Origin of the sequence: Kitasatospora sp. NPDC058444, from assembly GCF_042721415.1 — a bacterium.
GTDB lineage: Bacteria > Actinomycetota > Actinomycetes > Streptomycetales > Streptomycetaceae > Kitasatospora.
The window spans coordinates 57,672-115,342 of sequence record NZ_JBHXLL010000026.1 but is presented as its reverse complement, the minus strand read 5'-3'; the positions used below and the strand labels follow the sequence as shown (position 1 = coordinate 115,342).

The window sequence follows — 57,671 nt, the reverse complement described above, 5'->3', positions numbered from 1 at the left end:
AGGTCGCGCAGCGCCTCGACCCGGCCCTGGGCGCGGCGCAGCCCGGCCAGCCGGTCGACCCACTCGGCGGCGTCGGCGAGGGTCTCGCCGCGGGCGGTGCGCAGCAGGCCCTCGACGTGCTCGGCGGCCTCCTCGGTCTGCCGGGCGGCGTGCGCGGTGAGCTGGGCGACGGCCTCGTACTCGGCGACGACCTGCCGGGCGGTGTCGCGGATCTCGGCGAGCGGCGCGGCGAGGTCGCCCAGGCCGCTCTGGCCGAGCCAGTGGTGCCGGTCGGCGGTGCGGGTGCAGGCGGCGAGGACGGCCTGGTGGCCGGCCGGGGTGTCGGCGCCGGCCGCGGCCAGCCGGGCCAGAGCCAGGCAGTCGGCCAGGCCGCGGACCAGGTCGGCGTTGCCGATCCGGGCCAACGGGCCGCTGCCGGGCGGCTGTTGCGCGGCGAACCGCTCGCTGGTGAACGGGGTCTGCCAGAGCTGGACGGGGTGCAGCCGGGCCGGCCCGTCCTCGGCCGGGCGCAGAGCGATCAGGGTGCCGTCGGCGAGCAGCGCGTAGCCCTGGCAGGGGAGCGGGGCGGCGGCCTCCTGGCGGACGCTGTTGTACGGCTGGAGCAGGGCGCGGCCGTCGGCGGGGGAGCGGAACTCGTACAGCACGTCCTCGCCGTTGGGCGACAGGACGGTGCGCTCGTACACCAGGCCGTCGACCGGCTGGTCGAAGACGCGCACGGTGCCGTCCACCAGGTGGCAGCCGCCCGGGAAGGCCACGCCCTGGTCGGCGGGCAGCCGCAGGCAGGCCTGGCCGAGCGCGTCGATGCGGGTGACGGTGCCGGTGGGCAGGTGGACCACCAGGTGCCGCTCGGTCTCCTCCTGGTACGGGCGCACCCGCACCAGCAGCAGGGTGCCGAGCCGGGCGTGGGCGATCCGGGCGTCGGCGAGGGTCTGGAGGGCCTCGGCCAGCGGTTCGCGGTGCAGCTCCCGGCCGTCCGGGGCGGCGATGGTCAGCCGGCCGCCGTCGACGCCGACCAGCAGCTCTCCGGCGAGGTCGGCGCGGGGCGGGCGGCCGGGGCCGGCGGGCAGCTGGTCGTCCCGGGTGAGGGCGGTCCAGGGCAGCTGCTGCCCGTCGGCGGGGGTGTGGTCGCGTTCGCCGCGCCCGTCCAGGTAGGACGGCTGCGCGTCGTCGGCGAGGCCGCCGTCCAGGCGCCAGCGCAGCACCCGGACGTCGGCGGCGGCCGGGCCGGTGCGGAAGACGGCGAGCAGCCGGCCGTCCGCCGGACGCAGCCGCTCCAGGCGGGCGTCGCGGAAGTAGCGCCGCAGATCGGCGAGGTCCTGGCGCAGCCGGGGGTCGTCCAGCAGGGTGCCCTCGGCGGGCGCGGGGGAGAGGTCGGGGTGGTGCAGGCCGAAGACGTCGTCGAAGTCCCCGGCGCCGTCGGCGGGTTCGACCGGCCGGGTGCCGAGCAGCAGCAGTCCGCCGACGGCGGTGAGGTCCTGCGGCAGGCAGGACCGGGCGGTGGTGAGCCGCCCGGTGCCGGCCAGCCGCAGCTCCCCGCCGCCGAACTCGGCGACCCGGCGGGCGTTCAACGCCTGGGCCCGGTCGGCGAGTTCGGCGGCGGCTCGGGCGAGCCGGTCGCGCAGGACCTCGTAGGTTCCGGCGTCGAGCCGGGCGTCGAGGGCGTCCACGGTCACGGTCACGTTCCTCAGTCGGATCGGTGGATCGGTTGAGCAGTCGGAGCAGTCGGGGCAGTCGAAGCAGTCGAAGCAGTCGAGGCAGTCGGGGCAGTCGATCGGCGGATCGCCCGGTCGTACCGCTCGCTCCGGCGTCGGCGGGCCGCCCGGTCGCTCAGCCGGTCACTTGGAGCCGTTGGCCGAGGCGAGCGGGCCGGCCAGCGCCCCGAGCGGGGTCTCCGCGACGCCCAGCTGCCGCGCCGACTCCAGCAGTTGGCGCAGCTGCCCGGCCTGGTCGCCGGCGCCCGAGCCGATCAGCTTCATCAGCAGGGCGGACACCGTCAGGTTCTGCACGTCCGCCGTGGAGACCGAGGAGAGCACCCGGGTGAGGTCCTCGGTGAAGCTGGCCCGCCCGTCCAGCCAGGGCCCGGCCAGGGTCTGCGCGGTCTGCGAGTGGCCGACGAAGGCGTCCACGCTCTTGCCCGCCGACACCGACTGCACCAGCCGGTCGAAGAAGATCGAGTCCCCGCCGACGATGTCGATCTTCGCCTTCTCCAGCCCGGCCGCGACCAGCGCCGCCTGGGCCTCGGCGATCTGCCGCTGGGTGTCCAGCCCGGCCAGTCGGACGTCCTTCTCGGCGGCCAGCCGCAGGCGGTACTCCTCGTGCCCGCGCGAGGCCTCGTCCAGCTTGGCCATCGCCGCGGCCTTCTCGGTCAGGCCCTCGGCCTCGGCCTTCAGCCGGCCGCCGATCTCCAGCGCGGCGGCCTTGGCCTTCTCGGTCTGGACGACGGCCTCGGCGCGGCCCACCTTCTCCACCGCCGCGGCCTCCTGCTCGCGGACCTGGACCCGGGCCAGGCCCTCGGCGGCGGCCTCCGCCCGGACGCCCTCGGCCATCCGGATCTTGGCGGCCGCGTCCAGCTCGGCGGCCTGCTGCCGGGCCTCGGCCAGCACCAGCGCCTCGCGGGCCTTGTGCGCGGCGGCCTGTTCGGCGGCCTCGGCGGCCTTGATGTCCTTGACGAGCTTCTCCTGCGCCTCGGCCTCGGCCTGGATCACGACGGCCTTGCGGACCCGCTCGGCCTCCTCGGTGGCGCGCAGCGTCTTGACGGCCTCCTCCTGCTCGGCGACGGTGCGGTCCACCGCGACCCGCTCGCGGACCACGTCGGCGACCTCGCGCTTGGCGGACTCGACCTCCTTCTCCTTGGCGATCGTGGCGAGCTGGGTCTCCCGCTCGCGGCCGACGACCTCCAGCAGGCGGTCCTTCTCGATCCGCTCGTTCTCCACCGCGATCACCCGCTCGCGGTTCTTCTGCGCCACCGCGACCTCGCGGGCCTGGTTCTCCCGCTGCACCCCGAGCAGCTCCTCGGTGCGCAGGAAGGCGGTCTGGGCGTTGAGCCGCTCCTCCTCCTGCACCCGGGCGATCACCGCGTCCTCCTTGGCCCGCAGGGTCTCGATCTCGCGGCGCTGGCGGATCTCCGCGTCGGCCTGCCGGCGCTCCAGCTCCAGGACGGCCTCCCGGGCGTCCACGTTCTGCCGGGTGATCTCCTTCTGCTCGTGGCGCTGGTACTCGTTGGTGCGCACGTGCTCGATCGCCGTCAGCTCGGTGATCTTGCGGATGCCCTGGGCGTCCAGGATGTTGTCCGCGTCCAGCTGGTTCATCGGGGTCTGTTCCAGGTGGTCGATGGCCGCGTCCTCAAGGGTGTAGCCGTTGAGGTCGGTGCCGATGACCGCGATGATCTGGTCCCGGAACTCGTGCCGGTGGGTGTACAGGTCGGTGAAGTCCAGCTGCTTGCCGACGGTCTTGAGCGCCTCGGCGAACTTGACGGCGAAGAACTCCTGGATCGCCTGCGGGTCGCTGGCCCGGACGGTACCGATCGACTGGGCGACCTTGACCACGTCCTCGACGGTCTTGTTGACCCGGACGAAGAACGAGATCCGGATGTCCGCGCGGATGTTGTCCCGGCAGATCAGGCCGTCCCGGCCGGCCCGGTGGATCTCCACCGTCTTCGCGGTGATGTCCATCAACTCGGCCTTGTGGAGCACCGGGAGGACGATCGCGCCGGTGAAGGTCACGTCCACCTTCTTCGTCCGGGAGACGATCAGCGCCTTGCCCTGCTCGACCTTCTGGAACAGGCGGCCCACGAACAGCAGCATGGCGAGCAGGATGAGCAGCACGACGGCGACGAGCACGCCGAAACCCACGGCGATGGTGTCCATCACGGAGTCCTTTGACGAGATGGCGAGTTGGTGCGAGGAGAAGTGGGAGGAGAGGAAGCGAAAGTGAATTGACCGTGCGTCAGGAAACGGGCGGCGGGTCGAAGGGTGCCACCAGGAAGTGCTCGCCCTCGGCGTCGTAGTCGAAGATCAGGGCGGTCCGCCCGGCCGTCAGGGCCGGTTCGGGTGTCGCCGTACGGACCTGGACGGTCGCGGTGGAGCCGTCCTCCGCGGTGACCTCGGCCTGCCCGAAGTCGGCCGTCACCCGGCCGGTCCGGATCACGCAGACCCGGCCGACGAAGTCCGCCCGGGTGGCCGGCCGGTCCTGCGGGAACAGCCGCGACAGCGGCCGGACGAGTGCCCGGGTGCCCGCCCAGGAGGCGACCAGCGCGACGACGAACACGCCGCCGCGCGCCGGTGCCCCCGAGGTGAGGACGGTGCCGGAGAGGCTGACGAACCAGGCGAGCGCGACCAGCAGCGACACCGCCACCGTCACGGGCACCCCGCCCAGCCCCAGCGCGTCCAGCACGCCCGCGTGGTGGCCGGCCCCCTGTCGGTCGGACCCGTCGCCGGCACCGTGCCCCCCGTGCGCACCGTGCCCCCCGTGCGCACCGTGCCCCCCGGCACCGTGCCCCCCGTGTCCGAGGTGCCCGGTGTGCCCCGCGTGCCCGACGTCCCCATGGTGCCCGCCGCCGTGCCCCCCGTGCACGGCGCCGGGAACCAGGCCGCCCAGCAGCATCAGCAACCAGTACCCGACCACCACCACCAGCGCGAAGCTGAACAGCGCCGTCGGAAAGGCCAGCGCGGCCGCGAAGAATCCCCCCACCCCGGCCACGCTCCCCCGTCTTCCCGTCGGCGCCGCGCTTCGGCGCCGGGGAGATCATGGCAGTGCCGCCGCCCGCCGCACATTGCCAGGATCCGGCAATCTTTACGCCCCCTTGACACCCTGGTACGCACGGCCCGCGTGACACTGCAACAGCTGGGCAACAGAACGGCCGCCGGACGGCACCGACGCCGCCCCGCGGGTTTGCGGCGACAGGTCCTCAACGGCGGACCACAGTCACGGCGGCCGACCACAGCAACGGCGGGCCGCAGCCATGACGGCCGACCGCAGCCGCCGAGCCGGGACTACAGCGGTTGTTCCGGCCAGTTCAGCAGCCGCGCCCCCATGGCCGCCGTCTCCAGGGTGAAGCGCTGGAGCGCGTCCGCCGGGTCGTACCCGGTGAGCGCCTTGATCCGCTCCAGCCGGTAGCCCAGCGTGCGCACGCTCAGGCCCAGTCGGCGCGCCGCCTCCGCGTTCACGTACGCGGCCTCCGCCTGCACCGCGATGGTGTCCAGCAGCGGACGGGCGCCGCCGCGCGCCTCGGTCAGCGGGCCGAGCACGCTGCGCACCAGGTCGGCCATGGCCGCCCGGTCGCGCATCAGCACCGGGAAGACCAGCAGCTCCTCGGCCCGCAGCTGCCGGGCCGGCAGGTCCAGCCGGTACGCGTAGTCCAGCGCGTCCAGCGCCTCCTCGTAACTGCGCAGCACCCCGCTGGGGCCCGAGTGCCGGCGGCCGGTGGCCACCCGCCGCACCGGGCGGTAACCGGGCCCCGGGCGCAGCGTCAGCTCGGCGAAGGCCTCCAGCACGGCCCGCTCGGAGTCCGGGGCGATGCAGACCAGCCGGCCGTCCTTGCCGGCCAGCAGCACGTCCCGCTCGCCGAACCGCCCGGCCAGCTCCCGCTCCACCCGGTGCACCAGCGGATGCACGTCCGCGAACGGCTCCTCGCCCACCGCGACCGCCACCGTGTACGAGCCCGCCAGCCGAAGCCCGAACCGCTCCGCGCGCTCGGCGAGCAGCCCGAGGTCGCTGCGGCCGAACAGCAGGTCGTCGATGAACTCCCGCCGGGCCGCCTCCTCCTGGCGGACGGCCAGGCGCTGCGCCCGCTCGTGGCCCTCGCCGAGCGCGGCCAGTGCGGCGTCGGTGGCGGAGAGCACCGCGTCGCCCATCCGGCGCAGCTCGCCGACGCTGCTCGCGGCGGACGTCCCGGGCAGGGTCTGCCAGGCGCGCCGGGCCGCGGCCAGACAGTGCGACACCACCTCGCGCAGCCCGTACCCGGCCTCCGCGCAGTGCTCACCGAGCTTGCGCAGGCGCTCCAGCTCCTCGCGGCGCGGAAGCCGCCCGGTGCGGGAGACGTCGGCGAGCAGGACGAGGTAGACCTCGGCCAGCTCGGCGGGTATGTCGTAGTCGATCTCCTCGGTCACCGTGTTCTGCCAACCCCCGTACGACCTGGTCATTCGGCGCTGAATTTATCAGGGGGGCCGGGGCACCGACCGGCCGCGTCACCGGCTGTGCCACCGGTCCGCGTCACCGGTCGCGGAAGTGCAGGACGAAGCGCGCGCTGCTGCCGTCGATCCGGCGCCGCACGTACAGGACCGGAGTGCCGTCCGGGGTGCAGCTGACGCCCTCGCGCACCAGCAGCGCGGTGCCCGGCGGGACGCCCAGCAGGTCGGCGTCCGCGAGGTCCGCGCCGACGGCGCCGAAGGCCCGCCAGTCGTACTCCAGCTCCACCCCGGCGGCCCGCGCCAGGTCCGGCACCAGGTTCCCGGGGCGGCCCGGGCGGACCAGCTCGGCGGGCAGCGGGCCGAACGCCACCCAGTAGCTGCACGCCGCCCGGGCCCGCCCGCCCAGCCGGATCACCGACTCCACCCGGGACAGCTCCGCCGGGGTGCGGCCCAGCTGGCGGGCCGCCTCCGCGTCCTGCGGCGAGCCGGTGACGGGCGGAGCGGCCACCACGAACTCTCCGTCCGTGCCCTCCTCGTTCGGCAGCGCGGTGGGCACGCTGCCGAGGTCGAAGCGCTGGCTGCGCGGGTCCACGGCGATCGAGACCCGGACGGCGGGCGGGCGGACGAAGGTGCCCACGCCCCGGCGGATCTCCACCACGGCGGCCCGCTCCAGCTCCGCCACCGCCTGCCGTACGGTCAGCCGGTTCACGCCGAACTCGGCGCTCAGCTCGGACTCGCTGGGCAGCCGGGTGCCGGCCGGGTAGGTGCCGGCGTCGACGCGCTCCTGGAGCCGGCGGGCCAGGCGGCGGTACACCGGGGTGTTCGGGGAGCTCGGGGGGTTCGTCGCCACGGGCCCGATCCTACGGAGCCCGCCCGTGCCGCCCGGGCCTTCCGTGCCACCGACGGCTGTGTGGCCGCCCGTGCCGCCCGTGACCGCCCCGGGTCGCCGTGGCCCGCCGACGGGGGTGGGATGGAGGGATGCACCGATCGAGGCTTGCCCGGCGACCCCGGAACGGGTTACACATCTAGACGTCTAGATGTCTCCGCTCCGCATGTTCGCCTCCCCGGGTGCGGCTCCACCGAAAGGCCTCCCGCATGTCCCTGGTCAACTTCCGCGACGCCGCCGCCCTCGGCGACCCCGAGGGCCGGCGGGTCCGTCCCGGTGTGCTGTACCGCTCCGCCCAGCCGTTCCCGGCCGCCGACGAGGCCACCGTCGCCCAGCTGCGCGGCTGCGACATCCGCACCATCGTGGACCTGCGGGACCCGCGCGAGACCGACCCCGCCGACTGGGCCGCCGCCGCGGCCGCCGGGATATCCGTCGTCGCCGCCCCGGTGAACCCCGCCACCGACGCCCTCACCGCGCGGATGAGCACCATGGCCACGGCCGCCGACCTGGGCGACTTCTACGTCCTGCTGGCCGAGTCCGCGCCCGAGGCGGTGGCCGCCGCCGTCGACGCCACCGTCCGCCCCGGCGCCGTCCTGCTGCACTGCGCCGCCGGCAAGGACCGCACCGGCCTGCTGACCGCCCTCCTGCTGGACCTCCTCGGCGTGCCCGCCGAGCGCATCGTCGCCGACTACACCCGCACCGCCGACGCCCTCCCGCAGATCTTCGCCGGCCTCGCCGAACGCCACCGCACCGCCCTCAACGACCGCACCACCTCCCGGGTCACCGACTCCCGGGGCCGGAACCTCACCATCCCCGCGCCCCTCCTGGAGGCCCCGGCCGAGGCCATGTCCGTCTTCCTCGACCGCGTCCGCACCCACCACGGCGGCGCGGCCTCCTTCCTGCCCGGCTGCGGCGTCCCGGCCGCCACCCTCGGCGCCTTCCACGCCAAGGCCGCCGCGGCCTGAGCCGGAAATCCCGTTGCGCCGCACCGACCGCGCCGGCAGCGTGACCGGACGGACGTGACCGGACGGGAAGGGGCGCCGCGAGATGACCGCACTGCGCGAGATCCGCGCCGACCACGACGACCGGACGATCGTGCTCTACCAGGCGTACCCGCCGGCCGTCGCCGACGCGGCGCTGGCGGCGGGCCGGTTCACGGCGCCCTTCGACTTCCACCGGATGACGTGGATCAAGCCCTCGTTCCGCTGGCTGATGCACCGCAGCAACTGGGCGCAGAAGCCGGGACAGACCAGGGTGCTGGCGGTACGGATCACCCGCGAGGGCTGGGAGGAGGCGCTCGCCCGCGCCGTCCTGACCACCGCGCACCCGGACGAGGTGGCCCGCGCCGAGGTCCACGTGCAGTGGGACCCGGAACGGTCGCTGCGCGGGGCCGCGCTGAACCACTACAGCATCCAGGTGGGCATCGGCCGCTCGCTGATCCGCGGCTACGCCGAGGAGTGGGTGGTCGGACTCACCGACCTCACCCCGCGGGTGCGGCGGATCGCCGCGCTGGTCCGCGGCGGGCAGGCGGCGAAGGCCCAGCGGCTGCTGCCGCCCGAGCGCCCGTACCGGCTGCCCGCCGCGACGGCGCGGCGCCTCGGCCTGGGATAGCGCGGCGCCTCACACGCCCCGGCGTCTCACGCGCCCCGGGTCCTCGCACGCCCCGGCGCCTCGGCCCGGGACAGCGCGGGACCTCACACGTCCCGGCGCCGCACCACGACCACCGTCACCACCACCGCGGCCACGCCCCACACCCCCATGGTGATCCACGAGTCCGGCACGCTCGGCGCGTACTTCCCCATCGTGGTCGTGGAGCCAGGCCTGATGGTGAGCCGCTGCACGGTGGCCAGCGGCAGGTGGGTGCCGATCTCCTTCAGCCACCGGTAGCGGTCCCCGCCGAACATCATCGGCAGGATGAACATCAGCATCACCAGCGAGACGATCGAGGCGGTGGCGTGCCGCAGCAGCGCGCCCAGCGCCATCCCGATCAGCGCGCAGACCGGCACGATCGCCGCGTAGCCGAGCACGGCCCGCAGGCAGCCCTCGTCGGCGAGGGAGAGCCCGACGTGCCGGGAGGCCAGCATCGCGTTGACGGCGAGGAAGGAGACCGCCGACACCACGACCCCGGCGAGCGCGGTGATCCCGCCGACCAGCACCACCTTGGCCGCGATCACACCGCGCCGGTCCGGCACGGCGGCGAAGGTGGTGCGGATCAGCCCGGTGGTGTACTCGCCGAACACGGTGATCGCCCCGAGGCTGCCGGCCGCGACCGCCATCAGGTCGCCGGCGATGCTGCCCAGGCCGTGGAACAGCGGGTCGTAGGTGTACGGCGGCCGGCCGGGCATCCGCGGCGGCGGGTGGTCGATGTACGTCAGGTCGGTGTGGACGGCGTTCACGTTGACCACGATCGCCACCAGCGAGGCCAGCGCCAGCACCCAGTAGGTGGAGCGCAGCGAGCGCAGTTTGATCCACTCGGCGGCGATCAGGTCGAGGAACCGCGGCGCCGGTTCGGCGGCGGGATCGAGGGTCGCGGTGCTCATCGGGCGTCTCCAGCCGGGTACTCGACACTGTCGGCGGTCAGGGTCATGAACGCCGACTCCAACGACGAAGTCCGGGCGGCCAGTTCGTGCAGCACCACGCCGTGCAGCAGTGCGAGTTCGCCGATCCGCGCGGCCGGCATCCCGGTGACGGTCCCGGACGGCACGACCCCGAACCGCTCCTCCGCCAGGGCGACTTCGGCCCCTTCGGCGCGCAACACCTCGGCCAGTGCGGGGAGTTCGGGCGCCCGTACGGCCACCGAGGAGGCCGCGTCGCGGGCCGAGAACTCGGCGAGGCCCTCGTCCGCGATCAGCCGGCCGCGCCCGATCACCACCAGCCGGTCCGCGGTGTGCTCCATCTCCGCCATCATGTGGCTGGAGACGAACACCGTCCGCCCCTCGTCCGCGAGCCGCCGGAACAGCCCGCGCACCCAGAGCACGCCCTCCGGGTCCAGCCCGTTCAGCGGCTCGTCGAACAGCAGCACCGGCGGGTCGCCGAGCAGCGCGCCGGCGATGCCCAGACGCTGCTTCATGCCCAGCGAGTAGCCGCCGATCCGCCGCCCGGCCGCCTTGCCGAGGCCGACCTCCGCCAGCACCTCGTCCACCCGGCCCAGCGGGATGCGGTTGCTGCGGGCCAGCGCCGAGAGGTGGGCCCGGGCGCTGCGCCCGCCGTGCACGTCGCCCGCGTCCAGCAGGGCGCCGACGTGCCGCAGGCCGCGCGGCCGGTGCGCGAAGGGCACGCCGGCCACGGTGACGCCGCCCTCGGTGGGGGTGTCGAGGCCCAGGATCATCCGCAGCGTGGTGGACTTGCCGGCGCCGTTGGGCCCGAGGAAGCCGGTCACGGCGCCCGGCCGGACGGTGAAGGTCAACTGGTCGACGGCCGTGGTGGCGCCGTATCGCTTGGTCAGTCGTTCGATCTCGATCACGGGGGCAACGCTGCCGGTCGGCGCCCGGCCCGGGCATCGGGCCGCGGGCCACAACCGCGGGCCGCCGCAGTGGCCCCGGGGATTACGCCCCCGGGCCGATGCGCCCCCGCGCGGGCCGCGGCTACCATCGCCGTCATGATCACCGAACCCCGTCCGCCGCTGCTCAGGCGCCTGCCCGCGGGCGTGTGGGTGGGGGCGCTGTGGACGGCCCTGGTGGGGTTCCGCTGCTTCACCCGCGAGAACGAGCTGCACCACCTGTTCAGGTACCACGGCAACCCCGAGGACATGCCGCTGGTGGTCACCGCGGTGGTCACCACCCTGGTCGCGTCGCTGCTGGTGCGGCTGCCGCTGGCGGCCATCGTGGTGGCGCTCGCGGGCGGGATGTTCGCGCTCGGGATGTGGCAGGTCCCCGAGGCGGCGCCGCTCCAGTTCCTGATCGCCGACGCGGTGGTCGGCTACTGCGCGGCCACCCGCTCCCGCCGCGTCTCGCTCACCGCCCTGGCACTGCCGCTCGCCACCCTCGCCGGGCTGCTGGCCTGGGGCGCCGTCAACGACTACCCCGTCAACCCGCTCGCCTACGCGGGCTTCGCCGCCACCGTGCTGATCGCCTGGCTGGTCGGCAACACCGTGCACCAGGGCCGCGTCCACGCCGAGGCGCTGCGCGGCAAGGCCTCCGAGCAGGCCGTCACCGCCGAACGGCTGCGGATCGCCCGTGAGCTGCACGACATGGTGGCCCACAACATCGGCATCATCGCGATCCAGGCCGGCATGGGCAGCCGGGTGATGGACACCCAGCCCGCCGAGACCCGCAACGCCCTGGAGGCGATCGAGGCCACCAGCCGGGAGACCTTGGCCGGTCTGCGCCGGATGCTCGGCGCGCTGCGGCAGGGCGAGGGGGAGCCGGCGCCGCTCGAAGTGGCGCCCGGGCTGGCCGAGTTGGACCGGCTGGTGGCGCGGGCGGCGGGCGCCGGGGTCCGGGTGGAGCTCACCCGGCGCGGCACGGCCCGTCCGCTGCCGCCCGAGGTGGACCTCGCCGCCTACCGGATCGTCCAGGAGGCCGTCACCAACGTGGTCAAGCACTCCGGCACCCGGGACTGCCAGGTCACGATCGCGTACGGCCCCCGGGAGCTCGCCGTCACCGTGGCCGACCCGGGCGCCGGGCCGGCGGGCGGCACCACGGGCACCCCCGGCACCCCGGGTACCGGCTACGGCCTGGCCGGCATGCGCGAGCGGGTCGCCCTGCTGCACGGCGAGTTCGGCGCCGGCCCGCGCCCCGGCGGCGGCTTCCTGGTCGCCGCCCGGCTGCCGCTCCCCGACGCGGCGGTGGGCGACACCGGCGCCGGCACCGCCGCCGAGACCCCCCTGGAGGTGGGACCGTGATCCGCGTCGTCCTGGTCGACGACCAGCCGCTCATCCGCACCGGCCTGCGGGTGCTGATCGCCGACGCCCCCGACCTGGAGGTGGTCGGCGAGGCCGGCGACGGCGCCGAGGCCGTCGAGCTGGTCGCCCGGCTGCGCCCCGACGTCGCCGTGATGGACATCCGGATGCCGGGCACGGACGGCATCGAGGCCACCCGCCGGATCACCGCCGACCCGGACCTGCCCACCCACGTCCTCGTCCTCACCACCTTCGACGACGACGACTACGTCTACGGCGCGCTGCGGGCCGGGGCGAGCGGCTTCCTGGTCAAGGACCTCGCCCTGGAGACCATCCTGGACGGCATCCGGGTCGTCGCCGCCGGGGACGCCCTGCTCGCCCCCGGCATCACCCGCCGGCTGATCGGCGAGTTCGCCGCCCGCCCGGAGGCCGCCCCCGCGGCCCGGCCCCGCAGACCCGTCGCCGAGGCCGTCACCGAGCGCGAGCGCGAGGTGCTCACCCTGGTCGGCCGGGGCCTGTCCAACGCCGAGATCGCCGCCGAGCTCACCATCAGCGTGGGCACCGCCAAGGCCCACGTCGCCCGGCTGTTCACCAAGCTCGACGCCCGCGACCGGGTCCATCTGGTCATCCAGGCCTACGAGTTCGGTCTGGTCGCCCCGTAGACCCGGCACGTGGAAGGGCGCCGGAGCGGGCCCGCACGGCCCACTCCGGCGCCCCCGCCGCACCCGGTCGTCAGTGGACGATCGCGTGCGAGACCTGGCAGCCGCTGACGCCGTTCGACCAGGTGCCCTGCATGGCGAACGACCCCGTCGCGAACGCCACGTTCTGGGCGCCGCCCGTCCCGCCGACGCCGTTCCAGGAGCACTTGTCGGCGTTCTCGTACCCGGTCGCGTCCGTCCAGCCGCCCGCCGGGTTCTGGTCGGTGATGGTCTCCGAGTACTCGTGGCCGTACACGATGGTCACGCCGTCCAGGGTGCCCGCGCTGCCGCTGTTGACGTAGTTCTGGCCGCAGGAGGTGCCCATGTCGGTCACGTACGGGTCGTTGGTGAACGCCACGTCACCGTACGGGGAGGGGGCGGCGCCGCCGGTCAGGGTGGTGTCGCCGTTCCAGTCGTGCCAGGCGCAGAAGCCGCCGCTCGGGGTGTTGAAGCCGTCCGGGTGGGTGCCGGTCGGCGACAGCACCACGTACTGCACGTTGCGGTTGGAGGCGGCGGTGGTGTTGCCGAAGTGCCCGGCGGCCTTGACGGCCTCGGCGGCCAGCTGGTTGCCGGTGGCCTGGCCGGGGGCGGCGGCCGAGGAGTCCACCCAGACGCCGGCCAGCGCGCCGCCGGTCGGGTAGCCGACGTGCGCGGAGCCGGTCGGGCAGCTGGTCGCGCCCTTGGCGACGCCCTCGCAGTACTGGGTCATGACGCCGGACCAGGTCTCGCCGTTGGTGCCGAGGCCCTTGAACAGCTGCTGCGCCCGGACGGCCTCGCCCTTCGGGTCGCCGGACAGGGTGGTGTAGCCGTTCGCGTCGGTGCCCTGGGTGCCCCACTGGGTGCCCCAGAAGACCAGGTAGACCTTCGGTGCGCCGGTGGTGACGCCGATGCCGTCGACGCCGCCGCCGTACTTCAGGTTGTTGCTCGCCGGCTTCGCCGAGGTGCCGGCCTCCTTGACCGGGTGCGCGCCGTGCCGGTAGGGGTGCGGCTGTCCGGCGAACTCGCCGGCCGGCCGGTCGTCCTGGACGGCCTGGGCGGCCGGAGCGGCCGCGAAGCCGGCGGCGGCCAGCGCGAGGGCGCCGAGCCCGGTCAGGGCCCGCAGCCGCATCCGGCGGGAGGTGGGGGAGATGCCCATCGTGAGGGTTCCTCTCTGGCGCCGGGCGCACCGGGGTACGGCGCGGCGGCACTGTGGGGGACAAATGGGCCGACGGCAGCGCGCGGGCGCCGACGGTCCGCCAGGAACCGCCGGTGGTGTGGGGATCGCGAGCCGGTTACCGCCGACGGCCGGAAGCAAAGCACCGCCGCCGGAACAGGGTCAACGACGGAGGAGGTAAGACCCGCCCCAAGGAAGTCCCGCGCGAACGTATCGAACGTCAAAAGCCCCCAGCGGGCGGCCGGTCGATGCGCGTAGCTCAGCCGAATGCCAACAGTTGAGAGGCGTCCTTACACCGTATGCGCCGCCGGACCGCCGTCAGGGGCCCTCGACCTCGCCGATCCGCATGATCCGGCCGTGGGAGTCCAGCACCACGTCGTAGGCGTTGCCGTGGCAGCCGTACGGGTCGGCCGGCTCGCGCTCGGCCAGGCAGTCGTCGATGTGGGCGAGCAGTGCGTCGAGGGGGACGGTCCCGGCCGGGTCGCCGTGCGGGCCGCCGACCAGGGTCGCGGCCACGCCGGCCCTCGCGAAGCCGTAGCGGACGGGGCCGCCGGCGGGCTCGTAGCGGGCGGAGCCGCAGCTGAAGCGGGCGGTCCGGGCGGTGAGTTCGGCCGGGCCGGCGGCGACGACGAGGAGGACCTCGTGCCCGGGGTGCGGGGTGGGGGAGGCGCACTCGGCGCCGGCGGAAGGCTCGGCGGAAGGCCCGGCGGAAGGCCTGGCGAAGGACTCCACGGAGGGCTCCTCGGACGGCTCCCCGGCAGGATCGGCGGAGCCGGCGGGCACGGAGGGTTCGGCCTCCGAGGAGTACGACTCCTCGTCCTCCTCGTCCTCGTAGAAGAGGTCGTCCTCGTCCAGCAGGTCGTCCGCGCCCTCGTCGGCCTGGGCGGCGGCGGAGGCGGCGGCCACCGTGGAGCCGGAGTCGGCGGGCGTGCAACCGGTGAGGACGGCGGCGGTGCCGCAGACCAGCAGGGCGGCGGCGAGGAGGGTACGGGGCGTGGCCATGGCACAAGTCTCCCCGGGCGGTGGTGGTTGTCGGTACCCGACTGACACGACCGGGGCCCGGCCCGCGGTTCCCGCCGGCGCCTTCCGCGGATTCCTCCCCCGCCGTCCGCGGGTCCCTCCCCGCCGTCCGCAGCTTCCTCCCCCGCCGGATGTGCGGATCCGGCGGGGGAGGGCGGTCGGTGAGCGGGTGTCAGGCCGCCACCGGACGCCCGGCCTCGTACGCCTCGCGCACCCGGGCCTGCGCCCGCGCGCCCGCCGCCAGGTGGTCGAGGCCGAGCAGCGCCGCGCCGAGCACCGGCGGGGCGACGACGACGCGCGGCTCGGCCAGCGGCGCGGCCGCGGCGAGCCGGGCGGTCAGGTTGTCCAGCAGCAGCGGCTGACGGGAGGCCAGCACGCCGCCGCCCAGGACCACCGGGGTCGGGGATTTCAGCAGGTCCAGGCGCCGGAGGGCCACCACCGCGAGCCGGACGATCTCGTCGGCCTGGCGGTCGATCAGCTCCAGCGCCACCTCGTCGCCCTCGGCCGCGACGGCGAACAGCACCCGGGCTATCTCGTGCAGCCGGTCGTTCGGGAGGTGCCCGAGGTGGACGGCCTCGGCGACGGCGCCGGCGCTGGGCAGGCCGAAGTGCTCCGCGATGGCCCGGGCGAGCCCGGTCGGCCCGCCGCGCCCGTCCTCCGCGCGGACCGCGTGCCACATGCTGGCGACGGCGAGCCCGGAGCCGCCGCCCCAGTCGCCGGTGAGCTCGCCGAGGGCGGGGAAGCGGGCGGTGCGGCCGTCCGGCAGCAGGCCGACACAGTTGATCCCGGCGCCGCAGACCACCGCGACCCCGCGCGGGCCGTCGGTGCCGGCCCGCAGCAGGCCGAAGGTGTCGTTGACGACGGTGTTGCTGACCCCCCAGGGGTGGGACTCCAGCGCCACCCGCAGGGCCTCCTCCTCGACCGGCAGGTCGGCGTTGGCGAGGCAGGCGCTGACGTGGCTGGTCAGCACGCCGTTCCAGGACGGGTGCCCGGCCGCGGCGGCGGCCTGCTCGACCAGCGGGGCGAGGCCGGCGACCGCCGCCGCGCCGCCGATCCTCTGCGGCGCGAAGCCGCCGCCGCGGGCGGTGCCGAGGATGCTGCCGTCGGCGCCGATCAGGGCGACGTCGGTCTTGGAGTTTCCCGCGTCGATGGCGAGGACGCCGGGCAGGAGTGGTTCGGGCTGGTGGGTCATCAGGTTCCCGCGGCTCGTACGTGGCCCGGGCCGTGGTCGTCGGCCGGGTGCCCGGCCGTGGTCCCGGCCGGGGAGCCCGGCCGAAGGGTCCCCGGCCGGGGGTGGACGGTCTCCTCGCGGAGCCCGCCCGGCGACCCCCTCCGGTCGCCGGGCGGGCGCGTGGCGGGCCGGATCAGGCCCAGGCGAGGTGCTCGCGGTTGTGGGCGAGCAGGCGGTCCGTGAGCTGGTCGGCGAGTTCGATCTGGCCGACCAGCGGGTGCGCGAGCAGGGCGTCGAAGACCCGGTCGCGGCCGCCGCGCAGGGCGGCGTCGAGGGCGAGGTGCTCGTACGAGGTGACGGCGGCGATCAGGCCGGCGTACAGCGGCTCGACGGGCCGCTGCGGCAGCGGGCGCACGCCCCGCGCGTCCACCTCGGCCGGGACCTCGATGACGGCGTCGTCCGGCAGGAAGGGCAGCACGCCGTCGTTGCGGGTGTTCACCACCTGCACGGACGTCCCGCCGCCGGTGCCGAGCAGGGCGGAGATCAGCTGGACGGCCGCCTCCGAGTAGAACGCGCCGCCGCGCTTGCCGAGCAGCTCGGGCTTGGTGTCCAGGGCCGGGTCGGCGTACAGCTCCAGCAGCTGACGCTCGATCTCGGCCACCTGGGCGGCCCGCGAGCCCTGCTCCCTCAGCTCCGCCACCACCGCGTCGTGCTGGTAGAAGTACCGCAGGTAGTAGGACGGCACCACGCCGAGCCGCTCGATGACGGCCTGCGGCAGGTGCAGGTCCTCGGCGATCTCCTTGCCGTGCGAGGACAGCAGCTCCGGGAGCACCTCGCGCCCGCCGGCGGCGCCGGGGGCGTCCAGCAGGGTCACCCCGCGCTCCCAGGTCAGGTGGTTAAGCCCGACGTGGTCGAGCCGGACCAGCTCCGGGTCCACACCCAGGTGCCCGGCGAACTTGCGCTGGAAGCCGATCGCGACGTTGCACAGCCCGACGGCCTTGTGGCCGGCGTCCTGCAGGGCCCGGGTGACGATGCCGACCGGGTTGGTGAAGTCCACGATCCAGGCGTCGGGGTTGGTCCGGCGCACCTGCTCGGCGATGTCCAGCACCACCGGGACGGTGCGCAGCGCCTTGGCGAGGCCGCCGGCGCCGGTGGTCTCCTGCCCGACACAGCCGCACTCCAGCGGCCAGGTCTCGTCCTGGTTGCGCGCCGCCTGCCCGCCGACCCGCAGCTGGAGCAGCACGGCGTCGGCGTCCGCGACGCCCGCCACCAGGTCCGTGGTCACCGTGACGGTGGCGGAGTGGCCCTGCCGGGCGAAGATCCGCCGGGCGAGGCCGCCGATCAGCTCCAGGCGCTCGGCGGCCGGGTCGATCAGCACCAGCTCGCCGATCGGCAGGGTGTCGCGCAGCCGGGCGAAGCCGTCGATCAGCTCCGGGGTGTACGTGGAACCCCCGCCGACGATTGCCAACTTCAGTGCGGACATCAGCCCTTGACCCCTGTCAGTGTCACGCCTTCGATGAAGGCCTTCTGAGCGAAGAAGAAGAGGACGATCACCGGGGCCATCACCAGCAGGGTGGCGGCCATGGTGAGGTTCCAGTTGGTGTGGTGGGCGGCCTTGAAGGACTCCAGGCCGTAACTGAGCGTCCAGGCCCCGTGGTTGTTGCTGGCGTAGATCTGCGGGCCGAAGTAGTCGTTCCAGCAGTAGAAGAACTGGAACAGCGCGACCGCCGCGATGGCCGGCTTGGCCATCGGCAGGACCACCCGCAGCAGGGTGCGCAGGTCGCCGCAGCCGTCCATCCGGGCGGCCTCGATGTACTCCCTGGGGATGGTCATCAGGAACTGGCGCAGCAGGAAGATGGAGAAGGCGTCGCCGAAGGCCATCGGGATGATCAGCGGCCAGAGCGAGCCGCTCATGCCCATCTGCTTGGCCCAGAACAGGTACATCGGGATGACGGTGACCTGCGGCGGCAGCATCATCATCGCGATCACCGCCATCAGCGCCAGGTTGCGGCCCCGGAAGCGGAACTTGGCGAGCGCGTACGCCACCGGGAGGCTGGAGACGACGGTCAGCAGGGTGCCGAGCGCTGCGTACAGCAGGGTGTTGCGCCACCAGGTGAGGAAGCCGGGGGTGTCCCAGACCTTGCCGTAGTTGCCCCAGTTCCAGCTGGTCGGCCAGTAGTCGGTGGTGAGCGCCTGCTGGTCCGACATCACCGAGGTGAGGAAGACGAAGACGAAGGGCAGCAGGAAGAACAACGCGGCGGCGATGGCCAGCGCGTGCACGGCCACCCAGTTGAGCGCCGCGCGGCGCCGGGCGGCCCGGGCGGCGGGGCCGCCGGGGCGGGCGGGACGGGAGGAGCGGGAGGAGCGGGAGGTGCCGGCCGTGGCCGGGGCCTCGGTGAGCGTGTTGCCAAGAGTCATGATCAGGTCCTCACAGGCCGCTAGTCGTCGCTCGCCATGAAGCCGGACCGGCGGCGGAGCAGGATCGAGGTGACGGCCATCGAGATGGCGAACAGCACCAGGGCGACGACGCAGGCCGCGCCGTAGTTGAAGCGCTGGAAGCCGAGGTTGTAGACCATCTGCGGCAGGGTCCAGGTGGAGCCGCCCGGGTAACCGGGCTCGAACGGCTGGCCGGAGCCGCCCGCGATGCCGCTGGCGACCTTCCCGGCGACGATCGCCTGGGTGTAGTACTGCATGGTCTGGATCACCCCGGTCACCACCGCGAACATGATGATCGGCGAGATGTTGGGCAGGGTGACGTACCGGAACCGCTGGAACGGGCCGGCGCCGTCCAGTTCGGCCGCCTCGTACTGCTCCCTCGGGACGTCCAGCAGCGAGGCCATGAAGATGACCATCAGGTCGCCGATGCCCCACATCGCGAGCAGGCTGAGCGCGGGCTTGGACCAGTCCTCGGAGGCGAACCAGCCGGGCTGCGGCAGGCCGAGCTCCCCGAGCAGGTGGTTGACCGGGCCGGTGCCGGGGTTGAACAGGAAGGCGAAGGCGACGGTGGCGGCCACCGGCGGGGCCAGGTACGGCAGGTAGAAGGCGGTGCGGAAGAAGCCCGCGCCGGTCTTGACCTTGGTGATGAGCATCCCGATGCCCAGGCCGAACGCGACCCGCAGGCTCACCATCACGACGACCAGCCACAGGGTGTTGCGCAGGCCCTGCCAGAAGGCCGGCAGCTGGTTGAAGACGTAGTCCCAGTTCTTCAGGCCGCTGAACGTGGGGGCGCCGAAGCCGTTGTAGGAGGTGAAGGAGAAGTAGACGGTGGAGATCAGCGGGTAGGCGAAGAAGAGGCCGAACCCGATCAGCCAGGGGGAGAGGAAGGCGAGGGTGCGGGCCGCCTCCCGGCGGCGCTTGCGACGCAGCAGGTGCTGCGTGGCGGGCGCCGCCGGGCCGGTCGGTCCCGCGTCGGCCTTGTCGCTGTTCCCCTTGCGGGTGCCGAACGCGAGTGACATGGGAGCTCCGTGGACCGTTCCCGGGCTACTTGGCCTGGGCGATGTCGGTGTCGATCTGCTTGGCCGTGGCGGCCAGGCCCGCCTGGAGGTCGGCCTGCTTGCCGGACTCGTAGTCGTAGCCGAGGTTCTGCAGGGTGGTGATGTAGGCGCTGCCGTTGACGGCCGACGGGGTGGTGCCCGAGTGGGCGTTCTTGGCGACGTCCAGGAAGGTCTTGAAGTTCCGGTCGCTCACCAGCTTCGGCGAGTCGAGCGCGGCGAAGGTGCTCGGCACGTTGTGGATCCCGTTCGCGAAGTTGACCACCGCGTCGGTGTCCGTGGTCAGGTACTTGACGAACTCCCAGGCGGCGGCCTGCTTCTTGCTGGTGCTGGCGATGCCGACGATGGTGCCGGTCTGGTAGCCGCGGCCGTAGGTGTCGGCCTGGTCGTCCGGGACGGGGAAGGCGGCCGTCGCCCACTCGAAGTCGGGCTTGTCCTTGGCGAGCGAGGCGGTGCGCCACTCGCCGTCGAGGATCATCGCGACCTGGCCGGTGTGGAACGGGTTCTTGGCGCTGAACTCCTCGCCGAAGGTCGCGCGGTACTTCTCCAGCTTCGCGTAGCCGCCGAGCTGGTCGACCAGGCCCTTCTGCCACTTCAACATCGCGGAGACCTTCGGGTCGGTGGCGACGTTCGACTTGCCGTCGGAGCCGAAGTAGCTCGGGCCGTACTGGCCGAGGAAGTGCTCGGTGGTGGACTCGTAGCCGTGGTACAGCGGCATGAAGCCGAGCTGCTTGTACGAGTCACCGTCCGCGAGGGTCAGCCTGGCGGCGTCCTCGGCGAACTCGCTGAAGGTCTTCGGCGGGTTGGCGATGCCGGCGTCGGCGAAGGCCTTCTTGTTGTAGTACAGGCCGTACGCGTCGCCGAGCAGCGGCAGCGAGCACTGGTTGCCCTGGAACTGGGTGTAGTCGAGCATCGTCGCCGGGAAGGTCTTGGCCGGGTCGATGCCGCTCTTCTGGAGCATCGGCTTGAGGTCGACGAAGGCCTTGGTCGAGCAGAACATGCCGACGTTGTTGGTGGTGAAGGAGGAGACCACGTCCGGCGCGTCGGGCCCGCCGGCCCGCAGGGCCTGGTTCACCTTGTCGTCCGCGAGGCTGTCCACGGCCTTGACGTGGATGTTGGGGTGGGTCTTCTCGAAGGCGGCGATGTTGTCGTTGATCGCCTTGATCTCGTTCTCCTGGCTCCAGCCGTGCCAGAAGGTGATGGTGACGTCCTTGCCACTGGCCGAATCGTCGGTGCCGCCCGAGTCGCTGGAGCCGGTGCAGGCGGAGGCGAGCAGGGCCAGGACGGCGCTGCCGGCGACGGCGGCCACGGTGCGGCGGCCTCTGCGGGAGGTGGTGGCGTGCACTTCGGGATCCTCCTGGGGGTGCGCGGGCAGGCCTCGTTGCCTCGGGTCCCGCGTTCGGGGGTTGGGGAGAGGTGGGTGCAGGTGGCGAGGTGACAGGGGGAGCGTCAGTGGGTGGTGGCGTCAGTGGTTGGTGCCAGTGGTTGGTTCCAGTGGGTGGCGTCAGTGGGCGGCGTCAGTGAGTGGAGAAGACCGCCTCGCGGGCGTCGGACAGGGCGCGTTGCAGGGCGCCGAGCAGCACCGGTGAGCCGGACAGGGCCGTGCTGCGGACCTCCGGGCGGGCGATGGAGACCCGCGCCAACTCGTCCTCGACCAGGGCGCGCAGCCGCTCGCCGCCCGCGCTCGGCACCACGCCGGAGAGGACCACCAGCTGGGGGTCGACGACGGCGACGATCACCGCCAGCCCGACGGCCAGCCGCCCGGCGAGCTCGGCGAGGAAGGCGTCGCCGGCACCGGCGGTGGCCAGCGCCTTGGCGATGGACTCCTGCGCGGTGGCCGCGCCGAGCCCGTGCTCACGGGCCAGGGCCCGGACGGCGGGTGCGCCGACCAGGGCCTGGAACCCGCCGAACTTGCGGCGGCGGGCGTCCCACTCGACCGGCGAGTCGGGCAGCGGCATGTAGCCGACCTCACCGGCGCCACCCGTGAAGCCGCGGTGCAGCCGCCCGCCGATCACGATCGCCGCGCCGACCCCCGCCCCGGCCCAGAGCAGGACGAAGTCCTCGAAGCCGGCCGCGGCGCCCGAGGAGCGCTCGGCGACGGCGGCCAGGTTCACGTCGTTCTCGATCGACACCGGCGCGCCGATCGCCTCGGTCAGCTCCTCGACCAGCCGCGGCGAGTGCCAGCCCGGCAGGTGGGAGGCGTAGCGCAGCTTGCCGGTGACCGGGTCGGGGGCACCGCCGACCCCGATCGCGACGGTGCGCAGGACGCCCTCGGGCAGGCCGGCGGCCCGGACGGCCGCGGCCACCGCGGCGGCGACGGCCGGCACCGTCCCGGCGGCCGGGACGCCCTTGGTCGGCACGGTGTGCTCGGCCAGCGTGGTGCCGGTGATGTCGGCGACGGCGACCCGGATCTCGCTGTTGGTGACGTCCAGTCCGGCGACGTACCCGGCGGCCGGATTCACCTGGTACAGCCGGGCGTTGGGGCCTGGTCCGCCCGCCGTGGTGCCGACCGGAAGCACCAGCCCGGCCGCCTCCAGCCGGGCCAGCAGCTGGGAGGCGGTCGGCTTGGACAGCCCGGTGAGGGTGCCGATCTGGGTGCGTGACAACGGCCCGTTCTCCAGCAGGAGTTCGAGGGCCGCGCGGTCGTTGATGGCGCGCAGCAGGCTGGGAGTGCCGGCGAGGGGGGCCTTGGCGGTGCTCTTGGTCATGCCCGGAATCCTCCTCTCTCGGCTGGTCGCACGGTCCGCGGGTGACGCCGACGCGGGAAGCGGGCGGGCTTCGGACGAACTGTTAGGAAACTTTCCAGTCGCTTGGGAAGGACCGTAAGGGCCGTGTCGGCGGGGTGTCAATGGTGGGCGTCGCGGAGGATGCCGAAGCGTTACCGGACACCACGAAGCCCCGCCCCCGGCACACCGGGAGCGGGGCCGGCACCCACCCGGCTGCCAAGAATGGAAACTCACTCCTGCTTGCCCCAGGAGGGGTGGTAGATCAATGAAATGAAGAATGAAAGAAGGCGGGAACTGTGGTGATGCTTCTCGGCTCACCGAGGAGCATCACCGGTGAAACGCCCAACGAGGAGGGCAGTACAAAAGGGCAAGTCGGCTTCTGGAAAAAGTGCGGCGGCCTCCTCTGGCAAGGAGGCCGCCGCCAATGGAAAGGCTGCTGGCTACCGAGGCCGTCCAGCACGTCCCGCCGCTCCCTTGAAGCAAAAAAAGAGAAGAGTCCGGATGTCACCCCTCGGTGCACCGAGGGGCGACACCGGAAAATGGCAAAATTTGGATGCCCTGGCATGTCAAGGGGAATCGCCACTGATCATCTGAGAGAACACGGTGACCGGTCCATGTCGCCAACACCAGCCCACCCCCAGTAAGGGCCGAAAGAAATAGTGGCCGTGGCGCCCCTCCTCAGGCGAGGAGGGGCGCCACGGCCACCATGGACAAAGAAGCAGGGTGTGGGAATTTTGGTGCCCGCTTCTCGGAATCGCCGAGAAGCGGGCACCAAAGAAGGCATCGGATAAGGTCGAAGCGTCGCCGGTCACCGCTTCGGCACAGCCGAAGCGGTGACGGAATTATCTGGCGTTCTGCGCAGGAAGTCGGGCGGGCCGACTTCCTGCGCAGAGGGCGAAAAGGCTGTGGGTCAATCGCAACACGTGGCCGAGTAGCGGGCTATCGGACCATGTAACGGTACGCCGGGGCCCCTTCCTCGGCCGGGGGCTTGTCGCCCAGGCCCCGATAGCCGAGGGCTTCGTACATCTTCATCGCAGCCTGCGCTTCGGGCCGGACCGCAAGCGTCACACGCTCCACGTCGGCCCCTGCGAGTACAGCCGCGTGCAGCTTCCGGCCCAACCCCCGCCGACGCCGCTCCGGAACCACGGCAATTTCCCGGATCACGAATGTCCGGTGCCCGTCCTCGTGGGTGAAATCCTTGGTCAGGCCGAGGCCATGCCACCAACGGCTGTCCGACTGGAGCAGGACACCAAAAGCGAACCCGACCAGAGCAGCACCTGAGCGAGCCAGCACCAGTCGAAAACCGGGCATCGTCCGGAACGACTCATAGCCCTCCAGGAACCCGGCCAGGTCGTCGGGCCCCTCGAGGTACGGCGGCTCCGCGAACACCTGCCTGTACAACGGTGCCATCTCGTCCAGCGCCCGGGCGGCGGCATCCGGATCGGTGAGGGTCTCGAAGACGGGCGTCTGCACAATTCTCCTTCTAGGCGATCAGGTGGGCGGTGCTGGCAGCGGCCAGAGAGGGATTCAAGCGCTTCAGGTGGGCGTGTGCCTCCTCCATCGATGTGCGCGCCCGGCCCGACGACACCTCGGTCAACAGGACGGCTCCCGAGGTGAGTTCGTGGGCCGACTCCTCGGCCTCGCCTGCTTGCGCGAGGGCTCCGGCGAGACTGAACCGCAGTAGTGCCTCGTTCCGCGCGTAGTTCGTCTCCTGGTGTTGGAGCGAGCGCCGCAGCCAGTCCACGGCCGCCTTGTGGTGCCCCGACTCCGTGAAGAGGGATGCCTGCGCCAGCGCCAACTCCGCCGGCCCGTGGAACACTGCCCAGTCGGGCACCGGCCGCTCGTTGCGTTCTTGCTCGAAGGCGCGAGTCGCCTGCGCCAAGGTCGATCGGGCACTGACAGGGTTGCCCATCATCGCGTAAGCGCGGGCCTCCCGAGTCATCAGGATGGACATCAGCGAGGGGGGCGCCCATGGCGCTGCCTTGGAGTGTGCGGCGCGGGTGAGATCGAGCGCGATACCAGGCTCGCGTTCTCGAAGGCTCATCAGTGCCATGGACGCCATCACCACTACGGCGAGCGAGTTGTCCTGTAACTCCTCGGCTCGGGTAAGCGCGTGCTTCCAATGCTTCTTGGCCTGGACGTTGTCGCCGGCGTCGAAGGCCAGCCACGCCACGTGTTCCGCGGTCTCCCCCGCGACCAGTCGGAGCTGGCGGCCGATCGTTCCCGGGTAGCTCTTGGTGGCGATAAGCCGTTCGACCCGAGCGAGGTGAGCCTGAGCGAGGGGGCCGACTGTCGCACCGCCGAACCGGTCGTCCAGCCCGTACAAGGCAGTGAGTCCGGCCCGCAGGTCCATGACGGTCTCGGCACTGATTCGCGGCGGCGCTAGCTTGGCGGACACGGCGGCACCGCCGGCCAGGGCGATGAAGGATCGGCGGTTCACGTCTTCTGGCTCTTCTCGGGGCGTGGGTGGTGGTCCTGATCGACGGTGTAGTGGAACGGTGAAACCCGTCTGCTCCAGCGGGATACCCAACATCGCTTCGAGAACCCGTTGGCGTGCCGGGTGAGGGCATGGTGGTAGCGGCTGACGCCAACGGTGGTACTGGCGGCTGCTGACCTCTTCGTCCTCTCCGAGCTTGCGGGCCGTCGCGGCGTACACCTGTTTGAATCGGGTCGGGCTACTCCAGCCGAACTCGGCACACAGGCGCGTGAATTGGGTCTCCACCTCACAGACGGTAACTCGCCGACTGCTGGCCGCGCATGGGCTTGCGCATGGAAAAGTCCGCCGAAAAGTCCGCCGGTCATCAGCCGTTGATCTCGCCCTGGCGGTCAACTGGTCCCTGCTCGTCGGAGTGACGATGCGACTACTCACTGTCGCTCGGGGATGGCTGTCTCTTTGGGGGTTTCCTGGCTGTGCAGGCTGGCCTTCGGCAGCCCACCACCCCGGGCTTCTCAGCGGTGATTCGGAAGGAGTGCAACGGCATGGACGACAAGAACGGCACCAGCAACGGGTCGGGCGACCACAACGGCGACAAGCCGAAGAGCGAGTAGCGGCAGCGGCGCTCATCGCCTCCGGCTGCTTCCGGCCGGCACTCGCGCCTGGGCGCCCCAAAGCCCCGGCTCGTCGAAAAGGGTCTGACGGGCCGGGCCGCACCACCCCACAAGATGCGCACCCGTAACCGGGGGAGCAGAGCAAGTCGATTGGAGAGGCACGTGAGCACCGCCATCATCCAGCCCAGTGACCCGGAGGTCACCAACCTGACCCGCCGCCTGGACCACTCGGTCCCGGACGACGACTTCACCCCGGAGACGGGCGTCGAGTCCCTGACCCGCCGCCTGGACCACTCGATCCCGGACGGCGACTTCGCCCCGGTGGGTGTCGAAGTCTGACCGCAGTTCCGAACGGATGCCGGTTAACGGCACGAGGCGGGTCGGCGTGGCTGATCATTCGAGCCGACCCGCTGCTCGGCGTCTCACCCACCCCAACCAAGGAGAGTCCGCATTGAAGACCGCCATCGCCGCCCGCGTCCCGGCCGGCTCCTTCTTCGACCTCGATCGGAAGGACCCGGTGCTGACCCGGCTCCGCGAGGAGGGTGCCGAGTCGGCTTTGCCGTTCGCCCTGATGGAGCGCCTGGTGAAGTCGGGCACCCCGTATGCGGAGCACGCCCGTTCTCTTCGCGGTGAACCCGTGACCGTGGCCGGAGCCACCTTCGACTGGTTCGACGCCGAGCTTTCCGGTGAGATCGCCAGCGAGATCAACCTGACGGGCTACGAGGTCGTCCAGCACACGGACGAGCGTCGCGCGGTGCTGACGCAGGCCCTGGATCGCCTGTCGCTGGTTCACCCCGAGGGGTTCGCCCGCGTGCGCGAATTCGTCCGGGGGCTGCTGTGGGTGGGCCTCAGGCCCGGCATCCGCATCTCGTCGCTGACTAGCTCCAGCGACCCGGCGCTCCCGTACGTCATCACGTTCTCCGACAAGGCTTCCCGCCACATCCCCCCGAACACCGTCAGCGAACGCCCCTCCTGCCTCTACCTGGCAGAGAACATCCTGCATGAGGGCACCCACCAGTCGATCAGTTTCCACGTCCTCCAGCACCAGGTCTTCGCTGACGGGTACTCCTCCAAGACCTCTCCCAAGATCGAGATCAGGTGGCGGGCCGGTCAGGGAGAGGACCGCAACCAGTACTGGGAGATCGACCGGGCCTTCCACGCGACCTGCGTCTACAACCAGCTGCTGCGCTTCCGCCAGACCGAACTGCGCCGCGACGACCTCACCCCCGACGAGCGCGCGAGCTTCCAGAGCGCCTACGACGAGGGCTTGCCGGCCGTCCGCTACCTCATGCGCGAACTCGAACTCCTGCGTGAGCACTTCACCCGCCACGGGGTGGAGCTGCTGGCCGGTCTGCGCCACCAGACCGACCGGTTGCAGGCACGCTGAGCGCAACCGAACGACGGAGGGTCACGTGCTGGATCACCTCATCACCCACGACGACAACCTGCGGATGGTCCCCACCGACCGCAACGAGCTGGCCTCCGCGGTCGGCAGGCTCCGCGAGGAACTGCGGGGCCTGCCCGAAGGGAGCGATCCCGCTCGTACTCGGGTCCTGACCAGGTGGATCGGCATCGGCCAGATGTGCCTGGGCCGCCACGAGGACGCCCATATGTTCCTTCGGCGGTCGCTGGACCTCGCCGCGGAGACGGGCAACACCCGGGCCGTCGTCGCCACCGGGCTCAACCTCGCCGACGCGTACCGCTACGCCGGCGACGTACAGACCGCGGACGCGCTCTACCGCAGCGCCCTGTCCGACGCACGAGGCCGGCACCCGGAGCTCCTGGACTTCGCACTCCAGCACACCGGCAAGCACCTGATGGAGCGCGGCGACCTCGCGGATGCCCAGGTCCATCTCCAAGAAGCCATGCGGCTGCGGATCGCCAAGGGGGACGCCGGGCTGGTCGAGTCCACGCAGGCCGCACTCGCCCGGGTGGAGATGCTGATCGGCCAGGCCGACGCATCGTCGGCAGGCAGCGGGGCACCTAGTCAGTGGAGCGGTCAGTGGACCTCATGGCTCCAGTCCCACACCACAGCCAAGACGCCGGCCCGGTGGGAAGAGGACTTCCTCACCCTCCGGGACCCTGTGCGCGGGCTCGCCGCACACCAGCACGTGCACCCGCGCCACCTGCGTGATCAGTCGTTTCCCGTTGAGCTGATCGCCGCCATGGCAGAGGAGGCCGAGAAAGCCGTCACCGCTGACGGATACCTTCACAACGGCAAGTGGAACGCGCCCGTCGGCGACGCCGCGAACCGGTTCGCCGCGCAGATCGATCTCGCCGCAGTCGTAGAGCGGTCCACCGGCCTGGAAGTCGAGCAGCCGCACACCGGCGTTTACATCGGCTACGAGGAAGGGCAGTTCCTCGACTTCCACGTGGACGAGTTCGGTTTCGGTGAGGCCAATCTGATCCTGTGCCTCAAGCACGAGCGCCCTGGCGACCTGTTCAGGGCCAGCACCACCGTCTTCATCACCCCCGACGGCTATCACGAATGCGAACTTGCCGCAGGTGACTGCGTCGTCTTCGACGGCGGGCTCACACCGCACGGTCGGACGCCGCTCAGTGCGGGAGAGGGCGTCACCCTCATCAGCTTCGGCTTCCGCGCCCGTGATCGGGCTCTTCGCGCGTTCACCAACCTCCCGCCGGTCCCTCGGCGGGGAAGGCGTGTTCAGCCGACCTGACACCCCTGTGCCCCGCCGCCGTCGATCGCCGGCTGCGCCCCGCCCCTGTTCCGTGGTTGCCGCTGGGAACCACCGGGGCGGGAGCGGGGCTTTCGTCGGCTTGGCGGGAGGGTGTCCTACGGCTCCGGCTTCGCGGCCGGGATCGGCTCCGTCGCCTTGAAGCGCGCCGAGTTCGGGTCGGCGAGTGCGGAGGGTGCGCCCTGCTCGGCGGCCGGCACCGGTGAGGGCGCGATCACCACGCCGGTCGCCGCTGACGCCGCCGCCGCGGCGGCGGCCGCCGCCGGGGTCTCCTCCTTGACCTTGATCCCGGCCTCGTCGAAGGCCGCCTTCAGCCGCTGGCGCAGCGCCCGGGAGACGGAGAAGGCCTTGCCGGGGGCGGTCCGGGCCTCGATCCGCACCACCACCGAGTCCGAGGCGACGGACTCCACGCCCAGGATCGACACCGGGGCCCAGATCAGCTCGTCGTACGGCGCCTCCTTGGCCATCGCCTCGGCCGTCGCCAGGATCAGGTCCTCGACCCGGACCAGGTCCTCCTTGTACCCGACCTGCACGTCCACCGAGGCGGTCGCCCAGCCCTGGCTCATGTTGGCGATCCGCTTCACCTCGCCGTTGCGGATGTACCAGATCTCGCCGTTCGCCCCGCGCAGCTTGGTCACCCGCAGGCCGACCTCCAGCACGGTGCCGGTGGCCACCCCGGTGTCGATCTCGTCGCCGACGCCGTACTGGTCCTCCATGATCATGAAGACCCCGGAGAGGAAGTCCGTGACCAGGTTGCGGGCGCCGAAACCGATCGCCACACCGGCCACACCGGCGCTCGCCAGCAGCGGCGCCAGGTTGACCCCCAGCGCGGAGAGCACCATCAGCGCCGCCGTGCCCAGGATGCTGAAGGAGGCCACGCTGCGCAGCACCGAGCCGATCGCCTCCGAGCGCTGCTGGCGCCGCTCCGTGTTCACCACCCCGGTGTTGGCCAGCAGCCCGCCCAGTCGGCTCTCCTCCTGGTGCTCGGAGGTGCGCGCCATCCGCCCTATCAGCTGGGTGATGAGCTTGCGCACCACGGCCCGCAGCACCAGGGCCAGCATGATGATGAAGACGATCCGCAGCCCGGAGGCCAGCCAGCCCTGCCAGTGGGTGTCGAACCAGCTGGCGGCCTGCCGGGTGGTCTCCGAGACCTCCTGCGCGCTGGTCGGGATCCGCAGGTCGAGCTCGGGCAGCTGCGCGGTGGGGCTGGGAGCCGGCGTCGGGGTGGCGAGCGCCGAGGACGCGTCGGACGGACCGGTGGCACCGGAGCTGAACACGTGCGGGCCTTCCTTGCTGGGTGCGTGGCGGGCCCGCACCGCCGATGAGCGGCCCGCGGACCGTGAGCGTTAGCCTATCCGCCGCCGCATGCCCGCCCGGACCGGCCGGGAACCTCCCGCGAACGTGCCCGCAGGCGCACGAAGCCTCCCGAACGCCCCGTCAACGCCCCCGTACGCTCCCCCGCCCCCGGGCTCCGAGGCCCGTCGGGGCAGTCGGGGCACTGCTCCGGACGGCCGAACCGTGCCCCCGGAGGGCCACCCGGCAGGGTCACCGGGGCGCCACGCACCGCCACCCGGGTGCAACCCGAGCTTCCCCCGGGCATACCGGCTATGACAGAGAGCACACCCGGAGTTCTCGTCAGGTCAGTTACACAGGAGTGGTGGCGCCGTACAAAGGCGTAAGGCGACACTGGGGGAGATCGCGCACGCGTGGCGCGGTCCAACCGCTCGTCCCGGCGCGAGCCACGCGCCGCAGGCGTCCAAGGAGGCATCCGTGCCGCATGTCCTGGTCCTCAACGCGTCCTACGAGCCACTCGGCGTCGTATCGATGCGCCGCGCACTCATCCTGGTCCTCAACCACAAGGCGGTCAGCCTGGAGGACTCGGAAGTCACTCTGCACAGCGCCACCAGCGCCCTTCCGGCGCCGTCCGTCGTCCGACTGACCCGCTTCGTGCGGGTCCCGTTCTGCGGGCCCGTCCCGCTCACCCGCCGGGCGCTGTTCGCCCGCGACCACGGCCGCTGCGTCTACTGCGGGGCCGCCGCCACCAGCGTCGACCACGTCATCCCGCGCAGCCGCGGTGGCCAGCACCGGTGGGACAACGTGGTGGCGGCCTGCCGCCGCTGCAACCACACCAAGGCCGACCGTCACCTCACCGAGCTCGGCTGGCGGATGAAGCGACCACCCGCGCCGCCCAGCGGCCTGGCCTGGCGCATCATCGGCACCGGGATCAAGGACCCGCGGTGGCGGCCCTACCTGGAGCCCTACGGCGGCGCGGACCAGCTGCGCGCCCCGCAGTGGGGCGAGTACGAGCACCACGACCATACCGAGCAGCCGGTCCACCCCGTCCCGCTCGGCCGGGCGCACCCCGCCCACCCCGCCCCCGTCCGCCGCGGCGAGCAGCCCGAACCGCTCTCCGCCTGACCGCAGCTCCACAAGGGCCCGCCCGTCATACCGTCGGTACGCGCCTCATGGGCCGCCGAGCCCCCCGCAGCGGGGAGCCGGCGGCCCGCCGCGTTCCCGCGCGGGGCCGGCCCGCCACGGCTTGGCCGCCACCGCTTGGGCCGCCACCGCTTGGCCACCGCCGCTTGGCCGCCACCGCTTGGGCCGCCACCGCTTGGCCGCCGCCGGGTGCGCCCCGACGGCCGGCCCGCTACGGCTTGGCCGCCGTCGCCGGGGGAGCCGCGGGCGCGCCGGGCTGGACGGGCGCGCCGCCGGGCTGGGCGGGCTGCCCGGCCGGGGGCTGCGGCGCGGCCGGCGGGGTCACGGCGTACAGCTCGACACCCCACAGCGAGTAGCCGTACTTGGTCGCCCGTGCCACGCCCTGGACCCGGACGTACCGGACCCCGGGCGCGTCGAAGCGCACCGTCTCGTCGCCGCCCTTGCCGTTGTCCACCGTCGCGGCGTCGGTCCAGGTGTTCCCGTCCGCCGAGACCTGGATCCGGTACGAGGCGGCGTACGCGGCCTGCCAGTGCAGCACCGCCGCGCCCAGCCGGGTCGCCTGGGGCAGCTCCAGCCGCACCCAGGCGTCGTCCTTGGCCGGCGAGGACCAGCGGGTCTTCGGATCGCCGTCGGTGACGGCCGAGGCCGGGAAGTTCGCCGTCTCGTCGCCCGAGGAGGTGGCCTTCGCGCCGGCCGCCAGGTCCGGACCGCCGGTGGGCGGCACCACGTGCACCTGGAGCACCTGCCGGACGGTGGTGCCGCCGGCCACGAACTGCACCGGCACCCGGTACGTCCCGGACGGGGTCTCCGCGGTGGCGCCGACCAGCAGCGGCACGCCCACCCGGCCGCCGCGCGGCACGGTGACCGGGCCGGCCGGGGTCACGGTCAGGCCCTTCGCGGCGGCCGGCACCTCGGTGCGCAGCTCGCCGGTGGTGCCCTCGGGGCGGCCGGCCTCCACGGTGGCCCGGGTGGTGACCGGGGCGGCGGCGCCGGTGACCACGTCCAGGGCCGGGTCGGAGAGGCTGAGCCGGGCCGCCGGGGCGTCCGCGTACCAGGGGATGACCTGGTTGACCACCGGGGGGTCGCCGCCGGGCTTCCAGGTCAGCCGGAACGCGTCGGCGGCCTGCCCGCCGGCCGGCAGCTCGTTGTAGCCGGGTTGCACGATGCCGATGTCGGTCCAGGTGCCGTCGGCCCGGCGCACCGCGACGGTGGCGGTGGCGCGGACGGCCGGGTCGGTCAGCACGGTGAGCCGGTCCAGCGGGCGGGCCGCGCCGAGTTCGACGACGAGCGGCTCGTCCAGCGCGGTCGGCGCCTTGGCGGCCCGGTACGCGGTGTCCGGGTTGCCGTCCAGCACGGCGGCGGCGGAGGAGCCGGGCGCCGCGTCGGGGCCGCCGCTGACGCTGGCCGGGGAGTCCTCCGGGGCGGTGACGGTGAACTCGCGCACCGCGACGGCGGTCTTCTGCGCGGCGGTGGCCCGCAGCCGCACCGCCCGTACCACGGTGCCCGGCGGGAGCTGGGCGCTGACCGTCTTCTGGTTCTTCACCACGGCGAGCTGCTTCCAGCCGCCCTCGCCGGTGGAGTACTCGAGCACGCCGTCGCGGATGTAGTCGTCCACGGCGGTCCGGGCGTCCGGGCCGTCGCCCCAGCCGCCCATCAGCACGGTCACGCCGCTGACCGGGCGGCCCGCGCCGAGGTCCAGGCCGACCGCGTCGCCGGGCTGCGGGGGAGCGGAGCTCCAGTAGAAGGTGTCGGCCACGCCGTCGGTCATCAGCGCGGGCAGGTGGTCCTGCGCGGTGCCCAGGGTGGTGGTCGGGGTGAGCGCGCCGCCGCCCACGCCCGACCAGTTGTCGGCGGCGCGCACGGCACGGTCCAGGAACGGGCCGAGCACCCCGGCGCCGATGGTGGCCGGGGCCCGGTCCAGCTGCTCGCGCAGCCGGTTGAGCTCGACCCGGGCCTTCCAGGCCGCCGTGCCGTCGCCGCCGTGCTGGGCGAGCAGCATGTCGAGGGCGGCCTGCCCGGCCAGCCCGTAGTCGCGCAGCGGGCCCAGCCAGGGCGCGGCCTCGCCGGCCAGCTGGGCGGTGGCCGGGGTGCCGGCCAGGGTCTGCCGGGCGGTGGCCATGGTGGCGAAGGCGTCCCGCAGCGGGGCGGCGGCCTCGATCAGCCGGGCGAGGTCGGGGGTGGCGCCGGAGGTGGGCTCGGCGGCCGCCCAGAAGCGGTCCAGCAGCGGCGTCAGATAGCCGGACTCCTGCTTGGACAGCGGCGAGGAGGTGCTGTTCCCGGCCAGCGCGAGGACCGCGGGCAGCGCCGATCCGGCGGGCGTCGGGGCGGCGCCGGTCGGCCCGGCCAGCGAGCGCACGGCGGCCTGCCAGGACTCCTCCGGCTTGTACCCGGCCGGGTTCCAGGCGAAGTCGCCGGCCGTCGAGACGGCGATCCGGGAGGCCACCGGCTGCTGCATCGCGCCGGTCAGCAGCGCCGCCGAGCGGGTGGCCAGCTCCGGGTCGCGCCCGGTGTAGGCGCCGAGGAAGAGCCGGTCCGGGGTGGCGTCGTTGACCGGGTAGTTGTCCATGGTGAGCAGCGGGCGCCCGTACAGCCCGGCGGTGTCCGAGGCCTGGGCGCCGGTGATCTTCTCCGGGATCACCCCGACCCCGCTCCAGGCCACCTGCACGCCCTCCGGCAGCGCCGCCGCCAGCGCCTTGCGGTACGGGGTGGAGCCCTGCTGGTGGTACTCGGTGGGGACGACGGACAGCGGCGCCAGGCCCGGGTTCTTCGCTATCAGCCGGTCCTGCACCTTCTTCACCAGCGCGGCCTGCGCCTTGGCGGCCGCGGCGGGCCCGGTGCCGTACTCGTCGCGGTCGTCGTCGCAGTGCCACTCGTCGTAGCTGACGTCCAGGAACTGCAGCTGGAAGGCGGTGAAGCCGAGGCCGCGCAGCCCGTCCAGCTTCTTCACCAGCGCGTCCACGTCCTTGCCGGAGCTGAAGCAGAAGGACTGCCCCGGGTCGATCGCGTAGCCGAGCACGACGTGGTTCTGCCGCGCCCGGAAGCCCAGTTCGCGCAGCTCCTCGGCCTGGGCCGCGGGGTAGGCGCTGCGCCAGCGCGAGAGCCGGTACGGGTCGTCGCCGGGGGCGTAGAGGTAGAAGTTCTGCTTGGAGCGGCCCAGGAAGTCGACCTGCTCCAGGCGCTGCTGGGCGGTCCACGGGGTGCCGTAGAAGCCCTCCGCGGTGCCGCGCACCGGCGTGCCGGACGGCCAGTCCCGCAGGGTGATCCCGGGCAGGCCGAGCCCGGCCGCACCGGGCGCCTGCCCCTGCCCGGCCGGTACGGCGGCGAGCAGCTGACGCAGGCTCTGGGCGGCGTAGAAGGTGCCGGTGGCGTCCACGCCGGCCAGCACCAGGGCGCCATACGTCCCGCCGCCCTGGGCGGGCAGCTGACCGGCCGACAGCACGTACCCGCCGACCGGCATCCCGGCGGTCGTCGGCCCGGTGCCGTCCTTGCCGCCGGCCGCCGCGGACAGCTGCCGCAGTATCCGGTCCACCTCGCCGCCGGCGTCCTCGGCGGGCCCGCCGACGTACACCACCAGCGAACCGGCGGCCGGCGTCCCACCGTCCGGCTGCGGCGTCACCTCGCCCGCCCCGGCGACGTCCAGCACCTCCCGGACGGCCCGCACCGCGCCCTGGTCCACCTTGGGCGCGGTCACCAGCGTCACGGCCGACGGCACCGTGACGGGCTTGCCCGCCACGGTCTGCTGCTGCGGCTTCGGGAACACCTTCGGGTCGGTCACGCTGCCCAGCGGCGTCTGCGGCGCGGCGCTCGCCACGTCCGCCGTCGAGCTCACCGAGGCCGCCGCGTACGCCGCCGACGGCAGCGGGCCGGCCAGCAGCCCGCCGACCACCGCCGCGGCCGCGACCCCGGCCGCGATCTGCATCGTCCGCCGCCCCGGCCGCCCCGCGCCGTGCTCCGCGCGCTCCGCCCGCTCCTCCCGCACCGACGCCAGCAGCGGCTCCGTCCCCTTGAGGTCGGCGATCAGCCGGTCCGCCGTCCGCGGCGCCAGCTGACGGCACGTCCGCGCCGTCGCCCGCCGCGCCACCACCGCCGCGGGGTGCTGCAGCACCTCCCGCAACGCCGGACTCTGCTCCAACTGCGACCGCAGCCGCCGCCCGGCCGCAACGGACACTCGGGCTTGCACAGGAGCCTCCTCGCCAGGCCGGAACCACATCCTCGGCAACCCCACCAGCTGGCCAATCCGGTGTCAATGTCACCGACAGCTACGCCTGGATTGCCCTGCTTCATCCCCCTCCGCGAGCGTCCCGGGAACGCGTCGGGCCCGCGCCGCCGATCGGCGACGCGGGCCCTGGTGCCCACTCAGGACCCGGAGGTCAGGAGCGCGGCGGAGCGGGCAGCACGGCCGACTTCAGCGTCGGCATGTCCCACTGCTGGTTCGCCCCGTAGCCGCAGCCCGCGATCTGGAGCCGGGTGCCGTTGGCCGCCGGCCCGCCGGGGAGCTCGAAGCACTTACCGGAGGCGGGGTGGAACAGCGCGCCGTTCGCGAGCGGGATCCACTTCTGCGCCGTCGTGCCGTCGCAGGTGTGGTACTCCAGCTGCGTGCCGTCGGCCGTGCCGGCGTTCACCGTGGCGACGCACCCGCCCTTGACCCGGACGGTGCCGTCGTTCCCGAACGCGAGCTGCTGCGCCTCGGTCCCGTTGCAGTTCACCAGCATGATCGGGTTGCCGTTGGCGGTGCTCGCGTTGACGTCGTCGACGCACATGCCCGCGTCGACGCCCGAGCGCACGACGCTGGTGGCGCCCGGTGCGGTCGGGGCCACCGCGAACGGGTAGACGGCGGTGCTGCCGATGGCTCCGTCGAAGCTGGTGGACGCCTTGGACTGGTACTTGTACCGACCCAGGGTGAACGGTCCCGAGGACGCCGGGCTGGTGCTCGCCCGGTGCACCTTGGTGCCCGCCAGGACACCGTCGACGTAGAGCGCCATCGCCCCGGTGTCGGCGTTGTAGGAGGCGGTCAGCCGGGTCCAGACACCGGGCCGGGTCTGGGCGGAGGCGTTCTGGGTGTCGGTGAAGTCGTACGACCAGGTGTCGTCGTCCGCGTACGCCAGGGCGAAGTGCCAGTTCCTACCCAAGCCGTCGCTGTAGAGCAGGAAGTTGCTGCTGTGCCCGGTGTCCTGGCTGGCGACCACGCCGCCGACCGATCCGGACAAGGCCCAGGTGGAGACGGTGAAGCTCTTGCGGGTGTCGACCACCGGCCCCGCCATGGTGACGTTCGAGCCGGCGCCGGGGTTGAAGTAGCCCACGGTGGCCGGCCGGCCGTCCACGGTATCCGGGCCCCAGCCGACGTTCGTGGCCCACCCGTCGGCGCGCTTCTGGCCGTCGCGGACGGTGTTGGTGCCGTCGTGCGCGGCCAGCCAGTTGCCGGCGGGGCGGTTGAGGTTGCCGAGCGCGACCGGGGACTTCTCCAGGCCGGTCACCGTCGGGCCGCTGGTGGCGGTGTTCTTGTCCTTCGGAGTACCGGTGCCGGCCCAGGCGACCAGCTGGTTGCTAGTGTCCACGGCCCAGAGGTCGGGGATGCCGTCACCGGTGACGTCACCGTTTGAGCCCACCTTCGGGTAGAGCTTGGCGTCGACGCCGTTGGCGAGCCAACCGCTGGTCGGGGTGGCGAACGCCGAGGCGTCGTACTTCCTCGAGGCACTGCCCTTGGCCAGCTGGTAGGCGTGAATGGTTCCGTCGCCCTTGGACCGGCCCCAGACCGTCGGGATGTTCGTGCCCTTGGCCGGACCGGGGGTGATCAGGTCGTAGAAGTCCCAGTTGTGGTCCGGCGACAACAGGTAGGCCGGCCCGTCGAGGGTCTTGGCGCTGGACGACGTCGCGAGCCACAGCTGGCCGGCCTCGACGTAGAGGAGTGAGGTGCGGGGAAGGCCGAGCTGCCCCGTGCCGGGGTCGCGCGGGTTGTCGTCGTAGGGCGATCCGAAGGCCGCGATCTGGGTGACTCCCGACCAGTCCGGCCGGCCACAGGTGGTCGGCACGTAGTCGGGGGTGTAGCAGGAGTCGGGCTTCGTGAGCGGCACCCCGCTCTGATTGTCGAGGGTGGTGGTGTTGCCGTCATTGGCGTACAGGTACAGCTCGGCCGCGCCCGGAACGTGCGCGATCAGGTCGTCGACGTTCCGCTCGCTGAGGGAGCCCCGGTGGGTGATCTGGACCGTGCTCCAGTCGGTGGAGCCGGGGGCGGAGGCCGGCTTGGCGCTCGGAGCCGCGTACGGATCAGTACTCGCGCCGATCACGCGGAGTGAGCCGGAGCCGTCGGGCAGGAGGATGTCGGCCTTCAGGTCGCCGTCGATGTCGCCCATGACCGGGGGACCGGCGTTCGGGTTGCTGGGCACGAAGAAGGTGTACGCGACCGGCTGGGACATGTTGCCGGCGTTGTCCTGGGTCTGCAGGTAGAGGAAGTTGGTCCCCCAGTGGTTGGCGGTGTACTTCAGCTGGAAGCTGCCGTCGCCGCTCATCTTGACGACATTGCCGCCGTCGTTGCAGTTCCAGCCGGTGGCCGCGGCCTGGATCGGGTCGTTGGTCCAGCGGGCGCAGGCCAGGCCGGAGGAGCGGCCACCGGTGGCCGGGGCCGGGTCGGTGCCGGTCAGGGTGAAGACGCCCTCCTCGCCGACGCGCTTGGGGTGCCCGCCCAGGGTGCCCGACTCGGGGAAGTCCGTCGAGGTGACGCGGGCGGTCGGCGGGGTCCGGTCGATGCGCAGGAAGCACATCCGGCTGTTGTCGCTGGTGAGCGTGCCGTCGGTGGTGGCGGCGAACCAGCCGTACTGGTGGCCGTCGGTCAGCGACCCGACGCTCGCGTACTTGCGGCCCGAACTCGCGGCCCAGCCGGTCTCGTAGAGCTTCGAGGACCCGTTGTCGTCGTCGTCCCAGATCTTGAACGAGGTCCAGAGCTGCTCGCCGGTCGGTGACCAGGTGTCCACGCTCAGACCGATGTCGGTGTTGATCCCGACCCAGCCCGGGTTGTCCCACGGATTGGCGGTGCCGGGGGTCTGGCACTTGTCGGACACCGCGTCACGGGCGAAGCCCGGCGGCGGGTTGGTCCCGGGGTCGCCGATGTGGGGCTGGAAGTCGTACGTCACGACGACGTGCGGGTTGTTGGCGAACCGCTGACGGTAGTACTTGTTGCCCTCGTCGTCGGGCGCGAACATGAAGGTCCAGCCGTCCCAGTGCTCGCGGGCGGCCTGGACCATCTGGCTCTGGACGTCGAACTCCTTGCCGCCTTCACCCATGATCCAGTTCATGCCGACCTTGGAGCAGTTCGACGGCTGGGGGCAGGGCTGGGCGTTCCAGCGCGTCCACTGGTTGATCGGGTTGCTGTTGGCCGACCCGGTCGAGTAGACGCCCATCGGAGTGGAGGTCGAGGGGCTGGACGACTGCGCGACGGTGGCGTACAGCTTGGCGGTGAGGACGGTCGAGTCCCAGAACGCCGAGTTCAGACCGACCTGGAAGTAGGCGCGTTCCTTGCCTTCCTTCTCGCAGCGGTTCCTCGTGTCGATGTAGCCGCAGTAGCCGGCCGCAGGCGTGTCCTGGCCGAGCTGCGTGCCGTTGTACTCCATCGTCTCCGGGTAGGCGGACTGCACCTGGGCCCAGGCCTGGGTGCCGTTGTCGACGCTGGGGTTCCAGCCCGGGTCGATGAACCAGGGGCCGGTGCCCTGGCCGAGGAGCGAGGCGTCCGGCACCAGGTCGATGCCGCCGCCGCTGACGGTGGTGGCGATCGGCGCGGTCCGGGCACCGGGCCCGGGGGCCTTGCTGTCGGACCCGGCCGCTTCCGAATCACCGCCCGCTACGGGCGCGGCGGCGGCCTTGGGCTGTGCGGCCGGAGCCGTGGACGAGTCCCACATGACGGGTGCCGGAGCGGTGAAGCGGGCCTTGCCGGAGGCGTCCTCGGCCGACAGGTTGCCGTTGGCGTCCGCCTTGACGGTCAGTCCGTCGACGGTCGTGTCGAGGTGCAGCTTCGTGACCTTGGGGTCGGCCGCCGCTTGTGCTGTGTGCACGATCAGGACCTGGCGCCAGCCACCGGCGGGGGTGGCGCTCAGTTCCAGGTCGACGTCCGGCAGGACGGAGCGGTAGAGGGCGCTGCTGCCGGCGAGTTCGGGCTTCGGCAGGGCGAACGGCGCCTTGATCGACAGCTTCTTGCCGTCGGCCGTGGCCATGGTGGCCAGCGGTCCGCTGCCGCCGCCGGAGAAGGTGAGGCCGGAGGGCACGGCGGTGGGTGCGACCGTGCCGTCAGGGTTGGTCCGCAGCGTCGCGTCGACGGCGCGCCAGGTCCCGTCGGCGTTCTTGACCCGCTCCACGACGGGGGAGGAGTCGGTGGTCAGCGTGCCGTCCGGATTGGCCGTGGTCTGGCTGCCGCCCGTGGTCATGGTGTCGACCACGACGGGCTTCCCGGTGCTCTTCGCCCTTGCCTGGGCGGCGAGTATCGCCTCGGTCCGCGCCGAGCGCGAGTCGGGCTGCCCCTTGGCCGGAGGCGCGGGCCAGGAGGCGTCGGCGGGACCGTGGTTGCGGTCGGCGGGAGCCGCCGCCGCGATTCCGGGTACCGCCAGCAGTCCGGCGCCGAGGGAGAGGACGGCCGTGCAGGCGAGCGGCAGGAGAGCCACTCGGAATGTCCGGATTCCCTCAGGTCGTGTCGGAAAGGACGGAGATGGAGGACGTGACCTCGACATGAAGACCCCCTCGTCATTGGTGATGTGAGCAGAGATCGGTCGCACGCTGCCTTCACGTTTGCTTCGCTGTCAAAGCGTTTTGACGACAAGGTGCCCGAGTTGTCGCGGGTGGTGGCACATTGCTCTTCGAGTGACGCTGGTCACATGATGATCTTTTACTTCTTTCCCACTTTTGATCGGTCGTGTGCGCCTAAGGTGCCGGGGGCCCGGGCCGGTCCGGTCGGCCCGATTCGAGCTTCGACAATCTGTGGGGGGATCAGTTGTCTCGTCCTGTCCGCCTGTTCACCCGTCCGCGAAGTTTGCGGGTGGCCGTGGTGGCGGCTCTGGCCGTCACCATGTCCGTGGTGACACTCCCTTCGGTGGAGGCGGTCGCCCAAGCGGCCGCCCCACCCGAGGTGTGGGTGCCACCGAATACGCCGGTTCCGAACACCCAGCCGGTGAAGGGTGCCGACGGCAAGCCCGCCGGCCACACGCCGGACCCCGGAAAGAAGTGGTCGCCGCCGGCTGACTCCAGCCCGCCGGCCGGCCGAGCCACCGCCGTCCTCGGCGGAGCCGGTGCCAGCGCCGGTGCCGCCTTGGCGCCGTCGGCGGCTGACGCGACGCCGACCGCCGTGCCCGTGCAGGCCGGTTCGCTGCCGGTCTGGGTCGCCCCGGCACCCGGCGCGAAGCCGGCCGCCCTCGCGGCACCGGAGGCCCGGGAGACCACGTCGGCGCCCCAATCCCCGGCACTCCAGATCGAACTGGCCGACCAGGCCCGGACCAACGCCGCAGGTGTGAACGGCGCCCTGCTGGGCGTCACCGACACCGGTGAGGGTGCTCAGGCCGGTCGGGTCCAGGTCGGGATCGACATCCAGTCCTGGGCGAAGAACGCCGGGGCCAACTGGGCCTCGCGGGCCCGGATCGTCCAGCTGCCCAGCTGCGCGCTGACGACCCCGGGGGCCGCGGGCTGCGGCACGCGCACCCCGGTGCCGTCGCACCGGGACGGTTCGACCGGCCGTCTGGTGGCCGAGGTCGACGTTCCGCAGCTGACCACTCCCACCGCCGCCAAGGCCTTCGCCGCAGGCGCCTCGGGGAGCCCGGCCGCCGCCTCTCCCACGGTGGCGCTCGCCGTCGAGGCGGACGCCAAGGGCAGCGGCGGTGACTTCACCGCCTCGCCGATCACCCCGTCCGCCTCCTGGCAGGCCGGTTCCAACGCCGGCAACTTCACCTACGGCTACACCGCCGAGCTGCCCTCCGCGCTGGCGGGCCCGGCTCCCGACGTCTCGTTCGGCTACGACTCCTCCGCGGTGGACGGCAAGACCGCCTCCACCAACGCCCAGCCGTCCTGGATCGGCGAGGGCTGGGACTGGCAGCCGGGTTCCATCGTCCGCGCCTACAAGAGCTGCAAGGACGCCGGGATCGACAAGTCGGGCGACCAGTGCTGGGGCGGCGACCTGCTCCAGCTCTCGCTCGCGGGCCACGCGGGCCAGCTGGTCAAGGACGACAAGTCCTGCGAGTGGCACCTGCAGGGCGAGGACGGCACCAAGGTCGAGCGGCTGACCGGCCAGAACAACGGCGCCTGGAACGGCGAGGCCTGGCGGATCACCACCACCGAGGGCACCCAGTACTACTTCGGCGTCAACCACCTGCCCGGTGGCGACGGCACGGACCAGGCCAGCAACTCGGTCTCCACCGTGCCGATCTACTGGCCGGGCGGCCAGGACCCGTGCCTGAAGGACGGATCCCCGGCCACCGGCAGCTGGAACCAGATGGGCTGGCAGTGGTCGCTGGACTACGTCGTCGACCCGCACCAGAACCTGATCACCTACCGGTACGACCAGGAGCAGAACCACTACGCCCGGGGCGGCGGCCAGAACAACGGCAACGGCACCCGGACCCAGTACCAGCGGGCGAGCTACCCGACCTGGGTCGGCTACGGCCAGCGCCTGCCCGACCAGATCGCCGCCAAGGGCAAGGCCAACCCGGCCGCCCAGCTGTGGTTCCGCACCGCGGAGCGCTGCCTGCCGGACAAGGACTTCAGCTGCGACCCGTCCCTGCGGACCAAGGCCAACGCCAAGCGCTGGCCGGACACCCCGATCGACCAGAACTGCGACGCGACCGGTGACTGCACCGTCTACTCGCCGACCTTCTGGACCACCAAGCGCCTGACGAAGGTCGACACCGAGGTCTGGGACGGCGCCACATACCGGTCGGTCGACTCCTACGCCCTCAACCAGTCCTTCCAGGACCCGGGTGACGGCACCTCGCCGTCGCTCTGGCTGGACTCGATCCAGCGCACCGGCACCAACAACCGCACGCCCATCACCCTGCCGGCCGTGTACTTCCAGCCGCTGCAGATCGCCAACCGCGTCGCGGGCCAGATCGTCCAGCCGGACGGCACCTCGGCCTCGATCGAGCCGTACAAGCGCCCGCGGATCCAGAAGATCACCACGGAGACCGGTGGCCTGATCAACGTCGTCTACCGGCCCGCCGAATGCTCGCGCGAGGCCGGCGGGAAGATGCCGGGGTCCGAGGACGGCAACACGATGGCCTGCATGCCGGTCAAGTGGTACCTGCCCGGGCAGAGCGCGCCGGACCCGGTCAACGACTGGTTCAACAAGATCATCGTGCAGTCGGTCACCCAGGAGGACACGGTCGCCGGCGGTCAGCCCGCGGTCGTCACCACCTACGAGTACGGCGGCGGCGCGGCCTGGCACCGCAACGACTCCGAGATGGCCAACGCCAAGACCCGCACCTGGGACCAGTTCCGCGGGTACGCGACGGTGACCACCCGTTCTGGCAGCGGCAGCGACGTCGAGGCCCCCCGCACCAAGTCGGTCGCCACCTTCCTGCGCGGCATGGACGGTGACGTCCTCGCCAACGGCACAACCCGCCAGGTGTCCGTGGCGGACGTCCACGGCGGCACCATCAAGGACGAGAACGTCCTGGCCGGCTTCATCCGCGACTCGGCCAACTACACCGGTGACAACGGCGAGGTGCTGTCCACCGTGGTCTCCGAGCCGTGGCTCGGTCCGATCACGGCCACCCGCAACCAGTCCGGCGGCATGCCCGCGATCACCGCCCGGGCCGTCAACGCCCTGAAGGTGACCAACCGCGAGAAGCTGGCCAACGGCAGCTGGCGCACCCGCGAGCGTTCCACCACGTACGACTCGACGTCGTTCGCCCGTCCGCTGACGGTGGTCGACAACGGCGACCTGGCCCACCCCGAGCAGCTGCTCTGCACCTCCTTCGAGTACGCCACCGGCCCCGGTGGAGCACCGACGCAGCTGGCCTCGCGCACCCTCGTTCTCAAGGGCGCCTGCGGCCAGACCGCGACCAAGGGCAACACGGTCGCCGACACCCGGAACTACTTCGACGGCCTGGCGCTCGGACAGTCCGGAGCGAAGTCCGAGCAGACCTCGAACGAAGTCCTGGAGCGCTACGACGCGGCAGGCAAGCCCGTCTACCGGACCACCGCCCGAGCGAGCTTCGACGCCTACGGCCGGGTCGTCAGCACCGTCGATCCGACCCGCACCGACGCCACCCACCAGACCGGCGCCGAGACCAAGACGGCCTACTCGCCGGCCACCGGGCAGCTGCCCACCCAGATCACCCACACCAACCCGATGGGCTGGCAGTCCGTCAGCACCCTCGATGTGGGACGCGGCTCGGCGCTCAGGATCAAGGACGAGAACGGCCGGATCAGCGAGCAGGAATTCGACTCCCTCGGCCGCGCCGTGGCGGGCTGGAGCCCCGGCAACGAGCGGGCCAACTTCCCGGACCGTCCCAACCGCAAGTTCTCGTACTCGGTGAACAGCTCCAACACGCCCTCGCAGGTCCTCAGCCAGGCCCTGATGGGCGACCTGAAGACGTACACCTCCAGTTTCACCATCTACGACGGCCTCGGCCGGGTCCGCCAGACCCAGGCCAGTACCCCCTCGGGTGCCACCGGCCGCATGATCACCGACGCGCTGTTCGACTCGCACGGCTGGCAGATCAAGACCAGCGCCGCCTACTATAACGACCAGGCGCCGCCCAGCGGTCAGCTCTTCCTGCCCAACGGAGGTGTGGAACCGGACAGCAAGATCCCGTCCCAGACTGTCCGGAAGTTCGACGGCATGGGCCGGGTGACCGACTCGGTCTTCCAGTCGTACGGCGTCGAGCAGTGGCGCACCCACACGGACTACGTCGGCGCCGATGAGGTCCGCATCAGCCCACCGACCGGCGGCTACGCGTCTGCGACGGTGTCGGACGCCCGCGGTCAGACCATCGCCCTGCGCCAGTACAAGGCCAACACCCCGACCGGTGCGTACGACGAGACCACCTACGGCTATACGCCAGAGGGCAAGGAGGCCTGGCGCAAGGACGCGGCTGGTAACCAGTGGACGTACGAGTACGACCTGCTGGGCCGCCCGGTGAAGTCCTCCGACCCGGACTCGGGCGTCGGGGCGACGACGTACGACGACAGCAAGAACCTCATCACCGTCACGGACTCCCGCGGCAAGAGCGCCACCAGCGTCACCGACCTGCTCGGCCGCAACATCGCGGCCTACGAGGGCACGGCGATCGACCCGACCAAGCAGGTCGCCGCCTGGACCTACGACACCCTCGCCAAGGGCAAGCCGACCTCCTCGACCCGTTACGTGAACGGTGCTGCCTACACGTCGGAGATCACCGGCTACGACGTCGGATACCGCGAGCTCGGCACCAAGACCACCATCCCGGCCGTGGAGAAGGACCTCGCCGGCATCTATCAGACCAGCAACACCTACGACAGCGCCGGGCGGCTGAAGAAGACGCTGCTGCCGGACGTGGCCGGCATGGGGCAGGAGGAACTGACCTTCGCCACGGACACCATGGGCCAGTTCGCGGCCGTGTCCAGCTCGTTCGGGGCCGAGTCCACGACCTTCGTGGCCGACGTCCGCTACGACCCGTACGGCCGGCCGTACCGCACCACGGTGGGCCGCGCCGGTGCGCAGGTCGTCGCCACGATGGTGATCGACGACGCCACCGGCCGGGTGACGCGCTCGATCCTGGACAAGCAGACCGCCGAGACGGCGCACATCGACTCGGTCGACTACACCTACAACCCGCTGGGCCAGGTCACCTCGGCCCGCAACGCGCAGGACGGCCAGGTCGCCGACCTGCAGTGCTTCACCCACGACTACCTCGGGAGGCTCACCCAGGCCTGGACCGACACCGGTACCCAGACCACCAAGCCGCAGCCGAGCGTTCCCGGGGTCGGTACCTGCACCAACCCCGACGGTCCGTCGGTGAGCGGCGGCAAGCCGAGCGTCGGAGGCCCGGCTCCGTACTGGCAGCAGTACGAGTACGACCTCATCGGCAACCGGACGAAGCTGGTCCAGAAGGACGTCACCGGCGACGCGAACAAGGACGTCACCACCACCCAGACCTTCGGCACCGGCCCCAACACCCCGTCCTCCGACCCGAAGACGGGCGGCGGCACGGGCGGTCCGCACGCGCTGATGAAGTCCACCCAGACCGGCCCGGCCGGCACCGCGCTGACCTCGTACACCTACGACGCGGCGGGCAACACCACCTCGATCACCGACACCCCGGGCACCCGGACACTGACCTGGAACGCCCAGGGCAAGCTCGACCAGATCACCGGCACTGGCGAGAGTGGCGCGACGAGCTACCTGTACGACGTGTCGGGCAACCAGCTGATCCGTCGCGACCCAGGCAAGACCACGCTCAACCTGGGCGCCGACCAGATCACCCTGGACACCACCACCAAGGTCGTCACCAACGTCCGCAGTTACGCGGCGCCCAACGGTCTCTCCATCACACGCACCACCACCAACGGAACGTCCAAGCTGGCGTACCAGGGCGCGGACCCGCACGGCACCAACGGCGTCCAGTTCGACGCGACGACCCTCGCTCATGTCCGCCGCCCCACTGACCCGTTCGGCAACGAGCGCGGCACCCAGCCGACGGCGGGTGTCTGGGCCGGGGACAAGGGCTTCGTCGGCGGCACCAAGGAGAAGTCGACCGGCTTCACCCTCCTCGGTGCCCGCGAGTACGACCCCAAGACGGGCCGCTTCATCAGCCCCGACCCCATCACGGTTCCCGAAGACCCCCAGCAGTGGAACGCCTACGCGTACGCCAACAACAGCCCGATCAACAAGTCGGACGCCAACGGCCTGCGCCTCGACTGCGACCAGGCCGGTGAGTGCGCTGGCTGGCACACGGACTCCCATGGTGCTACCACCCAGGTGGAGGTCGTGGAGAAGCCCACAGCAGAGGAGCAGACCGCCCAGAAGGCCGTTGAAGAGGCGGACCACGTCGTCCGTGTCAACAAGCGGAAGCGTGACGAGCTTGTGCACAAGGTGGTCGACATCGTCGGCGACCTGATCGGCTTCAACGACGCCCGCGACTGCTTCACCAAGGGCGACGTGATGGGCTGCATCAACACGGCCCTCAATGTGGTGCCCTGGGGCAAAATCGCCAAGGTCGTCAAGGCCGGAATCCAGGCACTCAAGATCTACAAGGAGATCGAGAAGCTCTACACCGTCATTCGCTCCGGCGAACGTGCCGCAAAGGAGGCCGAAGCCGCCCTCGTCACCGCCAAGACGGCAGCAGCCGAAGCCAGGGCAGCTGAAAAGGCAGCAGCCAAGGCGGCAGAAGAAAAAGCGGCAAAACAAACAGCAACCGATGCGGCAGGCGTAGAGCCCAAGCCGGCCAGGGCTGATGCCGACGCGCCCAGCCTCGAGAAGTGCAACAGCTTCCCGGCCACGACCCTGGTTCTGATGGCGGACGGTAGCGCCAAGCCCATCGGTGATGTCCGTGACGGCGACGTCGTCATGGCAACCGACCCGCAGACCGGCGAAACCCGTCCCGAGACCGTCACCACCACCATCACCACCCCCGACGACAAGGACTTCACCGACCTCACCTTCACCGACGACACCAGCCCCCGAGGCCCGCCGGCCAACGACCAGGCGAAGATCACCTCCACCTATCACCACCCTTACTGGAGCGAGACCCGCCAGCAGTGGGTCGACGCCGGCGAACTCACCCCCGGCGAACAGCTCCGCCAGCCCGACGGCACCACCCTCACCATCCAGTCCGTCCGCAACTACCCCTACGCCGTCACCACCCACAACCTCACCGTCAACCTCCTCCACACGTACTACGTGCTCGCAGGCGCCACGCCGGTCCTGGTTCACAACTGCAATTCGGTGTATCGAGCCGATACGCGCGGGCCTGACGAGATATTCACCAACGGGTTCGAGCCCAAGGGTAACAACCTGGATATTAATCAGCATGTCCACGAAAACAGGCCGGACAGTGGGTTCATCTCAACGTCAAGGACGCGAGAGGCAGCGGAGGGGTTTGCCGAAGATACTTATATGGGCGATGAGACTCACATCTATAAGGTTCGCGGTAGTGGTATCGACGTGAACGTTCACTTTGGTGACAGCTCGCCTTATCCCTGGGAAGAGGAGATCGCAGTGGCTGGAAAAATCCATCCGCACGATATTGAAGGCGTCTGGAACCATCTTGGAGAATGGACTCCGAATCCGAGGTTTCGCCCATGATTTGGACTGAAGTCGAGTTGACGGTGGCAGGCGGGGGCGCGGTCCAACCCGTCCGAGTGCGCTTTGCTTCGGATGGCACCTGCTTCGTGGAGGTGGTGTTCGAATCCGGAGAGGTTATTTCCGGAGATGGTTCCGACCTTTTTGAAGCACTGTCGGCTGCGCGCAGGAGGATCGAGCCTTCTGGTTTGCTGCTGGTGTGCAATGGCGCGCGCCGGAATGTTTTTCCATCGCCTATGCTGCGTCAGGCGACAATAGGGCGCCGAGCGTACGCGCTGAAGATTCCCCGGACTGCAGATCGGCCACCGGTTGTCGATATCTTTGAGCCAGCAGAGGAGAAGGAAGTCTGCACCGTTGATGAGCAGCTCGCCTGGCATTCGCAATGGCTAGCATCCGGTGGAGTTTAGACTGATATCGATCAGTTGAGACGCCACGGTTAAATACGTGAAGCCCCGCCAGAAACAATTCTGGCGGGGCTTCTGTGGGTCTTGACGGCAGTAGTTGACGGCAACGTCAGTGGACGGGTGCTGCACAGGGCGGCGGGTCGTCGCCGTCGTCGGGCGCGGAGGTGACCTCCGACGGGGTGTGCAGGGCGCGGCTGAGGAGGTCGATGGCCTGGCGCTGGAGGCGGAGGCGGACGTGGGCGTACACGGTCGCGGTGACGCCGATGTGGGCGTGACCCAGTAGCTCCTTGATGACGACGAGTTCGACGCCCTGTTCCAGGAGGAGTGTCGCGGTCGAGTGCCTCAGGTCGTGGAACCGGATCGCCCGCAGGCGAGAGCGGCGGAGCATCGCGTTGAAGTGCCGCGTGAGGGTGGCGGGTTCAATGGGATGGCCGTCCGGGCGAGTGAAGACAAGGCCGGTGTCCGCCCACTCTGTGCCGGTCTGCTGCTTCTCCTGGGCCTGCCGGTCACGGTGCGCGCGGAGAGAAGTGACGCAGGTGGACGGGAGGGCGATGCGGCGTTCCGAGCTGATGGTCTTGGTCGGCAGGGTGGTGAGGCCGCCGGTGCGGGTGCGCTGGAGGGTGCGGCGGATGCTGGCGGTGCCGGCGTCGAGGTCGAGGTCTTCCCAGCGCAGGCCGAGGAGTTCGCCCTTGCGGAGTCCGGTGCGAAGGGCGAGCTCAAACACAAGGCGCAGTCGGCCATCGAATACCGCTGGCTCGCCTGCCGGCTGACCGAGGCCCTGTCGGACGCGCTCAGGGTCGCCGCGTCGCACGGAGAGCGCATCCCGGCGCCGCAGGAGGAGGTGGCTGAGGAGGGTGAACCTGCGAACGCCAGCCCCCTTGATGGGAACGGGGAAGGCTGATGGGCAAGGCCACCCGCTACCGCTTCCGCGAGTACCACGTGACCACCGTGACCGACCCCATGGCGCTGCCGACCTTCGAGGCGGTCTGCGTCACCGGCGAAGAACGGAACTGCGCTGCCGCCTCCGGCGAACTGCACACCCCCGAGGAGCTGACGCGCTGGATCGCCGGACACTGGGTGCAGACCGGTCACCAGTCGTCCGAGCAGACCACCCGCACCGTCGTCCGCGCCGAGCCCGGAGCTTGGCAGCAGGATCACGCGCGCGGCCGAAGACAGCACGGCTGGTCTACACCTCTGACGGCAATAGCGACGGCAACAACCACGGACTTCGGCGCACATCCACGAGCACCGACGGACCGTCAAATCACCGTTGACCTGCGACAAAGCAGGCGGAGAGGGGGCGCGTATCACACGTATTATGTAGTGGCAGGCGCTACTCCGGTTCTCGTCCATAACACAAATGGAGATGAGTGTCTGAGTGCTGCCAGACAAGCGGCAAGGTCAGCGCCGGCCGATGTTGAAAAAGTATCCGCAGCGCGGCTGGTCGACAGAGGCGATGGGCAGCCCGGCGAGTTTTCAATCGGATATAGTGGCCCGTCGCATGGTGATCCTTTCTGTGAGGATGCGCTGGTTTAGCGTTCTCACCTGGCTCGAGGGCAAGAAGTTTGGGCATGGAATAACTGCGCAGAGGTTCGGGCCTGTAACGGCGCCCTGAGTGGAGCCCCGACGGATGATCTGGCTCGATTGACTAATGTTGAACATGCGGTAATTTATCGACAGTCTGGAGATATTTCCGCCGCTTGCAAGCAGTGCCTCAGTGTCGTTATTGGAGGCGGAGCCAGGGCGAGTCAATGAGGTGAATCGGTCGAGAGGTGGCGAGCGTCTGGGAAGCGGGGGCTCGCCACCTCGCCAATCGCAGGATATTTCTTAATTCGCTGGGAGCGATGATGGGCGAACTGACGGTGCTGGCCATGGCGGGCCTGCAGAAAAGCGGCTGGTTTGCCGGGAGGAGGGTATCGATCGACAGCTCTCTGCGGGCTTGGAGGGATATCGATCGCTCTCCGGGCTCCGAGGCGGTGGAAGCTGTTAGGGAGTTCTTCTCCTTGAAGGTAAGGCACCCGCATCACTGGAGTAAGGAGGCTGAGGATCTAACGGAAATTGACCCGGTCGGGGCGGTTGCTAGGACCTATATCCCCGTGCTGGTTAACGAATACGAACCTGCGGCTGGCCAAAAACTGACCCCGATTGGCTTGATGGGTGGCGGGATTCTGATATTTCTTGGCGAGGATGGCGCAGTCTATGGCGGGAGCAGTCCGTATCTTGGCAGGTATGGCAACTCGCTTCAAGAATTTTGGAACCTTCTCTATTCGGGGCGGAGGCCGGTGGTCATTAAAACGTGAGCGAGTGTCAGGTTCTTGGTGATTGTCAGGCTGGTGAATGAGGGGTGTGGGATTTGATGATCGATCAATTTGGATGAAGTTATTGAGGCGTGAAGGAGGCGTCGAGTCCCATATCTTTCGCGCGGCGCCTGGAGGGGAAAGCTCGGCATCGTGATTGAAGGCCTGATTGGGAATTTATTCGTCGCCCGAAGGGGGTGTAGTGCCGGATTTTCACCCTGCCGAACCTCCTAATCGTGCTGGCCGCACTGATGGCAAGGAGCTGGGAGGGCTGGCGGGGATGGAGGTCATGAACCTCGGGGCCTCAGGCTTCCGCAGGGTCCGGGGGTCGACTTCGAGCTCAACAAGTCGGTGTCCAGCGTCCTCTTGGCGGTGATCGCCAGGAAGGGCTTGCAGGTTTAGGCCTTCCATGCAACGTCATTGGGCTACTGGACGACGGCATGTGAGCGTTTCATGGGAGCGTCCGACAACTCGGCGGAGAAGCCCAGTCCTTGGCCGGGTGTTCAGGGTGGAACTCAGGCGCAAGATCCCGGTGGCGTTCGGTTCGGGCGGGATGGGGACGGACATCATCCGGGTGTTCGGCTGCGACGGCCCTGGTTACTGAGGGGGCGTGTCCGGTGCCAGCGCCGGGCCGCCGCCGACCGCTGTGGCGAGTGGGTGTACGAGTTCTTCGAGCGGACCGTGGTGGGCCCGTCTTGCCAGCAGGCCTCCACCGTGTTCCTGACTCCAGCTGGTGTCGTCGGGCTGCGCACTCGCGGAGGGCCGGCCGATTCCGCGTTGTGTCGGACCGACTGGTTCATCGGGCGCTGACGGGGCGCGCAGGTCTGGTTCGGCTGTCGAGCCGGGCCCCTCATCACGTCCGCCCGACTTGACGCTGTGTCGCGCTGGGTGATCGTGGTGTCACGCGGGTAGGACTGTGGCTGTTCTGACCGGGCGTCGCCGAGACATCGCAGGAGCCGCGAGTGGCCGCTTACCACGACAGTGACGGAGCCGAGCAGGTGCCGGCGCAGGATGCTCCGCCGCCGCCCGCCGAACTGGTGGCGCTGGCGCAGGCGTACGGGGTGGACACCGGGTACCCGGGGCCGGGCGGGCAGACGGTGGGGGCGCGGACGCTGGTCGCGGTGCTGGGGGCGATGGGGGTGGCGGCCGGGACGCCGCAGGAGGCGCGGGAGGCGTTGGAGCGTCACCGGGTCGAGCAGCCGGCCCGGTTGCTGCCGCCGTGCGTGGTGGTGCGGCAGGGGAGGCGGACGGCGCTGGACGTGCCGGCGGACGCCCGGCTGCGGGTGGAGCTGGAGGACGGCGGGAGTTGGGAGCTGCCCCGGGGGCACTCGCACTGGGTGCCGGGGGACCTGCCGCTGGGCCGCCACGTGCTCCTGGCGGAGAGCGGCGACCGGACGGCGAGGGCCGCGCTGGTCGTCGCCCCCGAGCGGCTGCCTCAACTGCCGGGCCGCAGCTGGGGGTTCCTCGCCCAGCTGTACTCGGTGCTGTCGGAGCGCTCCTGGGGCATGGGCGACCTCGGGGACCTCGTCGAGCTGGCCCGGTGGGCGGGGGCCGGTCTCGGCGCGGGCTTCGTGCAGATCAACCCGCTGCACCAAGCGCTGCCCGGCGCCCCCTCCGACCCCTCCCCGTACCGCCCGTCCTCGCGCCGCTTCGCCGACCCGGTGCACCTGCGGGTCGAGGACGTCCCCGAGTACGCGTACCTGACGGCGGAGCAACGACGGAGGGCCGAGGAGGTGACCCGCCGCGCGGCCCGGCTGCGCGAGGAGGTGCTCGTCCACGACGCCCTGATCGACCGGGACGCCGTGTGGCGGCTCAAGCGCGAGGCGCTGGAGCTGCTGTACGAGGTGCCGCGCGGCCCCGGGCGCCAGGCCGAGTACGAGGCGTACCGCCGGCGCGAGGGCGAGTGGCTGCGCCGGCACGCGCTGTGGAACGCCCTGGCCGAGGAGCACGGCACCGACCGGCAGCACTGGCCGAAGGGCCTGCGTCACCCGGACGGCCCACAGGTCGAGCAGGCGGAGAAGGAGCTCGCGGAGCGGGTCGAGTTCCACCGCTGGCTCGCCTGGCAGGTCGACCAGCAGCTCGCCCACGCCCAGCGGGCGGCCCGCGGGGCGGGCATGCCGGTCGGCCTGATCCACGACCTGGCCGTCGGCGTCCACCCGGACGGCGCGGACGCCTGGGCGCTGCAGGACGTGCTGGCCGGCGGCATCTCGGTGGGCGCCCCGCCGGACGCCTTCAACGCCCACGGCCAGGACTGGGGCCTGCCGCCCTGGCGCCCGGACGCGCTCGCCGAGGCCGGCTACGCCCCGTTCGCGGAGCTGCTGCGGGCCACCGCCCGGCACGCGGGGGCCCTGCGCCTCGACCACGTGATGGGCCTGTTCCGGCTCTGGTGGATCCCGCGGGGGCACGCCCCGACCGAGGGCGTGTACGTGCGCTACGACGCGGAGGCGATGCTGGGCGTGCTGGCGCTGGAGGCGCACCGGGCCGGTACGGCGGTGATCGGCGAGGACCTCGGCACGGTGGAGCCGGGCGTGCGGGAGCAGCTGGCGGCGCGCGGGGTGCTCGGCACCTCGGTGCTCTGGTTCGAGCGGGACTGGCAGGCGGACGGTTCGATCCTCGGTCCGGACCGCTGGCGGCCGGGCTGCCTGGCCACCCTCACCACCCACGACCTGCCCAGCACCGCGGCCCGGCTCTCCGGGGAGCACGTCGAGCTGCGGCACCGGCTGGGCCTGCTGGCCGGGCCGCTGGGGGAGGAGCAGGAGCAGGCGGCGGCGGAGCTGGCGGACTGGCGGGCCGAGCTGGTCCGGCGCGGGCTGCTCGTCGAGGACGAGCCGCTGACGATGCCCGTGCTGTACCGCTTCCTGCGGGCGACCCCGGCGGAGCTGGTCGGGGTCTGGCTGCCGGACCTGGTCGGCGACCCGCGCCCGCAGAACCTGCCCGGCACCTGGGACCAGTACCCGAACTGGCGCCTGCCGGTCGCCGACGGCGCCGGCGACCCGGTCACCCTGGAGCGCCTCGCCACCGCCCCCGCCGCCGACCTGCTCGCCCAGCTCCTCGCCCTGCCCGACTCCGTCAGGCGGACCCCGACGCGCGCCCGTCCATAAGCAGCGAGTAAGTTGGAAACGTGGACAAGAGGAACGCTTTGCGAGCCGGCGCGGTCTCCGCAACGGTCACGCTGATGATGCTGATGTCGTCGCCCGCCATGGCCTACGCCCGGGACGACGGTGACGACCCCGGTTCCGGCCTGAGCGTCGGCGAGACCCTCGGCCTGTTCGTGTTTCTTCCGCTCGTGGCCTTCGCGGTGATCGCCGGTCTGGCCGGCCTGCCGTACGGCAAGGGCAAGAAGAAGTAGCAGCCGGGTCCGCCCGGACCCGCACGACGTCCATCCGGACGTTCCACGTCCACCAGGACCCGCACGACCCCGAAGGGGCGCCGGACGATCCCGTCCGGCGCCCCTTCGGGCTATCCGCGCACCGTCAGCGGGCCCCCGCCGCACGGTCGGCGGCCTGGGCCTTGAGCGCGCGCTCGATGCCCGCCCGCGCCTCGACGACCTGGCGGCGCAGCGCCGGCGCCGGCTCGGCCGAGGCCAGCCACGCGTCGGTCGCGTCCAGCGTCTCCTGGCTGACCTGCAGGGCCGGGTACAGCCCGACGATGATCTGCTGCGAGATCTCGTGGCTGCGGGTCTCCCAGATGCCCTTGACCGCCGCGAAGTACTTCGCCGCGTACGGTGCGAGCAGCTCGCGCTGGTCGGACTGCTGGAAGCCGGCGATGACGGCCTCCTGCACATAGTTCGTCAGCTTGTCGGACTCCACCACCGACGCCCAGGCCTGTGCCTTGGCCTCGGCGGTCGGCCGGGCGGCGCGGCAGGTGGCCGCGTGCTCCTGGCCGGCCGCGGTGTTGTCCCGCTCCAGCTCGGCGGCGATGGCGGCCTCGTCGGCCCGCCCGGTGGCCGCGAGGCGCGCCAGCAGGGTCCAGCGCAGCTCGGTGTCGACCGCGAGGCCCTTGATCTCGACCGAGCCGTCCAGCAGCCCGGTGAGCAGGCCCAGCTGACCGTCCGTACGGGCGACCGCGGCGAGGGCGCGGGCCCAGGCCAGCTGGTGGTCGCTGCCGGGCTCGACGGCGCGCAGGTGCTCCTCCGCGGCGGCGGCCCAGCGGTCGAGGCCCTCCTCGCGCCACGCCGGGTCGGCGTAGGCGTCCAGGGCGAGCTTGACCTGGCGCTGCACGGACTGCACCACGCCGATGTCGCTCTCGCGCCCGATGCCGGACAGCGCCAGCGACAGGTAGTCGCGGGCGGCCAGCTCGCCGTCGCGGGTCATGTCCCAGGCGGAGGCCCAGCACAGCGCGCGCGGCAGGGAGTCGGTGAAGCCGCCGAGGTGCTCGGTGACGACGGCCAGCGAGTCCTCGTCGAGCCGGATCTTGGCGTACGAGAGGTCGTCGTCGTTCAGCAGCACGACGGCCGGGCGGTGGCGGCCGACCAGCTCGGGCACCTCGGTGCGCGGGCCGTCGACGTCCAGCTCGATCCGGTCGGTGCGCACCAGCGCGTCGCCGTTCAGCTCGTACAGGCCGATCGCGATGCGGTGCGGCCGCAGCACGGCCTCGCCCTTGGCGCCGGCGGGCAGCGCGGGGGCCTCCTGGAGTACGGCGAAGGACTCGATCTCGCCGTCGGTGTTCACCACGATCGACGGGTGCAGCACGTTGATGCCGGCGGTCTCCAGCCAGGCCTTGGACCAGGCCTTGAGGTCGCGTCCGCTGGCCTCCTCCAGGGCGCCGAGCAGGTCGCTGAGCCGGGTGTTGCCCCAGGCGTGGCGCTTGAAGTACGCCTGCACGCCCTGGAAGAAGGCGTCCTGGCCGACGTACGCCACCAGCTGCTTGAGCACCGAGGCGCCCTTGGCGTAGGTGATGCCGTCGAAGTTGACCTGGACGTCCTCCAGGTCGTTGATCTCCGCCATGATCGGGTGGGTGGACGGCAGCTGGTCCTGCCGGTACGCCCAGGTCTTCATCTGGTTGGCGAAGGTGGTCCAGGAGTGCGGCCACTTGGAGCCGGGGGCCTCGGCCTGGCAGACCGCCTCGGCGTAGGTCGCGAAGGACTCGTTCAGCCAGAGGTCGTTCCACCACTCCATGGTGACGAGGTCGCCGAACCACATGTGGGCGAGCTCGTGCAGGATCGTCGCGGCGCGGGCCTCGTAGGCGGCGTCGGTGACCTTGGAGCGGAACACGTACTGGTCGCGCAGGGTGACGGCGCCCGCGTTCTCCATCGCACCGGCGTTGAACTCCGGGACGAAGAGCTGGTCGTACTTGGCGAACGGGTACGGGAAGTCGAACTTCTCCTGGAAGTAGTCGAAGCCCTGCTTGGTGACCTCGAAGACGGCCTCCGGGTCCAGGAACTCGCGCAGCGAGGGCCGGCAGTAGACGCCCAGCGGCACCTTCTGCTCGCCGTTCTCGTAGGTGTCGAAGACCCCGACGTACGGGCCGGCGACGAGCGCGGTGATGTAGGTGGAGATCCGGCCGGTGGGCTCGAAGGTCCAGACCCGGGTGTCCCCGTCGCCGGCCGGCTCCGGGGTCGGCGAGTTGGAGACCACGACCCAGCCCCGGGGCGCGGTCACGGTGAACGCGAACGCGGCCTTCAGGTCGGGCTGCTCGAAGTTGGCGAAGACCCGGCGGGCGTCCGGCACCTCGAACTGGGTGTACAGGTAGGTCTCGCCGTCGACCGGGTCGACGAACCGGTGCAGGCCCTCACCGGTGTTGGTGTACTCGCAGTTCGCGACGACCCGCAGCTCGTTCTCGGCCGCCAGGCCCGGCAGCGGGATGCGGCTGTCGGCGAAGCTCGCCGGGTCGAGCCGCACGCCGTTGAGGACGACCTCCTCGACGCTCGGGGCGACGAGGTCGATGAAGGTCTCCGCGCCGGGGGTGGTGGCGGTGAACCGGACCACGGTGGTGGACCGGAAGGTGCCGCCCTCACGGGCCGAACCGAGGTCGAGCTCGATGTCGTACGCGTCCACGTGGAGGAGGTCGGCCCGGGTGCGGGCCTCCTCACGGGTCAGGTTTGTGCCGGGCACTCGCTGCACTCCTTTGTCAGACTGATGGTCCGAATCCTCGCATGTCCGGCGGGCGGGGCGGCCGGAAAACCGCGGGCGGGGCGGGCCCGGGCGCTCGGCCCGTTCCCGCCCCGCCCGCGTGGCCCGCGACGAGGGGTCATGCCCCGGTCGTCACCCCGGTTGCCACGCCGGTCGTCACGCCGGTCGTCACGCCGGTCGTCACGCCGGTCGTCACGCCGGTCGTCACCCGGGTCGTCACGCCGGTCGTCACCCGGGTCGTCACCCGGGTCGTCACGCCGGTCGTCACTCCGGTCGTCACCCGGGTCGTCACTCCGGCGTCACTTCTTCCACTTGGTCAGCGGACCGTCGCTGGAGCTGTAGCGGCGGAACGCGTAGACCGCGGCGCCGTCGTCCGAGATCAGGTACTCGGTGCTGCTGCTGCCGATGCTCATGCTGCTCGGCATGGCCATGGTGCCGATGTCGGACAGCGAGCCGTCGGTCGGCGAGAGCGTCACCAGCCGGGCCGGCTTGTTGTAGCCCTGGTCGACGACCGCGCGGACCTTGCCGTCCTTGTCGGTCCCGGCCACCAGGCGCAGCTCGTTGCCGGCCGAGCCGGAGCCGGCCGCCCAGAGCCGCTTGCCGGTGTTCAGGTCGTAGGCGTTGATGCCCGGCTTGCTGCCGCTGACCTGGACGTACAGCGTGGTGCCGCTGACCACGTTGCGGGTGACGGCCTCGTCCTGGCCGGAGAGGCGCAGGCTGTCCGAACCGGGCTCCTTGACGGACATCTGGGTGCCCGGCTTGTTGTCCTTGTCGAACGGCAGGACGTAGTCGCCCTGCGGGCCGTTGGACATCAGCAGCACCAGCGGCTTGTCCTGGACGACCGCGTCGACCTCCTCGATGCTGCCGGTGAGGGTGATCGGGGTGCTGGCCGGCTTGCCGGTCTCGGCGTTGACGATGACCAGCTGCGACTTGGGGCCGCTGGTGCCGTAGCAGCGGTCGCTGACCGCGATCTGGACGCCGGCCGCCTTGCCGCGCAGGATGCAGTCCTTGTCGCGCGGCTGGTACTGCCAGGCCGGCTGGCCGGTGGCGATGTTCAGGGCGCCGACCGCGTTGCCGCCGACGGCGACCACGTTCTCGGTGACGCTGAGGGTCGGCGAGGACATCCGGTCGGCCGAGACCTTGACGCTCCAGAGCAGCTTGCCCTGGGCCAGGTCGACGGCGCCGACGGTGGAGCAGTCGCTGTCACCGGTGTTGAAGGAGACGGCGGCGACGCCCTTGGAGTTGGCGCCGTACGAGGCGGTGCACAGCTCCTTGCTGCCGGCCGGGGCGGCGATGGTCCAGGCCTCCTTGCCGTCGGCCAGGTTGTAGGCCTTGATGCCGGAACCGTCCACGCGCACGGCGAGCTTGTCGGTGCCCCAGACGCCGAGCAGCTGGGTCGAGCTGTCCGCGCCGGCCGGCTTGGGGGCGCTCCAGGCGACGCTGAAGGTGCCGCCCTTGGGGCCCGGGCCGGGGGTGGGGCCGTTGCTGGTCCCGCCGTTGTCGGTGCCGCCGTCGGCGGCGATCGGGCCCGGGCCGGGGTCGGGCTTCGGGTCGGGGTCCTTGAGCAGGACGAACAGGGCCACCGCGATCGAGACCGCCAGCACGCCGCCGATGATCCCGCCCCACAGCATCACGGGGTTGCGCTGCTTGGGCGCGACGGGCGCGACGGGCGCGACGGGTGCGGTGGGGTAGCTGTACCCCGGCTGCTGCGGGTAGTTGTAGCCGCCCGCGTTGTAGGCCTGCCCGGCGTTCGGGGCGCCGTACGGGGCGCCGGGGGCCGGGTCGTACGGGCCGACCGGGGCGGCGCCGGGCGGCGGCGGGGCCTGGGTGGGGAACCCGGTCGCGGTCGGCGCGTACGCCGCGTACTCCGGGCTGCCGACGGGCGGCTGCGCGGGCGGTGCCGGCGGCTGGGCGGGCGGCTGGGCCGGCGGTGGGCCCGCGGGCGCGGCCTGGCCCGGGACGGCCGCGCCGTCGAGCTGCGTCATCTGGTCCGCGACGGCGGCCGGATCCACACCGCCGCCCGGCGGGCGCCCGAACGAGACGCCCCGGTTGTCCTGCGGACCGCTGCCGGGCGTTTCGCCTGCCCCCGGCGTAGGGTGATCCCCTGCCATCTGATTCCCCGTCATGTCTGGAAACGTCCCCCCGTCCCCCTGCCGGTGCCGTCCACGGCTCCGATGGGACAGATGAGAATTGGGCACCATGCTAATGGTGCGCCGATTTCGGCCACCGCCAGGACGGCCGATCCCCGTCTCCGCGGGCCGGGCCGTGCAACACTTTCACCCCCCGATCACCGCGCCCCCACGCCCGCGCCCCGGCCGTCCGGTCCGCGCCGGCCGGGCGCCGTCCGCGCTCCCCCG

The 57,671-nt window shown here is 71.7% G+C and carries 36 protein-coding genes and 2 pseudogenes (1 of these 38 only partly in view); 14 read left to right on the top strand and 24 right to left on the bottom strand.

From position 1 onward, the window contains the following. From ACFWP2_RS25460 to ACFWP2_RS25440, 5 genes are all read right to left on the bottom strand, one after another. Window positions 1-1,673, bottom strand: partial view of a DNA repair ATPase gene (locus ACFWP2_RS25460; RefSeq protein ID WP_380455274.1) — the beginning only. Its footprint begins 3,088 nt before the window's first position; the window shows 1,673 of its 4,761 coding nt (coding positions 1-1,673); the start codon lies at window positions 1,671-1,673; its stop codon lies off the left edge, out of view. 162 nt (window positions 1,674-1,835) lie between these two features. Further along, complete coding sequence (locus tag ACFWP2_RS25455; RefSeq protein ID WP_380455272.1) at window positions 1,836-3,866, bottom strand: flotillin family protein; 2,031 nt, start codon at window positions 3,864-3,866, stop codon at window positions 1,836-1,838. A gap of 79 nt (window positions 3,867-3,945) precedes the next feature. Beyond that, window positions 3,946-4,689: a hypothetical protein gene (locus tag ACFWP2_RS25450; protein WP_380455270.1), complete on the bottom strand. Its 744-nt coding sequence runs from the start codon at window positions 4,687-4,689 to the stop codon at window positions 3,946-3,948. A 302-nt stretch (window positions 4,690-4,991) separates the two neighbouring features. Beyond that, entirely contained in the window at window positions 4,992-6,140 is a 1,149-nt protein-coding gene (locus ACFWP2_RS25445; RefSeq protein ID WP_380455268.1) for a PucR family transcriptional regulator, read from the bottom strand. Between the two features lie 70 nt (window positions 6,141-6,210). Continuing rightward, window positions 6,211-6,978 carry a GntR family transcriptional regulator gene (locus ACFWP2_RS25440; RefSeq protein WP_380455266.1) on the bottom strand — a complete coding sequence of 256 codons (768 nt, stop codon included), beginning with the start codon at window positions 6,976-6,978 and terminating at the stop codon, window positions 6,211-6,213. A 245-nt stretch (window positions 6,979-7,223) separates the two neighbouring features. On the opposite strand from ACFWP2_RS25440, the gene ACFWP2_RS25435 reads away from it, so the two are divergent. After that, window positions 7,224-7,979: a tyrosine-protein phosphatase gene (locus ACFWP2_RS25435; RefSeq protein WP_380455264.1), complete on the top strand. Its 756-nt coding sequence runs from the start codon at window positions 7,224-7,226 to the stop codon at window positions 7,977-7,979. A gap of 82 nt (window positions 7,980-8,061) precedes the next feature. Beyond that, window positions 8,062-8,625: a DUF4291 domain-containing protein gene (locus ACFWP2_RS25430; RefSeq protein ID WP_380455262.1), complete on the top strand. Its 564-nt coding sequence runs from the start codon at window positions 8,062-8,064 to the stop codon at window positions 8,623-8,625. A gap of 83 nt (window positions 8,626-8,708) precedes the next feature. Here the strand turns inward: ACFWP2_RS25430 and ACFWP2_RS25425 are convergent, their stop codons facing one another. Both ACFWP2_RS25425 and ACFWP2_RS25420 read right to left on the bottom strand, forming a co-directional pair. Next, entirely contained in the window at window positions 8,709-9,554 is an 846-nt protein-coding gene (locus ACFWP2_RS25425) for an ABC transporter permease (protein WP_380455260.1), read from the bottom strand. Further along, complete coding sequence (locus ACFWP2_RS25420) at window positions 9,551-10,477, bottom strand: ABC transporter ATP-binding protein (RefSeq protein WP_380455258.1); 927 nt, start codon at window positions 10,475-10,477, stop codon at window positions 9,551-9,553. The genes ACFWP2_RS25425 and ACFWP2_RS25420 overlap by 4 nt, the downstream gene beginning before the upstream one ends. Before the next feature lie 135 nt (window positions 10,478-10,612). Here ACFWP2_RS25420 and ACFWP2_RS25415 point away from each other — a divergent pair, with 135 nt between their 5' ends. Continuing rightward, complete coding sequence (locus ACFWP2_RS25415) at window positions 10,613-11,857, top strand: sensor histidine kinase (RefSeq protein WP_380455256.1); 1,245 nt, start codon at window positions 10,613-10,615, stop codon at window positions 11,855-11,857. Beyond that, a complete protein-coding gene (locus ACFWP2_RS25410; RefSeq protein ID WP_380455254.1) occupies window positions 11,854-12,516 on the top strand; it encodes a response regulator in 663 nt (220 codons plus the stop codon). Before ACFWP2_RS25415 ends, ACFWP2_RS25410 begins: the two co-directional genes overlap by 4 nt. Before the next feature lie 70 nt (window positions 12,517-12,586). Here the strand turns inward: ACFWP2_RS25410 and ACFWP2_RS25405 are convergent, their stop codons facing one another. From ACFWP2_RS25405 to ACFWP2_RS25360, 10 genes are all read right to left on the bottom strand, one after another. Continuing rightward, complete coding sequence (locus ACFWP2_RS25405; protein ID WP_380455252.1) at window positions 12,587-13,687, bottom strand: hypothetical protein; 1,101 nt, start codon at window positions 13,685-13,687, stop codon at window positions 12,587-12,589. Window positions 13,688-14,023: 336 nt separating this feature from the next. Continuing rightward, window positions 14,024-14,707 carry a hypothetical protein gene (locus ACFWP2_RS25400; RefSeq protein WP_380455250.1) on the bottom strand — a complete coding sequence of 228 codons (684 nt, stop codon included), beginning with the start codon at window positions 14,705-14,707 and terminating at the stop codon, window positions 14,024-14,026. 190 nt (window positions 14,708-14,897) lie between these two features. Next, on the bottom strand, window positions 14,898-15,917 hold the full coding sequence (locus ACFWP2_RS25395; RefSeq protein WP_380455248.1) for an N-acetylglucosamine kinase: 1,020 nt from the start codon (window positions 15,915-15,917) through the stop codon (window positions 14,898-14,900). A gap of 172 nt (window positions 15,918-16,089) precedes the next feature. After that, entirely contained in the window at window positions 16,090-17,370 is a 1,281-nt protein-coding gene (locus ACFWP2_RS25390; RefSeq protein ID WP_380455290.1) for a 6-phospho-beta-glucosidase, read from the bottom strand. Between the two features lie 8 nt (window positions 17,371-17,378). Then, the gene (locus ACFWP2_RS25385; RefSeq protein ID WP_380455246.1) at window positions 17,379-18,314 is read right to left on the bottom strand and encodes a carbohydrate ABC transporter permease; all 936 of its coding nucleotides are present in this window, start codon (window positions 18,312-18,314) and stop codon (window positions 17,379-17,381) included. 20 nt (window positions 18,315-18,334) lie between these two features. Beyond that, window positions 18,335-19,351 carry a carbohydrate ABC transporter permease gene (locus tag ACFWP2_RS25380; protein ID WP_380455244.1) on the bottom strand — a complete coding sequence of 339 codons (1,017 nt, stop codon included), beginning with the start codon at window positions 19,349-19,351 and terminating at the stop codon, window positions 18,335-18,337. A gap of 25 nt (window positions 19,352-19,376) precedes the next feature. After that, entirely contained in the window at window positions 19,377-20,732 is a 1,356-nt protein-coding gene (locus ACFWP2_RS25375) for an ABC transporter substrate-binding protein (protein WP_380455242.1), read from the bottom strand. Between the two features lie 172 nt (window positions 20,733-20,904). After that, window positions 20,905-22,095, bottom strand: a complete 1,191-nt coding sequence (locus ACFWP2_RS25370; RefSeq protein ID WP_380455240.1) for an ROK family transcriptional regulator — start codon at window positions 22,093-22,095, stop codon at window positions 20,905-20,907. Window positions 22,096-23,052: 957 nt separating this feature from the next. Then, window positions 23,053-23,586, bottom strand: a complete 534-nt coding sequence (locus ACFWP2_RS25365) for a GNAT family N-acetyltransferase (RefSeq protein WP_380455238.1) — start codon at window positions 23,584-23,586, stop codon at window positions 23,053-23,055. A gap of 10 nt (window positions 23,587-23,596) precedes the next feature. After that, entirely contained in the window at window positions 23,597-24,835 is a 1,239-nt protein-coding gene (locus ACFWP2_RS25360; protein WP_380455236.1) for a hypothetical protein, read from the bottom strand. Window positions 24,836-25,323: 488 nt separating this feature from the next. On the opposite strand from ACFWP2_RS25360, the gene ACFWP2_RS25355 reads away from it, so the two are divergent. From ACFWP2_RS25355 to ACFWP2_RS25345, 3 genes are all read left to right on the top strand, one after another. Continuing rightward, on the top strand, window positions 25,324-25,500 hold the full coding sequence (locus ACFWP2_RS25355) for a hypothetical protein (protein ID WP_380455234.1): 177 nt from the start codon (window positions 25,324-25,326) through the stop codon (window positions 25,498-25,500). A 112-nt stretch (window positions 25,501-25,612) separates the two neighbouring features. Beyond that, on the top strand, window positions 25,613-26,548 hold the full coding sequence (locus tag ACFWP2_RS25350) for a hypothetical protein (RefSeq protein ID WP_380455232.1): 936 nt from the start codon (window positions 25,613-25,615) through the stop codon (window positions 26,546-26,548). Between the two features lie 25 nt (window positions 26,549-26,573). Continuing rightward, a complete protein-coding gene (locus ACFWP2_RS25345; RefSeq protein WP_380455230.1) occupies window positions 26,574-27,839 on the top strand; it encodes a tetratricopeptide repeat protein in 1,266 nt (421 codons plus the stop codon). Window positions 27,840-27,955: 116 nt separating this feature from the next. On the opposite strand, the gene ACFWP2_RS25340 is transcribed toward ACFWP2_RS25345, so the two are convergent. After that, window positions 27,956-29,050, bottom strand: a complete 1,095-nt coding sequence (locus tag ACFWP2_RS25340; protein WP_380455288.1) for a mechanosensitive ion channel family protein — start codon at window positions 29,048-29,050, stop codon at window positions 27,956-27,958. A gap of 577 nt (window positions 29,051-29,627) precedes the next feature. Here ACFWP2_RS25340 and ACFWP2_RS25335 point away from each other — a divergent pair. Further along, a pseudogene (locus ACFWP2_RS25335) lies at window positions 29,628-30,137 on the top strand (HNH endonuclease); the annotation flags it as partial. Between the two features lie 367 nt (window positions 30,138-30,504). On the opposite strand, the gene ACFWP2_RS25330 reads toward ACFWP2_RS25335, so the two are convergent. Together ACFWP2_RS25330 and ACFWP2_RS25325 are read right to left on the bottom strand one after the other, a co-directional pair. Continuing rightward, the gene (locus tag ACFWP2_RS25330) at window positions 30,505-34,473 is read right to left on the bottom strand and encodes a beta-N-acetylglucosaminidase domain-containing protein (RefSeq protein WP_380455228.1); all 3,969 of its coding nucleotides are present in this window, start codon (window positions 34,471-34,473) and stop codon (window positions 30,505-30,507) included. Between the two features lie 190 nt (window positions 34,474-34,663). Beyond that, window positions 34,664-38,938 (bottom strand): ricin-type beta-trefoil lectin domain protein, encoded by a 4,275-nt coding sequence (locus ACFWP2_RS25325; protein ID WP_380455225.1) that lies wholly within the window; start codon window positions 38,936-38,938, stop codon window positions 34,664-34,666. A gap of 677 nt (window positions 38,939-39,615) precedes the next feature. Between ACFWP2_RS25325 and ACFWP2_RS25320 the strand changes: the two genes are divergently transcribed. Together ACFWP2_RS25320 and ACFWP2_RS25315 are read left to right on the top strand one after the other, a co-directional pair. After that, complete coding sequence (locus tag ACFWP2_RS25320) at window positions 39,616-46,545, top strand: RHS repeat-associated core domain-containing protein (RefSeq protein WP_380455223.1); 6,930 nt, start codon at window positions 39,616-39,618, stop codon at window positions 46,543-46,545. Next, window positions 46,515-46,949, top strand: coding sequence for a hypothetical protein (locus ACFWP2_RS25315; protein ID WP_380455221.1), 435 nt, complete (start codon window positions 46,515-46,517; stop codon window positions 46,947-46,949). Before ACFWP2_RS25320 ends, ACFWP2_RS25315 begins: the two co-directional genes overlap by 31 nt. A 106-nt stretch (window positions 46,950-47,055) precedes the next feature. Here the strand turns inward: ACFWP2_RS25315 and ACFWP2_RS25310 are convergent. Beyond that, window positions 47,056-47,682 (bottom strand): annotated as a pseudogene (locus ACFWP2_RS25310) (site-specific integrase); the annotation flags it as partial. Window positions 47,683-47,846: 164 nt separating this feature from the next. Here ACFWP2_RS25310 and ACFWP2_RS25305 point away from each other — a divergent pair. From ACFWP2_RS25305 to ACFWP2_RS25290, 4 genes are all read left to right on the top strand, one after another. Beyond that, window positions 47,847-48,482 carry a hypothetical protein gene (locus ACFWP2_RS25305; RefSeq protein ID WP_380455219.1) on the top strand — a complete coding sequence of 212 codons (636 nt, stop codon included), beginning with the start codon at window positions 47,847-47,849 and terminating at the stop codon, window positions 48,480-48,482. Window positions 48,483-48,790: 308 nt separating this feature from the next. Continuing rightward, on the top strand, window positions 48,791-49,246 hold the full coding sequence (locus tag ACFWP2_RS25300) for an SUKH-3 domain-containing protein (RefSeq protein WP_380455217.1): 456 nt from the start codon (window positions 48,791-48,793) through the stop codon (window positions 49,244-49,246). A gap of 959 nt (window positions 49,247-50,205) precedes the next feature. Further along, the gene (malQ, locus tag ACFWP2_RS25295; RefSeq protein ID WP_380455214.1) at window positions 50,206-52,344 is read left to right on the top strand and encodes a 4-alpha-glucanotransferase; all 2,139 of its coding nucleotides are present in this window, start codon (window positions 50,206-50,208) and stop codon (window positions 52,342-52,344) included. Between the two features lie 20 nt (window positions 52,345-52,364). After that, complete coding sequence (locus ACFWP2_RS25290; RefSeq protein WP_380455212.1) at window positions 52,365-52,592, top strand: hypothetical protein; 228 nt, start codon at window positions 52,365-52,367, stop codon at window positions 52,590-52,592. Between the two features lie 124 nt (window positions 52,593-52,716). Here the strand turns inward: ACFWP2_RS25290 and pepN are convergent, their stop codons facing one another. The 3 genes from pepN to ACFWP2_RS25275 all read right to left on the bottom strand — a co-directional run bounded on the left by pepN (window position 52,717) and on the right by ACFWP2_RS25275 (window position 57,299). Further along, the gene (gene pepN, locus ACFWP2_RS25285; RefSeq protein ID WP_380455210.1) at window positions 52,717-55,296 is read right to left on the bottom strand and encodes an aminopeptidase N; all 2,580 of its coding nucleotides are present in this window, start codon (window positions 55,294-55,296) and stop codon (window positions 52,717-52,719) included. A 136-nt stretch (window positions 55,297-55,432) separates the two neighbouring features. After that, window positions 55,433-55,606: a hypothetical protein gene (locus ACFWP2_RS25280; RefSeq protein WP_380455208.1), complete on the bottom strand. Its 174-nt coding sequence runs from the start codon at window positions 55,604-55,606 to the stop codon at window positions 55,433-55,435. A 7-nt stretch (window positions 55,607-55,613) separates the two neighbouring features. Further along, the gene (locus ACFWP2_RS25275) at window positions 55,614-57,299 is read right to left on the bottom strand and encodes a PQQ-binding-like beta-propeller repeat protein (protein WP_380455206.1); all 1,686 of its coding nucleotides are present in this window, start codon (window positions 57,297-57,299) and stop codon (window positions 55,614-55,616) included. Between the last annotated feature and the right edge of the window lie 372 nt (window positions 57,300-57,671).

Bases quoted from the DNA above. Each gene is read 5' to 3' on its own strand.
- ACFWP2_RS25395 (WP_380455248.1), bottom strand. From the start codon at position 15,917: ATGACCCACCAGCCCGAACCACTCCTGCCCGGCGTCCTCGCCATCGAC.
- ACFWP2_RS25385 (WP_380455246.1), bottom strand. From the start codon at position 18,314: ATGACTCTTGGCAACACGCTCACCGAGGCCCCGGCCACGGCCGGCACC.
- ACFWP2_RS25405 (WP_380455252.1), bottom strand. From the start codon at position 13,687: ATGGGCATCTCCCCCACCTCCCGCCGGATGCGGCTGCGGGCCCTGACC.
- ACFWP2_RS25275 (WP_380455206.1), bottom strand. From the start codon at position 57,299: ATGACGCAGCTCGACGGCGCGGCCGTCCCGGGCCAGGCCGCGCCCGCG.
- ACFWP2_RS25315 (WP_380455221.1), top strand. From the start codon at position 46,515: ATGGACTCCGAATCCGAGGTTTCGCCCATGATTTGGACTGAAGTCGAG.
- ACFWP2_RS25380 (WP_380455244.1), bottom strand. From the start codon at position 19,351: ATGTCACTCGCGTTCGGCACCCGCAAGGGGAACAGCGACAAGGCCGAC.
- ACFWP2_RS25435 (WP_380455264.1), top strand. From the start codon at position 7,224: ATGTCCCTGGTCAACTTCCGCGACGCCGCCGCCCTCGGCGACCCCGAG.
- ACFWP2_RS25430 (WP_380455262.1), top strand. From the start codon at position 8,062: ATGACCGCACTGCGCGAGATCCGCGCCGACCACGACGACCGGACGATC.
- ACFWP2_RS25400 (WP_380455250.1), bottom strand. From the start codon at position 14,707: ATGGCCACGCCCCGTACCCTCCTCGCCGCCGCCCTGCTGGTCTGCGGC.
- ACFWP2_RS25370 (WP_380455240.1), bottom strand. From the start codon at position 22,095: ATGACCAAGAGCACCGCCAAGGCCCCCCTCGCCGGCACTCCCAGCCTG.
- ACFWP2_RS25300 (WP_380455217.1), top strand. From the start codon at position 48,791: ATGATGGGCGAACTGACGGTGCTGGCCATGGCGGGCCTGCAGAAAAGC.
- ACFWP2_RS25425 (WP_380455260.1), bottom strand. From the start codon at position 9,554: ATGAGCACCGCGACCCTCGATCCCGCCGCCGAACCGGCGCCGCGGTTC.
- ACFWP2_RS25445 (WP_380455268.1), bottom strand. From the start codon at position 6,140: ATGACCAGGTCGTACGGGGGTTGGCAGAACACGGTGACCGAGGAGATC.
- ACFWP2_RS25455 (WP_380455272.1), bottom strand. From the start codon at position 3,866: ATGGACACCATCGCCGTGGGTTTCGGCGTGCTCGTCGCCGTCGTGCTG.
- ACFWP2_RS25415 (WP_380455256.1), top strand. From the start codon at position 10,613: ATGATCACCGAACCCCGTCCGCCGCTGCTCAGGCGCCTGCCCGCGGGC.
- ACFWP2_RS25305 (WP_380455219.1), top strand. From the start codon at position 47,847: ATGGGCAAGGCCACCCGCTACCGCTTCCGCGAGTACCACGTGACCACC.